46 protein-coding genes and 2 pseudogenes (1 of these 48 running past the window's edge) are annotated in these 57,671 nt (G+C 69.7%); 34 read left to right on the plus strand and 14 right to left on the minus strand.

The window, feature by feature from the left end:
* Positions 1–643: 643 nt before the first annotated feature.
* Positions 644–1,933, plus strand: a pseudogene (locus tag ACIA6A_RS21850) (M14 family metallopeptidase); the annotation flags it as partial.
* On the opposite strand, the gene ACIA6A_RS21855 reads toward ACIA6A_RS21850, so the two are convergent.
* Positions 1,927–2,688: a VOC family protein gene (locus tag ACIA6A_RS21855; protein ID WP_396099618.1), complete on the minus strand. Its 762-nt coding sequence runs from the start codon at positions 2,686–2,688 to the stop codon at positions 1,927–1,929. The pseudogene ACIA6A_RS21850 and the gene ACIA6A_RS21855 overlap by 7 nt on opposite strands.
* 118 nt (positions 2,689–2,806) lie before the next feature.
* On the opposite strand from ACIA6A_RS21855, the gene ACIA6A_RS21860 reads away from it, so the two are divergent.
* Positions 2,807–3,229, plus strand: coding sequence for a GNAT family N-acetyltransferase (locus ACIA6A_RS21860; protein ID WP_396099619.1), 423 nt, complete (start codon positions 2,807–2,809; stop codon positions 3,227–3,229).
* On the opposite strand, the gene ACIA6A_RS21865 is transcribed toward ACIA6A_RS21860, so the two are convergent.
* Positions 3,226–5,244, minus strand: a complete 2,019-nt coding sequence (locus ACIA6A_RS21865) for a HelD family protein (protein WP_396099620.1) — start codon at positions 5,242–5,244, stop codon at positions 3,226–3,228. The two genes, ACIA6A_RS21860 and ACIA6A_RS21865, sit on opposite strands and share 4 nt — an antisense overlap.
* Positions 5,245–5,448: 204 nt before the next feature.
* Between ACIA6A_RS21865 and ACIA6A_RS21870 the strand changes: the two genes are divergently transcribed.
* From ACIA6A_RS21870 to ACIA6A_RS21885, 4 genes are all read left to right on the plus strand, one after another.
* Entirely contained in the window at positions 5,449–6,021 is a 573-nt protein-coding gene (locus ACIA6A_RS21870; protein WP_396099621.1) for an ArsR/SmtB family transcription factor, read from the plus strand.
* 39 nt (positions 6,022–6,060) lie between these two features.
* On the plus strand, positions 6,061–7,314 hold the full coding sequence (locus ACIA6A_RS21875; RefSeq protein ID WP_396099622.1) for an MFS transporter: 1,254 nt from the start codon (positions 6,061–6,063) through the stop codon (positions 7,312–7,314).
* Entirely contained in the window at positions 7,311–8,165 is an 855-nt protein-coding gene (locus ACIA6A_RS21880; RefSeq protein ID WP_396099624.1) for a menaquinone biosynthetic enzyme MqnA/MqnD family protein, read from the plus strand. The genes ACIA6A_RS21875 and ACIA6A_RS21880 overlap by 4 nt, the downstream gene beginning before the upstream one ends.
* A 66-nt stretch (positions 8,166–8,231) precedes the next feature.
* Positions 8,232–9,848 (plus strand): hypothetical protein, encoded by a 1,617-nt coding sequence (locus ACIA6A_RS21885; RefSeq protein ID WP_396099625.1) that lies wholly within the window; start codon positions 8,232–8,234, stop codon positions 9,846–9,848.
* A gap of 120 nt (positions 9,849–9,968) precedes the next feature.
* Here the strand turns inward: ACIA6A_RS21885 and ACIA6A_RS21890 are convergent, their stop codons facing one another.
* From ACIA6A_RS21890 to ACIA6A_RS21910, 5 genes are all read right to left on the minus strand, one after another.
* Positions 9,969–10,748 carry an inositol monophosphatase family protein gene (locus tag ACIA6A_RS21890; protein WP_396099626.1) on the minus strand — a complete coding sequence of 260 codons (780 nt, stop codon included), beginning with the start codon at positions 10,746–10,748 and terminating at the stop codon, positions 9,969–9,971.
* Positions 10,741–11,697 (minus strand): aldo/keto reductase, encoded by a 957-nt coding sequence (locus ACIA6A_RS21895; RefSeq protein ID WP_396099627.1) that lies wholly within the window; start codon positions 11,695–11,697, stop codon positions 10,741–10,743. Before ACIA6A_RS21895 ends, ACIA6A_RS21890 begins: the two co-directional genes overlap by 8 nt.
* Positions 11,698–11,752: 55 nt before the next feature.
* Positions 11,753–13,354 (minus strand): beta-1,3-glucanase family protein, encoded by a 1,602-nt coding sequence (locus ACIA6A_RS21900; RefSeq protein ID WP_396099628.1) that lies wholly within the window; start codon positions 13,352–13,354, stop codon positions 11,753–11,755.
* Positions 13,355–13,568: 214 nt separating this feature from the next.
* Positions 13,569–14,402: an SWIM zinc finger family protein gene (locus tag ACIA6A_RS21905; protein ID WP_396099629.1), complete on the minus strand. Its 834-nt coding sequence runs from the start codon at positions 14,400–14,402 to the stop codon at positions 13,569–13,571.
* A gap of 1 nt (position 14,403) precedes the next feature.
* The gene (locus tag ACIA6A_RS21910; RefSeq protein ID WP_396099630.1) at positions 14,404–17,430 is read right to left on the minus strand and encodes a DEAD/DEAH box helicase; all 3,027 of its coding nucleotides are present in this window, start codon (positions 17,428–17,430) and stop codon (positions 14,404–14,406) included.
* A gap of 170 nt (positions 17,431–17,600) precedes the next feature.
* Here ACIA6A_RS21910 and mqnC point away from each other — a divergent pair, with 170 nt between their 5' ends.
* From mqnC to nuoN, 18 genes are all read left to right on the plus strand, one after another.
* Positions 17,601–18,836, plus strand: a complete 1,236-nt coding sequence (gene mqnC, locus ACIA6A_RS21915) for a cyclic dehypoxanthinyl futalosine synthase (RefSeq protein WP_396099631.1) — start codon at positions 17,601–17,603, stop codon at positions 18,834–18,836.
* A gap of 302 nt (positions 18,837–19,138) precedes the next feature.
* Positions 19,139–19,834 carry a demethylmenaquinone methyltransferase gene (locus ACIA6A_RS21920; protein ID WP_396099632.1) on the plus strand — a complete coding sequence of 232 codons (696 nt, stop codon included), beginning with the start codon at positions 19,139–19,141 and terminating at the stop codon, positions 19,832–19,834.
* A gap of 1,337 nt (positions 19,835–21,171) precedes the next feature.
* Entirely contained in the window at positions 21,172–21,414 is a 243-nt protein-coding gene (locus tag ACIA6A_RS21925; RefSeq protein ID WP_396099633.1) for a hypothetical protein, read from the plus strand.
* A gap of 168 nt (positions 21,415–21,582) precedes the next feature.
* Positions 21,583–22,863, plus strand: coding sequence for a geranylgeranyl reductase family protein (locus tag ACIA6A_RS21930; RefSeq protein ID WP_396099634.1), 1,281 nt, complete (start codon positions 21,583–21,585; stop codon positions 22,861–22,863).
* Between the two features lie 79 nt (positions 22,864–22,942).
* Positions 22,943–23,308 (plus strand): NADH-quinone oxidoreductase subunit A, encoded by a 366-nt coding sequence (locus ACIA6A_RS21935; RefSeq protein WP_396099635.1) that lies wholly within the window; start codon positions 22,943–22,945, stop codon positions 23,306–23,308.
* Positions 23,309–23,318: 10 nt separating this feature from the next.
* The gene (locus ACIA6A_RS21940; RefSeq protein ID WP_396099636.1) at positions 23,319–23,990 is read left to right on the plus strand and encodes a NuoB/complex I 20 kDa subunit family protein; all 672 of its coding nucleotides are present in this window, start codon (positions 23,319–23,321) and stop codon (positions 23,988–23,990) included.
* The gene (locus ACIA6A_RS21945) at positions 23,948–24,673 is read left to right on the plus strand and encodes an NADH-quinone oxidoreductase subunit C (RefSeq protein ID WP_396099961.1); all 726 of its coding nucleotides are present in this window, start codon (positions 23,948–23,950) and stop codon (positions 24,671–24,673) included. Before ACIA6A_RS21940 ends, ACIA6A_RS21945 begins: the two co-directional genes overlap by 43 nt.
* Positions 24,670–25,995: an NADH-quinone oxidoreductase subunit D gene (locus tag ACIA6A_RS21950; protein WP_396099637.1), complete on the plus strand. Its 1,326-nt coding sequence runs from the start codon at positions 24,670–24,672 to the stop codon at positions 25,993–25,995. The genes ACIA6A_RS21945 and ACIA6A_RS21950 overlap by 4 nt, the downstream gene beginning before the upstream one ends.
* On the plus strand, positions 25,996–27,111 hold the full coding sequence (gene nuoE, locus ACIA6A_RS21955; RefSeq protein ID WP_396099638.1) for an NADH-quinone oxidoreductase subunit NuoE: 1,116 nt from the start codon (positions 25,996–25,998) through the stop codon (positions 27,109–27,111).
* Positions 27,108–28,424, plus strand: coding sequence for an NADH-quinone oxidoreductase subunit NuoF (nuoF, locus tag ACIA6A_RS21960; RefSeq protein WP_396099639.1), 1,317 nt, complete (start codon positions 27,108–27,110; stop codon positions 28,422–28,424). The genes nuoE and nuoF overlap by 4 nt, the downstream gene beginning before the upstream one ends.
* Positions 28,424–30,895: an NADH-quinone oxidoreductase subunit G gene (locus ACIA6A_RS21965; protein WP_396099640.1), complete on the plus strand. Its 2,472-nt coding sequence runs from the start codon at positions 28,424–28,426 to the stop codon at positions 30,893–30,895. The genes nuoF and ACIA6A_RS21965 overlap by 1 nt, the downstream gene beginning before the upstream one ends.
* Positions 30,895–32,280, plus strand: a complete 1,386-nt coding sequence (nuoH, locus tag ACIA6A_RS21970; protein WP_396099641.1) for an NADH-quinone oxidoreductase subunit NuoH — start codon at positions 30,895–30,897, stop codon at positions 32,278–32,280. The genes ACIA6A_RS21965 and nuoH overlap by 1 nt, the downstream gene beginning before the upstream one ends.
* Position 32,281: 1 nt before the next feature.
* On the plus strand, positions 32,282–32,902 hold the full coding sequence (gene nuoI / locus ACIA6A_RS21975) for an NADH-quinone oxidoreductase subunit NuoI (protein WP_396099643.1): 621 nt from the start codon (positions 32,282–32,284) through the stop codon (positions 32,900–32,902).
* Entirely contained in the window at positions 32,899–33,669 is a 771-nt protein-coding gene (locus ACIA6A_RS21980) for an NADH-quinone oxidoreductase subunit J (protein ID WP_396099644.1), read from the plus strand. The genes nuoI and ACIA6A_RS21980 overlap by 4 nt, the downstream gene beginning before the upstream one ends.
* Positions 33,666–33,965 (plus strand): NADH-quinone oxidoreductase subunit NuoK, encoded by a 300-nt coding sequence (gene nuoK / locus ACIA6A_RS21985; RefSeq protein ID WP_015618499.1) that lies wholly within the window; start codon positions 33,666–33,668, stop codon positions 33,963–33,965. Before ACIA6A_RS21980 ends, nuoK begins: the two co-directional genes overlap by 4 nt.
* A gap of 12 nt (positions 33,966–33,977) precedes the next feature.
* Positions 33,978–35,906: an NADH-quinone oxidoreductase subunit L gene (nuoL, locus tag ACIA6A_RS21990; protein ID WP_396099645.1), complete on the plus strand. Its 1,929-nt coding sequence runs from the start codon at positions 33,978–33,980 to the stop codon at positions 35,904–35,906.
* Positions 35,906–37,444, plus strand: a complete 1,539-nt coding sequence (locus tag ACIA6A_RS21995) for an NADH-quinone oxidoreductase subunit M (RefSeq protein WP_396099646.1) — start codon at positions 35,906–35,908, stop codon at positions 37,442–37,444. Before nuoL ends, ACIA6A_RS21995 begins: the two co-directional genes overlap by 1 nt.
* Before the next feature lie 2 nt (positions 37,445–37,446).
* Positions 37,447–38,979, plus strand: a complete 1,533-nt coding sequence (gene nuoN, locus ACIA6A_RS22000) for an NADH-quinone oxidoreductase subunit NuoN (protein ID WP_396099647.1) — start codon at positions 37,447–37,449, stop codon at positions 38,977–38,979.
* 59 nt (positions 38,980–39,038) lie between these two features.
* On the opposite strand, the gene ACIA6A_RS22005 is transcribed toward nuoN, so the two are convergent.
* Positions 39,039–42,128: a tetratricopeptide repeat protein gene (locus ACIA6A_RS22005; protein ID WP_396099648.1), complete on the minus strand. Its 3,090-nt coding sequence runs from the start codon at positions 42,126–42,128 to the stop codon at positions 39,039–39,041.
* Here ACIA6A_RS22005 and ACIA6A_RS22010 point away from each other — a divergent pair.
* The gene (locus tag ACIA6A_RS22010) at positions 42,105–42,428 is read left to right on the plus strand and encodes a hypothetical protein (protein ID WP_396099649.1); all 324 of its coding nucleotides are present in this window, start codon (positions 42,105–42,107) and stop codon (positions 42,426–42,428) included. The two genes, ACIA6A_RS22005 and ACIA6A_RS22010, sit on opposite strands and share 24 nt — an antisense overlap.
* Before the next feature lie 194 nt (positions 42,429–42,622).
* Here ACIA6A_RS22010 and ACIA6A_RS22015 read toward each other — a convergent pair whose 3' ends face one another.
* The gene (locus tag ACIA6A_RS22015) at positions 42,623–43,048 is read right to left on the minus strand and encodes a hypothetical protein (RefSeq protein ID WP_396099650.1); all 426 of its coding nucleotides are present in this window, start codon (positions 43,046–43,048) and stop codon (positions 42,623–42,625) included.
* Positions 43,049–43,297: 249 nt separating this feature from the next.
* On the opposite strand from ACIA6A_RS22015, the gene ACIA6A_RS22020 reads away from it, so the two are divergent.
* Positions 43,298–44,290, plus strand: a complete 993-nt coding sequence (locus tag ACIA6A_RS22020; RefSeq protein ID WP_396099651.1) for a polyprenyl synthetase family protein — start codon at positions 43,298–43,300, stop codon at positions 44,288–44,290.
* Here the strand turns inward: ACIA6A_RS22020 and ACIA6A_RS22025 are convergent.
* Positions 44,287–45,477 (minus strand): MFS transporter, encoded by a 1,191-nt coding sequence (locus ACIA6A_RS22025; RefSeq protein ID WP_396099653.1) that lies wholly within the window; start codon positions 45,475–45,477, stop codon positions 44,287–44,289. The two genes, ACIA6A_RS22020 and ACIA6A_RS22025, sit on opposite strands and share 4 nt — an antisense overlap.
* Positions 45,478–45,632: 155 nt before the next feature.
* On the opposite strand from ACIA6A_RS22025, the gene ACIA6A_RS22030 reads away from it, so the two are divergent.
* The 3 genes from ACIA6A_RS22030 (at position 45,633) to ACIA6A_RS22040 (ending at position 47,708) form a co-directional block, all read left to right on the plus strand.
* Entirely contained in the window at positions 45,633–46,427 is a 795-nt protein-coding gene (locus tag ACIA6A_RS22030; RefSeq protein ID WP_396099654.1) for an IclR family transcriptional regulator, read from the plus strand.
* Positions 46,428–46,494: 67 nt separating this feature from the next.
* Positions 46,495–47,010 (plus strand): sigma-70 family RNA polymerase sigma factor, encoded by a 516-nt coding sequence (locus tag ACIA6A_RS22035; protein WP_396099655.1) that lies wholly within the window; start codon positions 46,495–46,497, stop codon positions 47,008–47,010.
* Entirely contained in the window at positions 47,007–47,708 is a 702-nt protein-coding gene (locus ACIA6A_RS22040) for an anti-sigma factor family protein (protein ID WP_396099657.1), read from the plus strand. The genes ACIA6A_RS22035 and ACIA6A_RS22040 overlap by 4 nt, the downstream gene beginning before the upstream one ends.
* Positions 47,709–47,724: 16 nt before the next feature.
* Here the strand turns inward: ACIA6A_RS22040 and rarD are convergent, their stop codons facing one another.
* The 3 genes from rarD to eccE all read right to left on the minus strand — a co-directional run bounded on the left by rarD (position 47,725) and on the right by eccE (position 51,129).
* Positions 47,725–48,684, minus strand: a complete 960-nt coding sequence (gene rarD, locus ACIA6A_RS22045; RefSeq protein ID WP_396099658.1) for an EamA family transporter RarD — start codon at positions 48,682–48,684, stop codon at positions 47,725–47,727.
* Positions 48,685–48,900: 216 nt separating this feature from the next.
* A complete protein-coding gene (locus ACIA6A_RS22050) occupies positions 48,901–49,284 on the minus strand; it encodes a phage holin family protein (RefSeq protein WP_396099659.1) in 384 nt (127 codons plus the stop codon).
* 108 nt (positions 49,285–49,392) lie between these two features.
* A complete protein-coding gene (gene eccE / locus ACIA6A_RS22055; protein WP_396099660.1) occupies positions 49,393–51,129 on the minus strand; it encodes a type VII secretion protein EccE in 1,737 nt (578 codons plus the stop codon).
* Between the two features lie 456 nt (positions 51,130–51,585).
* Between eccE and ACIA6A_RS22060 the strand changes: the two genes are divergently transcribed.
* The 5 genes and pseudogenes from ACIA6A_RS22060 to ACIA6A_RS22080 all read left to right on the plus strand — a co-directional run bounded on the left by ACIA6A_RS22060 (position 51,586) and on the right by ACIA6A_RS22080 (position 56,860).
* Positions 51,586–51,915 carry a WXG100 family type VII secretion target gene (locus ACIA6A_RS22060; protein ID WP_396099661.1) on the plus strand — a complete coding sequence of 110 codons (330 nt, stop codon included), beginning with the start codon at positions 51,586–51,588 and terminating at the stop codon, positions 51,913–51,915.
* 17 nt (positions 51,916–51,932) lie between these two features.
* Positions 51,933–52,226, plus strand: coding sequence for a WXG100 family type VII secretion target (locus ACIA6A_RS22065; RefSeq protein WP_396099662.1), 294 nt, complete (start codon positions 51,933–51,935; stop codon positions 52,224–52,226).
* A gap of 766 nt (positions 52,227–52,992) precedes the next feature.
* A pseudogene (locus ACIA6A_RS22070) lies at positions 52,993–53,382 on the plus strand (SseB family protein); the annotation flags it as partial.
* A 2,016-nt stretch (positions 53,383–55,398) separates the two neighbouring features.
* Positions 55,399–56,505, plus strand: a complete 1,107-nt coding sequence (locus tag ACIA6A_RS22075) for an SseB family protein (RefSeq protein ID WP_396099962.1) — start codon at positions 55,399–55,401, stop codon at positions 56,503–56,505.
* Complete coding sequence (locus ACIA6A_RS22080; RefSeq protein ID WP_396099663.1) at positions 56,498–56,860, plus strand: hypothetical protein; 363 nt, start codon at positions 56,498–56,500, stop codon at positions 56,858–56,860. The genes ACIA6A_RS22075 and ACIA6A_RS22080 overlap by 8 nt, the downstream gene beginning before the upstream one ends.
* Here the strand turns inward: ACIA6A_RS22080 and ACIA6A_RS22085 are convergent.
* Positions 56,857–57,671: the 3' portion of an alpha/beta fold hydrolase gene (locus ACIA6A_RS22085; protein WP_396099664.1), read on the minus strand. The gene runs 106 nt beyond the window's last position; 815 of the gene's 921 nt are visible here — the last part of the coding sequence; the start codon falls outside the window, past its right edge; it ends in the stop codon at positions 56,857–56,859. The two genes, ACIA6A_RS22080 and ACIA6A_RS22085, sit on opposite strands and share 4 nt — an antisense overlap.

A 57,671-nucleotide genomic window follows, 5' to 3' on the forward strand; every position in this document is an offset into this window, starting at 1 on the left:
CGACCCGGCCCCACGGCCGACCCGGCCCCACGGCCGACCCGGCCCCACGGCCGACCCGGCCCCACGGCCGACCCGGCCCCACGGCCGACCCGGCCCCACGGCCGACCCGGCCCCAGCGGCGGACGCCGGCATCCCGGCTCAGGCCGAGCTGGTTGCTCAGGCTCAGCCGCGCGCTCTGAGCGAGCCGCGCGCTCTGAGCGAGCCGCGCGCTCTGAGCGAGCCGCGCACTCAGGCTGGCCTGCTCGCTCGGGCTGGCCTGCTCGCTCGGGCTGGCCTGCTCGCTCGGGCTGGCCTGCTCGCTCGGGCTGGCCTGCTCGCTCGGGCTGGCCTGCTCGCTCAGGCTGGCCTGCTCGCTCAGGCTGAACTGGATCGCTCGGGCCGGCCGGGCACTCTGATGGGCCCGGCTGCTCAGGCGGAGCTGGGCGCCGGGGCCGAGTTCGGCGATTCGGGAGGCGGGTTGCTCGCGTGGTGCTGACCTGGGCCGCCCTGTCGGGTTGGCGCATCTGTGCTGACCTGGGCGTCAGTCATCCGGAAGGTGGCCATCATGTCGGGGTACGGGGGCAACTGGCATATAGCCAACCATCGATATAGATGGTGATGTCAAGGGGCCAGAACCCCCTCTGACACCCACCGGAGGTCGTTCATGAGACGACGCTTCATCGGCCTGGTCGCCGCTACCGCCGGCCTGGCTCTCGTTGCCGCTGCCGCGGTGCAGCCCGCTGACGTCCAGCCCGCCAATGCGCAAGCCGCCGGGCTTCGCGACGACAGTTCGGCCGCGTACGAGATCTATGATGTCCGGACCCTTGCCCAGCGTAACCTTATCGCCGGCACCGGAGCCTCGATCGACGCCGTGGAGCATGCGGTGGTGGAGGTTACCGCTACTGCTCGTGAGGTTCGTACGCTGGAAGCGCTCGGCTTCACCGTGCGGAAGGTCGACGATGCCTCCATTTTGGACTTCCCGACCCGGGACACGTTGTATCACAACTATGCGGAGATGACCGCCGAGGTCAACGCGGCTGTCGCGCAGTATCCGAGCATTGCCAGCAAGCGGGTGCTCGGCAAGACCTACGAGGGCCGGGACATCGTCGCGGTGAAGATCTCGGACAATGTCGGCACCGATGAGGCCGAACCCGAGGTGCTGTATGACGCCAACCATCATGCTCGGGAGCACCTGACCGTCGAGATGGCGTTGTACCTGCTCAAGCTGTACACCGGCAGTTACGCGAGCGACAGCCGGGTGAAGAGCGTCGTCGACAGCCGGGAGATCTGGATCATTCCGTCGGTCAACCCGGACGGGTCCGAGTACGACATCGCCACCGGAAGTTACCGGTCGTGGCGCAAGAACAGGCAGCCCAACAGCGGTTCTTCGTACGTCGGGACCGACCTGAACCGCAACTACGGTTACCGCTGGGGCTGCTGTGGCGGCTCGTCGACCAGCCCGTCCTCGGAAACGTATCGCGGGACGGCCGCGTTCTCGGCTCCGGAGACCAAGGTCGTGCGGGACTTCGTGCTGAGCCGGGTGGTCGGGGGTGTGCAGCAGATCAAGGCCGCCATGGACTTCCACACGTACTCGGAGCTGGTGCTGTGGCCGTTCGGGTACACGAACGCGGCGACCACGACCGGGATGACCGCGGACCAGAACAGCACGTTCGCGACGCTGGGCCGGCAGATGGCCGCGACCAACAATTACACGCCGGAGCAGTCGAGCGCGCTGTACATCACCGATGGTGACCTGCTCGACTATCTGTGGGGCACGCACAAGATCTTCGCGTACACGTTCGAGATGTACCCGACCAGCTCGTCCGGGGGCGGTTTCTACCCGCCGGGCAGTGTCATCGCCCGGGAGACCGCGCGGAACCGGGAGTCGGCTCTGCTGCTGGCCGAGGCGGCGGACTGCCCGTACAAGGTGATCGGTAAGGCCGGCACCTACTGCTGATCGTTCTGGAGGACCGCGAAGGCGCCGCCTTGGGGGTCCTCCAGCACGGCGTGCCGGCCGATGGCCAGGTCGGACGGGGACTGCAGGACCCGGCCGCCGAGGGACTGGGCGTAGCCCGCGGCGTCGTCGCAGTCGGCGACCGCGAACGAGATCATCCAGTGTGGTGGGAGGTCGTGCGGCCAGGTGGCGTCCATCTGCTGCATGCCGGCGATGGTCTCGCCCGCGTACTCCCAGATGATGTACGGCAGGTCGCCCATGGAGCTTTCCCGGGCGACCCAGCCGAACACGTCGCCGTAGAACGCGGCCGAGCCCTCGATGTCGCGGGTGACCAGTTCGTTCCAGGTCAGCGCGCCGGGTACGTCGAAGATGTCGGCGCCCTTCATCGTGCCGGCCTGCCAGACGCTGAACGGGGCGCCGGCCTGGTCGAGGAACGCCGCCATCCGGCCCTGGTACATCACGTCGAACGGTGGCACGAGAACCTTGCCGCCGGCGGCCGCGACCCGGGCGGTGACCGCGTCGGCGTCGTCGGTCGCGATGTACGTGCTCCAGGCCGTCGGCTGGCCCTCGCCGAACGTGGGACCGGCACCCGCGGTGGCCCGGCCGTCGATGCGGAACGTCGTGTAACCGCCGTACTCCGCACCGGAGATCTCTGCTTCCCAGCCGAACAACTGTGTGTAGAACCGGATCGCGTCCTGAAGGTCGGACGTGCCCAGATCCACCCAGTTCGGCACCCCGGGCATCGGATGGGTCATGGATAGATCGTTGCACCACGATGCCAGCGCGTGGGCCGCACAGTCGGAAGTTCAACTGAAACGCCGACCACAGGGAAAGCGATAGGACCATACGTACACCCCAATTTACGATCTTGGGGTGAAACAACCGGTACTACGGGTAGCCGAGGCTCGTGAGCTCGACGACGTACTCATGTTCTGGCAGCGGGCCGCCGAGAACGCCAACCGGCCCGCCGACAGCCGTGTCGCGCTGGCCGCCCTGTACATACGCGACCCGGACGCGCTGATCCTGGCTGTGGACGGTGCCACGATCGTCGGGACGATCATCGCGGGCTGGGACGGATGGCGCTGTCACCTGTACCGCCTGGCGGTGGACCCGTCGCGGCGTCGGAGCGGGATCGGTCGAGCGCTGATCGCCGCCGCTGAGCGCCGCTTCGAGGCGCTGGGCGGGACCCGGGCCGACGCCATGGTCCTCGCGGACAACGAGGCGGCCCACGCGGTCTGGGCCGCCGACGGGTACCACCCCCAGCCGGAATGGTCCCGCTGGGTCAAGCCGCTTTAGAGCGGCTCGGGCAGGGGCAACGCGTGGACGACCGAGAGCCGGGACACGGCTCGGGTCAGGACCACGTACAGCCGGTTGAGGCCCTTGGGTTCGGCCGCGACGATCTCGGCCGGCTCGACCACGACGACGTGGTCGTACTCGAGGCCCTTGACGATCGTGGCCGGGACCACCGTGACGCGCGCCTCGGTGTCGACGTCGTCGGGGGTCGCGGTCTCGATGCCCGCCGCCGCCAGCTGCTTGTGCAGCCGGCCGACCGCCGTGTCCGCGGCGATGACCGCGACCGATCCCTCGTGCTCCAGCGCCGCGGTGACCTCGACCAGGACGGCCGCGTCCAGCTCCGCCGGGTCCGGCACCGCGACCAGGGCGAGGTCACCGTCGCGACGCAGGGAAACAGCCTCGGGTACGTCGACCCCGAGCGCCGGCAGCAGGCGGTTCGCGAGCGCCACAACCGATGCGGGTACGCGGAAACCGACCGTCAGTGGCACCACCGCGGCCCCGGCCTTACCGAGGTGACCGAGCGTGTCCTGCCACCGGGACGCGGCCCACGGCGCGGTGCCCTGGGCCAGGTCGCCGAGCAGCGTGATCGACCCGTGCTCGCTGCGCCGGGCGATCGCCCGGGCCTGCATGGGGGAGAGGTCCTGGGCCTCGTCGACGACCACGTGCCCGTAACTCTGCTCCCGCTCCAGCAACCCGGAGGCCTCGTCGAGCAGCAGCAGGTCCGCGGCACTGAACTTCGCCGATTTAGGGGTCTTGGGCGCCTTGGCCCATAGCAGCGTGGCCTGCTCCTCGGCGCTCAGGATGCCCTCGGCCGCGGCGGCGAGCATCCTGGCGTCGGTGAGCAACGACACCACCAGCGCGTCCGGGGTCACCGCGGGCCAGGCGGCGTCCAGGAAATCCCGTACCTGAGCGATCTTGGACATCTTCTTCAGCCAGGTCTCGCTCGGCGAATTGCCGGTACGGTACTCCGACTGCCGCTGCAGCAACCCGACCACCCGGGCCCGGACCCGCTCCCGCCCGACCGCGTAGGGCAGATCCTCCCGCCGGGCCTCGTCGACGAGGCGGCGCAGCGGTTCGATGTCGATCCGCCACCGGTACGAGCCGTCGGACACCATCATCGGGTCGGTGGGTTTCGCCAGCCGCCCCCACAACGCCCGCCGCAACACCTCGGCCATCCGGGGATCGTGCTTCAGCAGGGCGGCGGCGTCACTGTCCGAACCCTTGACGGGTACGCGGGAGATCAGCCCCTCCACGGTGGACTGCTTGACCTGGACCTCGCCCAGGGCCGGGAGCACCGCCGAGATGTAACCGAGGAACGCGTTGTTCGGGCCGACGATGAGCACGCCCGAGCGGCGCAACCGTTCGCGGTGCGCGTACAGCAGGAACGCGGCCCGGTGCAGCCCCACCGCGGTCTTACCGGTGCCGGGCGCGCCCTGCACGCAGATGGACTCCTCGAGGTCGGCCCGGACCAGCACGTCCTGCTCGGGCTGGATCGTGGCGACGATGTCACGCATCGGCCCGACCCGCGGCCGCTCGATCTCGGCGGTCAGGATCCGGCTGCCGGTGCCGAGCTCCTCACCGCGGTCGAGGTGCTCGTCCTCGAAGCTGGTCAGCTCCCCCTTGACGAACCCGAACCGGCGGCGCGTGGAAACACCCCGCGGCTCCCGCACGCTGGCCTGGTAGAACGACTGCGACAGGGGCGCCCGCCAGTCGAGCACCATCGGCTCCCCGGCATCGTCGGTGACGTGCCGGCGCCCGATGTGGTACGCCTCCGCGGCGATGTCGAGCTTGCCGAAGAACAGCGGGGTGGTGGGATCGTCGGCCAGGTCGGCGACCCGTTTCATGAGTGCGCGCCCGAGCGTCTCGGCGGCGAACGGATCCCCGGCCACGTCGGACGAGGAGGAGAACAGGTTCTCGGCCCGGTCCCGCATGCGCCCGAGAGCGGCGCGGGATTCGAGCAGGTGCCGGCGTTCGGCGAGAAGATCGTCATCGAGGTCGGAGTGGGCAGGCAGCGTCATCCGAGGAACCTTCCGGCGTCGGTGATGGTGGTTCGGCTGACCTGGGCCGCCCGGCGCTCCGTACAGGAAATCCTGGGTGCGGTTTCCCTGGGTGCGGTGTCGGCAGTGCCCGGTTGAGAAGCGCGCGTTCCCCGCGGGCGAGCCCAACAGCCTACGCCCCAACCCACCCACGAGCGATCGAATTAAACGGGGGATCATTCTGGGATGGCTGAGGAGCGTACTGCCGCGCATGTGACCGAGCCGCGGGTCATGCGGGCGATGGCCCATCCCGCTCGGATCGCGATCATCGAGCATCTGGGCAGCACCGGGGACGTGGTGACCGCTACGCAGTGTGCGGAGCTGGTCGGGTTGTCGCCGAGTGCCACCAGCTATCACCTGCGGGAGCTGGCGAAGGTGGGGCTGGTCGAGCAGGCGCCGAGCCGGGGGGACGGGCGCGAGCGGCTGTGGCGCAGCACGTACACCGGGGTGAACGTCGATGGTGATGTCGGTGAGCCGGAGGCCCGCGCCGCCGAGCAGGCGTTGATCGACGTGTGGCTGGCCGTGGGCGACGCCCGGCGTCAGCAGTGGTTCGCGACGTCGCATGACGAGCCCGAGGTGTGGCAGGCGGCTGCCTCGCTGATGATGCCGATGCTGCTGGTCACCGCGGAGGAGCTGACCGAGCTCAACACCAAGGTCAAGGAGCTGGTCGATCGGTACCGGCGGCGGGACCGGATCGGGAACGCGCCCGCGGGTGCCCGGCCGGTCGCGTTGCAGTACTCGGTGGTGCCCATCGATTGAGGGTTGCCAGGAGCAGATGTGAAGGATTATTTTCGAAGTATGTCCTTCACATCTGACGGTTCGTGCTGGCGTGACGTCCGTATCGCCGCCGCCGCGCGGGGAATCTCGGTCTGCGGCGACCTGCTCGCCGCCACCGCGCTCGCCCTCGCCCTGCAGCAGGCCGGCGCCGGAGGGCTCGTCGTCTCGGCGCTGATGCTGGCCGCGGTCGCCCCGATCGCGCTGCTCGCGCCGGTCGCCGGGCGGATCGCGGACCGGGCGGACAGCCGTACGGTGCTGGTCCTCGCGGGGGTGGCCCAGGCGGCGATCTGCGCCGTGCTCGCGTTCGTGAGCTCGCCCGCGCTGATCATCGCGTTGGTCGCCGTGCTGGCCTGCGGGCTGGCGATCACCCAGCCGACGCTCGCGGCGCTGCTGCCCTCGATGGTCCGGCGGGAGGACATGGCCCGGGCCGGCGGCATCACCCAGACCGCGACGAACATCGGGGCGCTGATCGCCCCGGCGCTGGCCGGCGTGCTGGTCGGGCAGCTGGGACCCCGGGTGCCCCTGCTCATCGACGCGCTCAGCTATCTGTCGCTGGTGGCGGCCGGGCTGCTGCTGCGTACCCGCCGGAGGTCCGTCGCCCCCGCCACCGTGCTCGTACGCTGGCGCCTGCGTGACGACAAGCTGGTCACGGCGATGGTCGTCGCGGTGGCCGGGACCGTCGCCGGGGTTGGCGCGATCAACGTGATCGAGGTTTTCTTCGTGCGGGAGACGCTGCACTCCTCGACCACGATGTTCGGCCTGATCAGCGCGACCTGGGTGGCCGGGGCGCTGGCCGGCGCGCAGCTGTTCGGGCGGCTCGGGCGGCGGTGGACCGACCCGGCCCGGCTGGTCCGGATCATCCTGCTGCTCGCCGCCGGCTGCTGCGTCGCCGTGCTGGCCGCCTCCGGGGTGCCGAACGCGCTGGTGATGGTGCCGCTGTGGTTCGCGGGCGGCGTGTGCAACGGCGGTCTCAACGTGTTCAGCGGGGTGGTGGTCGCCGAACGGGTGCCGGTGGCGGCCCGGGGGCGCGCGTTCGCCGCCATGGGCTCGATCGTCCAGGTCGGCGGGATGGCCGGCTTCCTGGCCGGCGGGCCGTTGCTCGAGCTTTTCGCCCCGCGACCCCTGGTAGCCGCCGCCGGGATCGCCGGTCTGATCGCGGTCGCCGCCTCCATTACCCCTGTCTTCAGGGCCGATAGCTCGCAACGTGAGAAAGGTCCCTCACAGGCGGCCGAGCCAGGGGTGTCGCAACCCCTCGGGGATAGCGTCGGGGCATGAGTGACGATGCAGTGCGGCGCCCCCGGGTCGGGCACATCCAGTTCCTCAACTGCCTCCCGATCTACTGGGGTCTGATGCGCTCCGGCGCACTGCTCGACGTCGATCTGTACAAGGACACCCCGGACCGCCTGAACGCCGCGCTGGTCGCCGGTGACCTGGACATCGGCCCGATCTCGCTGGTCGAATACCTCCGCAACGCCGACGACCTGCTGCTCCTGCCGAACCTCGCGGTCGGTGCCGCCGACCGGGTGCTGTCGGTCAACATCGTCTCCACCCGGCCGCTCGGCGAGCTCGACGGCCGCCCGGTCGCGCTGGGCTCGACCTCGCGCACCGGTGTGCTGCTCGGCCAGATGGTGCTCAGCGACCGCTACCACGTCGAGCCGGAATACTTCCGCTGCCCGCCCGACCTGAGCCAGATGCTGCTGGAGGCCGACGCCGGCGTGCTGATCGGCGACCCGGCGCTGCGCGCGCTCTACGAGGCGCCGGCGCTCGGCCTCGAGGTCGTGGACCTGGCCGAGGCCTGGCGCGAGTGGACCGGGCTGCCGATGGTCTTCGCGGTGTGGGCGGTGCGCAAGGACTTCGCCGCCGCGAACCCGGGCGTGGTCAAGGACGTGCACGAGGCGTTCCAGCGCTCCCGCGACCTCTGCCTGGCCGAGCTGGACACCGTCGCCGAGTCGGCCGCGCGCTGGGAGCCGTTCAGCGCCGAGACACTGGCCACCTACTTCCGGGCGCTCGACTTCTCGCTCGGCGAGGAACAGATCGCCGGGCTGCGCGAATTCGCCCGACGTGCCGCTGAGCGGGGCGAAGCGCCCGCGCTGCCGGTCGACGGCCCGTTGTTCGCCCAGGTGTAGGGGTAGCGACGGAACGGTTCCGTCCCCTACTCTCTGCGGACCTCTCACCTGATCGAAACGGTGATCATGCGTCTGCACACCCTGGGCCGCCTCGCGCTGCCTGTCCTCGCCACCGCACTGGCCACCGCCGGTGCGACCCTGCCCGCGCATGCCGAACCGTCAACGCCGGCGCCGTCCCTGTCGACCTCGCCGTCGCTGTCGGCATCGCCGTCAGCGTCACCCTCGGCATCGGCGTCACCCTCGGCGTCGGCGTCGGTCGAGCCGACGGACCCCTGGGACGACCAGGATGACGAGCAGTCGTTCGTCTCGGTCATCGTCCCGGAGCGGATCGTCGCCGTCGACGGCACGTCCAAGAGCGTCACGTTCCAGGTGGTCAACATCGGTGACCAGCCCGCGACGAACGTGCGCGTCACGTTCGGCACCGCGGCCGCGCCGATCCCGGCCACCGTCGGGTTCACCGCCCCGAAGGGCAGCGACCAGACCGGCTGCACCGTCGGTGACCTGGGGCGCGGCGTCACGAAGTCGTACACGTTCACCGTCCGGCCCACCGCCGACCTGCCGTACCTGGGGGCGACGTTCGAGGTCGGCGTCCAGGCCGACACCGGCGCCTGGACGGACGCGACGCCGATCACGGTGCTCTCCACCACGTCCGGGATCGACCTCGAGGTCGCCCCGATCAGTGACATGACGGTGGCCGCGGGCAAGTCCGCCACGGTCCCGGTGCTGGTCCGCAACGCCGGCAACAAGACCGCGAACGGCGTGGCCGTGGTGCTGGTCGGCCAGCCCTACCTCGAGTTCCCGGCCAGGTACCCGAACTGCGAAGAGGTCAAGGAGATCTTCGCCGTCGTCTGCGTCTTCGACCAGAAGGTGGAGGGCGGCGACCTGTTCACCCTCGGCGGCAGCTCGCCGCTCAAGGTCAAGGTCGCCGCGGACGCACCCGGCCCGGGCTCCTACTTCCTCGGCGTGGTCGCGCTGGCCCTGGACGACATCGACGAACTGGGCCTGCCCGGCCTCGAGCTGCCGGATGGTGACGACCCGTCCGCGCTGCGCCTGGAACCGGCCGCGAGCAGCCTCGCCGTCGACGACCGCGACATCGACGAGAACGAGCTCAACGAGTTCGACAACGTCGCGTCGTTCTTCATCAAGGTGCCCACCAACCCCGCGGACAGCGCCGCGGTCGGTGGCACGTTCGCCGGGGAGGTCGGCGACACCCGTACGGTCAAGGTCGGCGTGCGCAACAACGGCCCGGCGGCGACCCTCGGCATCCTGCAGGGCTGGCTCGACCTGATCGAGATCCGGCTGCCCACCGGCATCGAGGTGACGAAGCCCGACGCCGCCTGCGAGCGCATCGACACCGGCAGCTACCTCTGCTTCACGGTGGGCAACCTGAAGAAGGGCGAAGAAGCCTTGTTCAGCTTCACCGGCACCATCACCGACAACGCGGACGCATCGGTTGCCGGTCAGATCACGATCGACGGTGGCGAGCAGGACCCGAAGGCGTCGAACAACACCGCCCCGATCACGGTCGAGCTGTCCACCGGGGGCGAGGGCGCCGGCGCCGGCCTCCCGGTGACCGGCGCGCCCACCGGCTTCGTCCTGGTCGGCGGAGCGTTGCTGCTGCTGATGGGCTCGATCGCATTCTTCGCGGCCCGCCGCCGGCGCATCGTGACGATCGCTGACTGAGGACCGATGTCGTATCTCGGTGGGTGGTGCTGACCGTCACTCCCGTCGAGGCCGGGGCCGGGGATCCACGGAGCTGTCGCTCCGGAACGGATCCCCGGCCCCTTCATTCTGCGGAAATGGTCACCCAACAATCCCGAGCAGAACCTCATGCGTGGCCCGATCGGCGGCTACCACCAGCCCGCCGGATCCGGTGTGCATCGGCTGGCCTTGCAGGTCGGTGACCACGCATCCGGCGGCCTGGCAGAGGGCAATCCCGGCGGCGAAGTGCACGCTTTCCTCGAGCCGGCCGTCGGTGACATAGGCCGCCCGCCGGCCGGCCGCCACCCAGGCCACCGCCAGGGTGGTGGAGATGACGCGGGGCCGGAACTGCGCGCCGAAACGGGGGTCGGCGAGCAGTTCCGCGGCCCGGAACGACGGGGCGTTGGGGAACGGCGGATCGAGATTGACGTCCACCAGCCGCGATTCCGGTGACGGGGTGAGCTTTTCGTCGCGGCCGTCACGGCGTACCCAGGCTCCGGTGTCATCGCTCCAGAAGAGCTCCCCGGAGAACGGGTCGGCAACGGCCGCGACCACCGTTTCCCGGCCCGACCGCAGCGCCACATTGACCGCGACCGCCATGCCCCCGGTCGCGTAATTCAGCGTTCCGCAGAGCGGATCGACCAGCCAGCGCCGCCCCTGACGGCCGTCCCCGGTCAGGCCGCTCTCCTCGCCGACCACGTCGTCGTCCGGCCGTTCGGTGCGCAGCAGGCCGAGGATCGCCTGCTCAGCGGCGATGTCCGCGGCGGTGGCGAAGTCGCCGGCGCCCTTGTCGACCCGGTCCAGACGGTCGCCGAAAGCGCCGAGCACCACCGCCGCGCCCGCCTCGGCCGCGGCGATGGCCAGATCCGTGTCGTTACGCATTCAGGAGGCTTTCGAGGGTCGCGACGTCCTCGACCGTCAGCTCCCAGGCGCCGGCCGCCGCGTTGGCCTTGACCTGGTCGGGAGTGGTCGCGCCGGCGATGACGCTGGACACCGCCGGGCGCGCGGCGAGGCCCGCGATCGCCACGTCGAGCAGGGAGTGGCCGCGCTGCTCGCCGAACGCGGTCAGCGCCTCGATCGTGTCCCAGTCGGCGTCCTCGAGCCAGCGCTGATAGCGCTCGCCGGCCAGCCGGGTCCCCTCGGGCGCCTGCTGGTCGCGGGTGTACTTGCCGCTGAGCAGGCCGCTGTCGAGCGGGAAGAACGGCAGCAGGCCCAGCCCGAACCGTTCGCACGCGGGCACGATCTCGGTCTCCACCTCGCGGTGCAGGAGGCTGTACTGGTTCTGCGCACTGATGAACGGGGTCAGCCCGGCACCGCGCGCGGTCCAGTCGGCGTCCGCGATCTGCCACCCGGCGAAGTTGGAGTTGCCCAGGTAGCGGACCTTGCCGGCGCGTACCAGATCGTCGAGGGCGGCGAGGGTCTCCTCGATCGGGGTGGCCTCGTCGGGCTGGTGGATCTGGTAGAGGTCGAGGTAATCGGTGCCGAGCCGGCGCAGTGACGCCTCCACGGCCCGGACGATGTAGCCGCGGGCCCCACGCGCCCCGCGGTCGGCGCCGTTCAGGCCCTCCATGTCCATGCCGAACTTGGTCGCCAGCACGATCTCGTCGCGGCGGCCCTTCAATGTCTGTCCGAGCAACTCCTCCGACGCCCCGTGCGGGGTGCCGTAGATGTCGGCGGTGTCGAACAGGGTGATGCCCGCGTCGAATGCGGCGTCGACCACGGCCCGGGTCCCGTCCAGGTCCAGCTTGCGGCCGAAGTTGTTGCAGCCGATCCCGACGACGCTGACGACCAGGCCGGAATCGCCGAGGCGGCGGTAGCTCATCTCACTCATGATCCGACCCTATGCCGGTGCCGGCGCGAACGCTCCGGCACCGGCGGCACCGGGATCAGCCCTTGTGCCACTTCTGGTTCGTCGTACCGGCGCAGTCCCACAACTGCAGCCGGGCACCGTCGGTGTTGTTCCAGTCGGCGATGTCCACGCACTTGTTGGCCGAGACGTTGACCAGGTCACCGGCGCCCGACAGGGTGAACCGCTGCACCGGGTTGCCGTTGCAGGTCACGAGCTGGACCGGGGTGCCGTTGGTGAGCGCGCCGCCCGCCGGGTCCATGCACATGCCCACTCCGCGTACGGTGCCGTCGCTCTGGAATGTCCATTTCTGGGCGGCACTGCTGTTGCAGCCCCACATCTGCAGCCGGGCGCCGTCGACCGCGGTGCCGTTGGGGATGTCGATGCACCGGCCGTTCCAGTCGCTGACCAGGGCCGAACCCGAGGCGGGCGGCGGGGTCGTGCCACCCGAGCCGAACGGGGTCAGGATCAGCCCGGCGGCCCGGGGGTCGCCGTCGTGCACCAGCGACTCGAAGTTGGCCACGTCGTCGAACGCGAACGCGTACGCCTTACCGTCCGCCATGTTCTGGTGGATGATCTTCGCGTACTGATTGGTCGGGTTGTTCTGGTAGAACTGGGCCGCGTTGGACGACGGCTGCGTGTCGATGGTGCCGAGCGTGCCCCGGTTGAGCGCGGCACAGAGCGTCCGCGAGATCGGCCCGACGACCTGGTCGTTCGGCGCCGGAAGATCCCCGTCACAGCCCCACACCGACGCGGACGACGGCTTGTTGAACGACGCCACCTGCTGCCCGGCCGAGTTAGTGAAACGCATGACATTGCCCGACGTACGACCGAAGTACTTGGTGTTGGGCTGGTCCCCGAACGGCACCACGGTCAGCACCTTGCTGGTGTACGCGTTCCACGCCGACGTGATGTACGAGTCGAGGTAGGTGGAACTGAGCAGCCCGGCCCCGGCGGCCTTGCCCGGGGCGAGCACGCGCAGCACCGTACCGTCGGACCGGGTGTAGACCGTGTTCGCCCAGCCGGACTGGGCCTTGACCGCGTTGATGACATTGTTGCGCCCGTTGCTGACCGGGTCCCCGGTCCGGGTGGTGACGCCGCTCGCCCCGGTCACGGTGACCGCGTGCGGCACGGCGAACATGTCCACCTGGGAGCTGTTCAGCCACAGGCCCGCGTCGTTGTAGGTGAACTCGCTCCAGTCGAACAGGATGTTGTAGTTGGCGTCGCCGCTCGCCCACGGGGCCGGCTGGACCAGGCCGTCCGGGGTCAGGAAGAACTTGAGCTTCTCCCCGAGCGAGAAATAGACCCGTCCGGAGAAGCCCTTCGGGAACTGGACCGTGGTCGACCCGCCGTTCCCCGGGCCGCCGATCGCCACGTCGGGGGCGGGTGAGGGCGGATTGGCCCCGGCCGGCCACGGCGTGAACGTGCCGCCCTGGTTGACGTAACCGAGCCGGCCGGTGTTCAGGTTGATGCCGATGACGTACACGAAGACGGCCTCGCCACGGCCGGTGTTGTTGGTGACCGTGACCGGCAGCAGGGCCGGGCCGGCCGCTTCAGCCGGTGCGACGAGCGCGGTCACCGCGACGGGGACGGACATGGCCAGGGCGGCGAGGGCGTGCAGGAGTCTTCTTGGAGCGCGCACTGGAACTCCTCGGGGGACGAAGGGGCGACGGGCGGCGCACAGCGCTTCGCGACGGCCCGGCTCGACCGCGGCGAGGGCTTGGGGATGGTGCGTCGGTGCGTTCACCGGGGCTGGTGAGCTAGCCGGAGAGCGCTCTCACAGCATCAAATGATGAACTCGCCATGTCAATAGATAACAACCTATATAAATGACGCCGGCCGGAGCGCGCGGTGGGTCAGGGGGTGGGGTCGTTCTCGACCAGGTCGCGGTAGGCCGGGCGGAGGAGGTCCACCAGGGGGATGTGCCGGACCCGGACCGGGGGAGGGTCGAGGGCTCGCAGCAGGAGCTCCGGCGGCGTGGTCGTACGGGCCGGGCGTTCGCGGAGGCGGCTGAGCGAGATCGATGGGGTGTAGAAGTCGGAGAGGCGGGCGTCGAGGGGTTCGTCGTCAACCGCCAGCGGGTCCGGCACCTCGGTGGGCTCGGGGAGGCCGCGCAGGGCGGACAGGATGTCGTCACGGACGCGGCCCCGCCAGGCCAGCACCAGGAACGGGTCGTCGTCGAACGCCTCGGCCAGGACATAGAGCACCGCCGACGCGTGTTTGCACGGTACGCCCCAGTCCGGGCAGGTGCAGCGCATGTCCATGGTGGACGGGAACAGCGGCAGGCCGAGCTCGTCGAAGACGTCGATGATCTCGTGGGGCATCTCGCCGGCCAGGAGTGCCGCCCGGTACAGGGCCCGTGAGCTCAGCGCGGCCAGGACACGCGTCCACTGTGCTTCGTCGTACGCCGGGATGGTCAGGGTGACCACGTACGGATCCGGGCGGGAACCCTGGACGCGGCCGGTCACCAGGCCCGGGACCATCTCGAAGTCGAGCACCTGACCCTTGCGGGCGTACGCGCGGCCGCGGCCCAGGCGGCCCGGCTGGCAGATCTGTTCGAGGAGGTCGACGAAGCGCCGGGACCACCACTGGGAACCGATCTTGCCGCGCTGGGAGCGGACCGCGATGCCACCGTCGACGCGGATCGGGCCGGTGCTGTCGAACCAGCGTCCGTCGGGGTCGACCGGCATGTCAGCGCACCGCCGCCGGGTCGAGCGCGAACAGGTCGCGCAGCTGGGCGGTGTCGAGGCCGGTCACCCAGTCCTCGCCGGTGCCGACCACGGACGACGCCAGCGCCTTCTTCCGCTCGATCATGGCGTCGATCTTCTCCTCGAGGGTGCCCGTGCAGATGAACTTGCGGACCTGCACGTTGCGGGACTGGCCGATGCGGAACGCGCGGTCGGTGGCCTGGTCCTCGACCGCGGGGTTCCACCAGCGGTCGACGTGGATGACGTGGTTGGCGGCGGTGAGGTTGAGGCCGGTGCCGGCGGCCTTCAGCGAGAGCAGGAACAGCATGGGCTCGGTGTCGTTCTGGAAGCGGTCGACCAGCTCGTCCCGCTTCGCCTTGGTGAGCCCACCGTGCAGCCAGAGCACCGGCCGGTCGAGGTGGGCGGCCAGATAGGGCTGCAGCATCGTGCCGAACTCGGAGTACTGCGTGAAGATCAGCGCCTTGTCGCCGTCCGCGACGATCTCCTCGGTCAGCTCCTCGAGCCGGGCCAGCTTGCCCGAGCGGGCCGGCAGCCGGGAGCCGTCCTTGAGCAGGTGGGCCGGGTGGTTGCAGACCTGCTTGAGCTTGGTCATCGCCGCGATCACGTTGCCCCGGCGCTGGATGCCCTCGGTGCTCTCGATCGTGGCCATCATGTCCTCGACCACGGCCTGGTACAACGTCGCCTGCTCCGCGGTCAGCGAGCACCACACCTTCATCTCGTTCTTCTCCGGGAGGTCGGAGATGATCGACTTGTCGGTTTTGAGGCGGCGCAGGACGAACGGGCCGGTGGCCCGTTTGAGGGCCGCGGTCGCGTCGGCGTCACCGCGCACCTCGATCGGCTCCTGGAATCTCTTGCGGAACCGTTTCGCGGGCCCGAGCAGCCCGGGATTCGCGAACTCCATGATGGACCAGAGCTCGGCGAGGTGGTTCTCGACGGGCGTACCCGTCAGTGCCAGCCGGGTCCGTGCGGGGATGGACCGGACCGCCTGGGCCTGGCGGGTGCCGCTGTTCTTGATCGCCTGGGCCTCGTCGCAGACGACGCGCCCCCAGGCGACCTCGCGCAGGGCGATCAGGTCGCGCAGCGCGGTGCCGTATGTCGTGATGACCACATCGGACTCCGCGACGGTCTCCCGGAACTCCTCGGCCCGCTTGCGGGTGCCGCCGTGATGCACGGTGACGCGCAGCGACGGCGCGAACCGGGCCGCCTCCTTCTGCCAGTTGCTGACCAGCGACATCGGGCAGATGAGCAGCGTCGGAGCCGGCTGCCGGCCGTCGTCGCGCTCGGTCAGCAGCAGCGACAACGTCTGCGCGGTCTTCCCCAGACCCATGTCGTCGGCCAGCACCCCGCCCAGGCCGAGCTGCGCCAGGAAGTGCAGCCAGGACAAACCCCTCTGCTGGTACGGCCGGAGCACGCCCCGGAACCCGGCCGGCGTGGCCAGGGGCTCGAGTCGCTGGTCCGCGTCCCCGGACAGCAGATCGCCGAGCCGGCCGTCCGCGTCGACCTCGACCAGCGGCAGATCCTCCTCGCCACCGTCGGCGACCTGCTGCAGCACCTCGCCGACGGTCAGTTCACCCTCGCGGCGGCGCCCGACCGCCCGCAGCGCGGCCTGCAGCTGCCGGTCGTCGAGCTCGACCCACTGACCACGGACCCGGACCAGCGGCACCTTGAGCCGGGCCAGCTCGGCCAGCTCCTCGGCGCTGACCGTGGCATCGCCGATGACCAGGTCGAGCCGGAACGCGACGAGCTCCTCCAGCCCGAACCCGGAATCGGCGGCGGCCTTGCCCGACGGCGTACTGCTCTTGGTGCGGGTGGTCAGCTTGAGCCCGACCGCCTTGCGCCCGGCCCATGTCGGCAGTTGCACCCCGAACCCCGCGGCCTGCAACAACGGTGCCGTCTGCTGCAGGAAACCGTGCGCCTCGGCCGTGCTCAGCTCCATGCCCGCGGGCTCGGCCTCCAGCAGGGCCGAGTGCAGACCGGGGAAGAGCCGGAACGCCCGGCCGAGCCCGGCGAGCAGCGTCTCGTCGGACCGGGCGGCGAGGCCGGGCAGCTGAGCACCGGTCCACAGATCCTCGGCGCGCAGATAGAGGCTGGGATCATCGGCCGACTGCAGGGCGAACCCCAGCCCCCAGCTGTCCTCCTCCGGCTCGGGCTCCACCAGCCGGAAACTGAGCCGGACCGGCCCGTTCGCGTCGTGCGCCGCCCGCAACCACGCGTCGAGCGACCCGCTCAGCTCCGCGACCTCGGCCGGCTTCGCCCCGGGCAGGGCCGGATCGTCGGCGGTCAGCGCGGACACCCACCGATCGGCGAGCTCGCCCCGAGTGCCCGGCCGGGCCCCCTTCAGCAGCCGCTCCGGCAGCACCGCCCGGGCCGCCGAGTCGACCAGGGCGTCGAGCGCGTCCCGCAGCGTGGTGCCGCGGTCGCTGTCCGGCTCGAAAGCCCGGCAGACCGGCGGCAGGGCGGTGGCGAACTCCCGGAACATCCCGGCGTCGGCACCGGTCAGCACCGGCCGCCAGCGCCCGGTCGGCACGCCCGCCTCGGTGACCAGCTGCGGCAACATGCGACCCCGTCCGGCCAGGTCGAACGCCCAGCCGGCGAGCAGCGAGAGGTAGCGCAGGGAAGCGGCCGGCACCCAGGCCGCGTCGGCGTCCGCGTCCGGATCGGCGAGGGTGGCCAGCGCCGTGAGGGCCTGGTCACCGGGCAGCAGCAGGACGGGGGTGTCCCAGGCGATGAGCTTCAGCCCGCGGGCCGGCGCCTCACCACCGGCTTCGGGGGACGGCACCGGGCCCTTGGTGGTGCCGGGCAGCCGCAGGGAGAGAACGGACTCCACGGCTCCGGCTCCGGCGGAGTTGCCCAGGGCGAGGGCCAGGGTGGGGGCGGTGGTGGCGAAGGGGTGCGGGCGGCGCTGGGCGCGGGAGGTCGTGGTGCGGGGCAGGTCAGGATCCTCCGCCCAGAGGACCAGCCGTCCCGGTGCGGATCTCCCCGCGCTCCACCCGCCCTGTACGACCAGCACCCGCGACCCCGTTCCCGCTCGATCCGTCGAGGTTAACGACTTCGTGGGCGGCCGGCCCGTACGCCCCGCTGCCGGGTGACCCCTCTTGCGTATCTTTGCGGGCCGGGCGAGCGCAGGGCAGTGACCCGCGCCGCTGACCGTTGGCGGGGATGAGACGTAGGCTTCCGGGTGTGACGGTGAACGCGGAGATCGACAGCATTCTGCAGCGTGCGGCCGACGGCGGGCGGATCACGCCCGAGGAGGCGCTGCTGCTCTACACCGACGCGCCCTTCCACGGGCTGGGTGAGGCCGCTGACGCCGTACGGCGACGGCGTTATCCGGACGGCATCGTCACCTATCTGATCGATCGCAACATCAACTACACGAACGTGTGTGTCACGGCGTGCAAGTTCTGTGCGTTCTACCGCGCCCCGAAGCACAAAGAGGGCTGGTCGCACCCCATGGAGGAGATCCTCCAGCGGTGCGGCGAGGCCCTCGACCTCGGCGCCACCCAGGTCATGCTGCAGGGCGGGCACCACCCCGATTACGGCGTGGAGTACTACGAGACCCTGTTCTCGTCGGTCAAAGAGGCGTTCCCGCAGCTCGTGATCCACTCGATCGGGCCCAGCGAGATCCTGCACATGGCCAAGGTCTCCGGCGTCTCCATCGAGGAGGCGATCGTGCGGATCAAGGCGGCCGGGCTGGACTCGATCGCGGGAGCCGGCGCGGAGATGCTCCCCGAGCGCCCGCGTCAGGCGATCGCCCCGCTCAAGGAATCCGGCGCGCGCTGGCTCGAGGTCATGGCCGTGGCCCACCGCAACGGCCTGAGCAGCACCGCCACCATGATGATGGGCACCGGCGAGACCAACGCCGAGCGGATCGAGCACATCCGGATGATCCGCGACGTGCAGGACCTCGCGGTGGCGAACGGCTACGTCGACTCGCCGGTCGAGGCGGACACCGGCAAGGGCGGGTTCCGGTCCTTCATCCCGTGGACCTACCAGCCGGAGAACAACCACCTCAAGGGCCGGACCCAGGCGACGCGGATCGAATACCTGCGGTTCGTCTCGGTGTCCCGGCTGTTCTTCGACAACGTCGCGCACCTGCAGTCCTCGTGGCTGACCACGGGCAAGGACGTCGGCCAGTTGTCGCTGCACATGGGCGTGGACGATCTCGGCTCGATCATGCTCGAGGAGAACGTGATCTCCTCCGCCGGCGCCCGGCACAAGTCGAACCTCGTCGAGCTGATCTCGATGATCCGCACCGCCGACCGCATCCCGGCCCAGCGCGACACGCTCTACCGCCACCTGGCCGTGCACCGCACCGCGGCGGACGACCCCACCGACGAGCGGGTCATGTCGCACTACTCGTCGATCGCGATGCCGAACGGCGGACGCAAGAACCTTCCCCTGGTCGACGCTTCGTAGGGGCCCCGCTGGTCCGTACGACCGTACCGGCTGGCCGATCGGCCAGGTGGTGGTCGTCGGTCCGGGGAGGGGCTGGTTGCTCCTGGGTAACGACGTGTGCGTGTCCCTGGTACAGGGCGTTCACGCTGGTTACGTTGCCCTGGTAACAAGCAGCACTTGAAGCGTCGCCGAGGCATAGTGACCGCCGGCGGGGCGGGTTCGGACCCGACCGATGGCGGTCGTATATATAACGCAGCAAGGAACGGGCGGGATGGGTCACCATCCCGCCCGTTCTGTATGTGCCGGGTGGCACTATTCATGGCGTGACGCGCGCAGACCTGGACAAGCAACCGCACGAGGTCGCCGAGATGTTCGACGGCGTGGCCCAGCGGTATGACCTGACGAACACCGTCATCTCCCTCGGCCAGGACCGCGGCTGGCGGCGATCGACCCGGGCGGCACTGGGCCTGCGACCGGGCGAGCGGGTGCTGGACGTCGGGGCCGGCACCGGGGTGTCAACCGAGGAACTCGGCCGCTCGGGCGCCTACGCGGTCGGCGCCGACATCTCCACCGGCATGCTGCGGGCCGGCCGGGGCGACGGGCGAACCGTACCGCTGGTGGCTGGGGACGCGCTCAAGCTCCCGTTCGCCGACGAGGCTTTCGACGCGGTGACGATCTCCTTCGCCCTGCGCAACGTCGTCGACACCGAGGCCGCGCTGCGCGAGCTGGCCCGGGTGGTCCGGCCGGGCGGGCGCTTGGTGGTGTGCGAGTTCAGCAGCCCGACAAACTTCGCATTCCGTACGGTCTACCTCTCCTACCTCATGCGCAGCCTCCCGGCGGTGGCCCGCACCGTCTCAAGCAACCCCGACGCATACGTCTACCTGGCCGAGTCGATCCGCGCCTGGCCGAATCAGGAGGCGCTGGCCGCCCGCATCACCGCCGCCGGCCCATGGAGCCGGGTCGGCTGGCGCAATCTGACCGGCGGAGTCGTCGCCCTGCACCGAGCAACCAAGAACTGAGCGCGGCCGAGATCTGAGCGCGGCCGAGATCTGAGCGCGGCCGAGATCTGAGCGCGGCCGAGATCTGAGCGCGGCCGAGATCTGAGCGCGGCCGAGAACTGAGCGCGGCCGAGAACTGAGCGCGGCCGAGAACTGAGCGCGGCCGAGAACTGAGCGCGGCCGAGGGCTGTGCGTGGTCGAGGGTTGGGCGTGACCAAGCGCTGGGCGCGAACAGCTGCTGGGCGCGGCGGATGCTGGTCGCGACCAAGAGCTGGGCGTGACCGTCGGGCTTGGCGTGACCGAGGGGCTTGAGGGCAGCCGCAGGGCTGAGCATCGGCCACCCCGGCTCGGCGGCGGCTGAAGGCTGATCGGCGCCGGTGGGCGATCAGACTTCAGCCGGCGATCAGCCTCTGGTTGCGCCCAGTTCCCGGCCGCACCCAACCCAGCCCCGCCCGGCTTCCTCGCCGCGCGCGGCCTGAAGCAGCGCAGCCTGAAGTCGCGCTTGCCCTGTGGTCGCGCTTGCCCTGTGGTCGCGCTTGCCCTGTGGTCGCGCTTGCCCTGTGGCCGCGCTTGCCCTGTGGCCGCGCTTGCCCTGTGGCCGCGCTCGCCCTGAAGCCGGGTTCGATCCCCGGCCGGACGCTCCGCGATTAGCCCGCCGCTCAGCCCTGGTCGCGTACAGCCCTTGTCGGGCGCTCCGCCGTCAGCCGTCGCTCAGATCTCGGCTGTCGCTCGCCCCCGAGCGCGCTCTGGTCGCGCTCAGCGTCTTGGTCGAGTTCGCTTTCAGCCGCGATCAACCCTCGGCCGGGCGTTCAGCCTTCCGCGCTCGACATCCCGGTCGCACACAGCCCCCTGCGGGCGCTCAACCTTCAGCCGACGATCAGCACTCGACCGCGGCCCAGCTCCCGGCTGCATCCATCCAGCCGCCCGGAAGGGAGCGGCGCGGCTGCCAAAGGGCTGAGTGTGGTCCGGAGGCTGCATGCGGCCGGGAGCTGGCGGCGGCCGAAGGGCGGAGCGTGGCCAAGAGGCCGGTCAGCGACCAGGAGGCTGGGCGGCGGCCAAATGGCTATGCGGCGGCTAAAGGGCTGTGCGGCGGCCGAATGGCTGGGCGCGCTAGGGGATTGGGCGTAGTCACGAGGTTGGGCGGGGCCATGGGGTTAAGCGCGGCCATGGGTTTGGGAGCGGCCGGGGGCTGGGTGGCGGCCGGAGAGTTTTTGGTGGCTGGGTGCCGCGTTGGGGTTGCTCGACGTGGTTGAGGGGCTGCTGTGCCCGTTCAGGGGTGCAAGGTCCGTGTCACGCCACTAAGGGATTAAAACGAGGTTTCGCCCGTTTAGTGGTTGATTCGGGTGTTAGATCGATGCATGACGACAACCGACCTGCTTGTCGACGACGCCGACATCGATGTTCCGATCGACGACCGTGATGAGGGGGAGCGGCGGGCTCTGAAGCTTGCTGATCTTCTACGCAGAGTCGCGGTTGACAACCCTGCGTATGCGCAGCTGTTGTTGGATGAGTTGATCGAGTCGCTGGACAAGGCGACTGAGGGCAAGTTCCGCGATTACGTACGGGCAGTCAGCAGAACGCTCGCCACGCACGGAGAGTGATCCTCGCATTGCGGGCATTTCATCAGCGCGAAACAGTTAGGTCGCCCTAACCCTGATCCGCCTCGATGTCGGTTCTAGACTCCGAACTGGGCTAGCTTGTGAACTGTTTCACTAGCGACTGTTCCATCAGCGACTGCTTCGCTAGCCCACGCGATACGGAGGTGGACCGTGAACGAGATCGTCGCCGACGAGGCGGACGTCATCGTGGTCGGTGCCGGGCCGGGTGGATCCGCTGCGGCCTACCACATGGCCAGGCACGGGTTGAGAGTACTTCTCCTTGAAAAAACAGAATTTCCCAGGGAGAAGGTATGTGGCGACGGCCTCACTCCGAGGGCCGTCCGTCAGTTGGTCCGGATGGGCGTCGACACGTCTGAGAAGGCCGGCTGGCTGCACAACCGCGGTCTGCGGGTGATCGGTGGCGGGGTCCGGCTCGAGCTGGACTGGCCCGATCTCGCGACCTTCCCGAACTACGGCCTGGTGCGCACCCGGCTTGATTTCGACGACATGCTGGCCAGGCGCGCGGTCGAGGCCGGTGCGCTGCTGAAGACCGGCGTGAACGTCACCGGCCCGGTGCTGGACGCCGACGGGCGGGCCATCGGGGTCGAGGCCAGGGTCGGACCGGACAAGGAACCCGTTCAGTATCGGGCGCTCCTGGTGGTCGCGGCGGACGGCGTGTCCGGCAAGCTTCCGCTCGCGATGGGTCTCGCCAAGCGCGACGATCGTCCGCTGGGTGTGGCGGTCCGGCGTTACTACCACTCGCCCGGCTGGGACGGCGACAACTACCTCGAGTCGTGGCTGGAGCTGCGCAGCGCGTCGGATCCCGAGCGGCTGCTGCCCGGATACGGCTGGATCTTCGGTCTCGGTGACGGCCGGGTCAACGTCGGGCTCGGCATCCTCAATTCGTCGAGCGCGTTCGGCAAGACGAACTACCGGGCGCTGCTCACCGACTGGCTCGCGACCACCCCCGAGGACTGGGGGATGCGGGACGAGACGAACGCCGAGGGGCCGATCCTGGGTGCCGCCCTGCCGATGGGCTTCAACCGGGTTCCGCACTACACCCGCGGGATGCTGCTGGTCGGCGACTCGGGCGGCATGGTCAACCCGATGAACGGCGAGGGCATCGCGTACGCCATGGAGTCCGGCGAGCTGGCCGCGGAGGTCGCCGTGCAGGCGCTCGCCCGGGCCGCGGGTCCCGACCGTGAGCGCGCTCTGCACGCCTATCCGGCCGAGCTGAAGGCGCGCTTCGGCGGCTATTACCGGGTCGGCGGGATCTTCGTGAAGCTGATCGGGAACCCGCAGATCATGCGGCTGGCCACGAAGCACGGCATGCCGCACCCGACGCTGATGCGCTTCGTGCTGAAGCTGCTCGCGAACCTCACGGACCCCCGGGAAGGCGACGCCATGGACCGGGTCATCAATGCGCTCACCAAAGCGGCGCCGGCGGTGTAAGCAATTCGGGCACCCCGGTCGACAACGGGCAAAAGCGCACAAATAGTGTGAAGCGGCTAACAGTCGAGCAGGAGACGGCATGACGCTCAATCCCTACGTACCGATCGTCGGGCTGCTTGTGCTCGGCGCTCTCTTCGCACTCTTCTCGGTGTCGATCGCCCCGATCGTCGGCCCGAAGCGTTACAACCGGGCCAAGCTCGAGGCGTACGAATGCGGCATCGAGCCGGCCCCGCAACCGATCGGCGGCGGGCGTTTTCCGGTCAAGTTCTATCTGACCGCGATGCTCTTCATCATCTTCGACATCGAGACGATCTTCCTTTACCCGTGGGCCGTGAGCTTCGAGGCGCTCGGTCTGTTCGGGTTCGTCGAGATGGTCCTCTTCATCGTCACCGTGTTCATCGCCTACACGTATGTGTGGCGGCGCGGTGGACTCAACTGGGACTGAGGCCTGACCCATGGGAATCGAAGAGAAGCTCCCCAGCGGCATCCTGCTGACCTCTGTGGAGAAACTGTCGAACTGGGCCCGTAAATCGTCGTTCTGGGGAGCGACGTTCGGCCTGGCCTGCTGCGCCATCGAGATGATGGCCGCCGGCGGCCCGCACTACGACCTCGGGCGCTGGGGCATGGAGGTGTTCCGCGCCTCGCCCCGCCAGGCCGACCTGATGATCGTCGCCGGGCGGGTCAGCCAGAAGATGGCCCCGGTCGTGCGCCAGATCTACGACCAGATGCCGGAGCCGCGCTCGGTCATCTCGATGGGCGTCTGCGCCTCGTCGGGCGGCATGTTCAACAACTACGCGATCGTGCAGGGCGTCGACCACATCGTCCCGGTCGACATCTACCTGCCCGGCTGCCCGCCGCGGCCCGAGATGCTGATCGACGCGATCCTCAAGATGCGCGAGAAGGTCATGGCCACGCCGCTCGGCCCGAACGGCCGCAAGATGCTGGCGGCCCGCGTCGAGCGTGGTGACGTGCCGATCGTGGCCCCGGGGGCGATGCCCTCGTCGTACCGCGAGGACAAGGTCCGCCGGCTCGAGTGGACGCAGGCGGTCAAGGAAGGCCGCGAGGAGCAGCTGCGCATCGAGAACTGGATGAAGCTGCAGCCGCATCTGCGGGAGGGTGGCAAGTGAGCATCGAACCGGAGGGCGCCGAGATCGGCGCCCCGGCACAGACCCCGGCCAGCCCCGACAAGGGCATGTTCGGCATCCACGGCACCGGTGACGTCTCCGGCTTCGGCGGCCTGGTCCGCCGGCGGCCGGCCGTCGCCGACAGCCCGCGGCCGTTCGGCGGCTACTTCGACGAGGTGTACGACGCGCTGGAGGAGGCCTACCCCGCCTTCGCCGACGCGGTCGAGCGGGTCGTCGTGGACCGCGGCGAGCTGACCCTGCACATCGCGCCGGAGAAGATCGCCGAGGTCGCCCGGATCATGCGCGACGACGAGTCGCTGCGCTTCGAGCTGTGCTCGTCGGTCTCGGGTGCGGATTACCTCAACTCCGACTCCCGCCGGCTGCACGTCGTCTACCACCTGATGTCGATGACCTACCGCCGCCGGGTCCGCCTCGAGGTGGCGGTGGCGCTCGGCACCGAGGTCCCGAGCGTGACCCAGGTCTACCCGACCGCCGACTGGCAGGAACGGGAGGCGTACGACATGTTCGGGATCGTCTTCACCGGCCACCCCAACCTCACCCGGATCCTCATGCCGGACGACTGGGACGGCCACCCGCAGCGCAAGGACTACCCGCTCGGCGGCGTGCCCGTCGAGTACAAGGGTGCCGTGATTCCGCCTCCCGACCAGCGGAGGGTCTACCAGTGACATCTTCCGGATACGCAACCGAACGCGAGACCACCGAGGGCCGGGTCTTCACCGTCACCGGCGGTGACTGGGACACGGTCACCGGCAGCATCGATCCGCTCAGCAACGAGAAGATCGTCGTCAACATGGGCCCGCAGCACCCGTCGACGCACGGCGTGCTGCGGCTCGTGCTGGAACTCGAGGGCGAGACGGTCACCGAGGCCCGTCCGGTCGTCGGCTACCTGCACACCGGTATCGAGAAGAACCTCGAATACCGCAACTGGACCCAGGGCACGACGTTCGTGACCCGCGCCGACTACCTCGCGCCGATCTTCAACGAGGCGGCCTACTGCTTCGCGGTCGAGAAGCTGCTCGGCGTCGAGGAGCAGATCACCGAGCGGGCCAAGACGATCCGGCTGCTCTTCATGGAGCTCAACCGGATCTCGTCGCACCTGGTCTGGATCGCCACCACGGGCATGGAGCTCGGCGCGATCTCGATGATGCTGTACGGCTTCCGCGAGCGTGAGTACATCCTCGACATCTTCGAGGACACCACCGGCCTGCGGATGAACCACGCGTACATCCGTCCCGGCGGGGTCGCGCAGGACGTGCCGCAGTCGGCGATCAACAAGATCCGCGACTTCCTCGTCTACATGCCGAAGAAGCTCAAGGAGTACGAGGCGATGCTCTCCGGCCAGATCATCTGGCAGGAGCGGACCCAGGGCGTCGGCGTGCTCGACGTGACCGGCTGCCTCTCGCTGGGCGTGACCGGACCGGTGCTGCGCGCCTCCGGCCTGGCCTGGGACCTGCGCAAGACGATGCCCTACAGCGGGTACGAGAACTACGAGTTCGACGTGCCGACCGCGCAGACCGCCGACGTCTGGGGCCGTTACCTGGTCCGGATGGCGGAGATCCGGGAGTCGCTGAAGCTCGTCGAGCAGGCGCTGGACAAGCTCAAGCCGGGCCCGATCATGATCGCCGACAAGAAGATCGCGTGGCCGGCCCAGCTGGCCATCGGGGTCGACGGCATGGGCAACTCGCTCGAGCACGTCGCCAAGATCATGGGTCAGTCGATGGAGTCGCTGATCCACCACTTCAAGCTCGTGACCGAGGGTTTCCGGGTCCCCGCGGGCCAGGTTTACGTCGGCATCGAGCACCCGCGCGGCGAGCTCGGCGTGCACGCGGTCTCCGACGGTGGCACGCATCCCTACCGCGTGCACCTGCGTGATCCGAGCTTCGTGAACCTCCAGGCCATCCCCGCGATGGCCGAAGGCGCGCTGCTGGCCGACGTCATCGCCGGCGGCGCTTCCCTGGACCCCGTGATGGGTGGGTGTGACCGTTAGATGTCCGGAACCACAGTGGAATTCTCCCCGGCTGCCGCGCCGCTCGCGGGCAAACTGCTGACACAGGCGCTCGAGATCCTGGACCGCTACCCCGCGGGCCGCGAGCGTTCCGCGCTGCTCCCGCTGCTGCACCTCGTCCAGACCGAGGAGGGCTTCGTCAGCCCTTCCGGTGTCGCGTTCTGCGCCGAGATCCTGGGCATCAACAAGGCCCAGGTCGGCGCGGTGGCGACGTTCTACACCATGTACAAACGACGGCCGACCGGTGACTACCTGATCAGCGTCTGCACCAACACGCTGTGCAACGTGCTGGGTGGCCAGGACGTCTACGACGGCCTCGTCGAGCACCTCGGCGTCGGCCACGACGAGACCACGGCGGACGGCAGCATCACGCTGGAGCACGCCGAGTGCCTCGCGGCCTGTGACTACGCGCCGGTCGTGACGGTCAACTACGACTACGCGATCGACCAGGCCACCCCGGACGCCGCGGTCGCCCTGGCCGAGAGCCTGCGCAAGGGCGAACGTCCGGTGTCCGCCCGCGGCGCGCGGATCTGCACGCTCAAGGAGATGCAGGTCCAGCTCGCCGGGTTCGCCGATCCCCGCGCGGGTGCGGTCGCCGACGGTGCGGCCGGTGCCCCGTCGCTGCGCGGCGTGAGCCTCGCGCAGGAACACGGGGTCGCGGTGGCCGACTTCAACCTCGACACCCCGATCCCGACCACGAAGCCGGCCCGCGACGAGTCGGCCAAGGCCATCAAGGACCCGGCCCGCCCCGGCGCGCGGGGTGGGGCGAAGCCCGCCGAGAAGGTGGGCATCGTCCACAAGGCCGCGGACGCGGTCAAAGCAGCTGCCTCCACCGTGGCGGGCAAGGCCGAGCAGGTCGTCGGCCGCGCCGAGCAGGTTGTCGGGCAGCGCCGGGCCGGTGAGACCGTCAAGGCCGGCGACGACAAGGACCCGCAGGTCCGTACGGCCGAGGCGCGCAACCCGAACGCGGACACGCCCGCCAAGGGTGCGGCCGGCACCGGGCTCCCGGAGAGCGGTGCGGCTCCCGAGAACCCGGCCGAGGCGGCGGGGGTCAAGCAGGAAAACCCCGGCCACAGTGGCAACGAGGAGACGAAATGACTCAGCCCCGGCATGAGGTTCTCCAGAAACTGACCCCGGTCCTCACCAAGCGCTGGCTCTCGCCGGACGCCTGGAAGATCGACACGTACGAGCGGCTGGACGGCTATCTGGCCGCGAAGAAGGCGCTCCAGGTTCACCCGGACGATCTGATCCAGCTCCTGAAGGACTCCGGCCTGCGCGGCCGGGGCGGGGCCGGGTTCCCCACCGGCCTCAAGTGGGGCTTCATCCCGCAGGGTGACGGCAAGCCGCACTACCTCGTCATCAACGCCGACGAGGGCGAGCCCGGCACCTGCAAGGACGTCCCGCTGATGACGTACGACCCGCACTCGCTGGTCGAGGGCGCGATCATCGCCGCGTACGCGATCCGGGCCAGCCGGGCGTTCATCTACATCCGTGGCGAGGCGGTGCACGCGGCCCGCCGGCTACGCAACGCGGTCGACGAGGCGTACGCCAAGGGTTATCTCGGCGAGAACATCCTCGGCTCCGGGTTCGACCTGGACCTGGTCGTGCACAGCGGTGCCGGCGCGTACATCTGCGGCGAGGAGACGGCGCTGCTCGACTCGCTGGAAGGCTTCCGCGGCCAGCCCCGGCTGCGGCCGCCGTTCCCGGCGATCGCCGGCCTGTACGCGGGCCCGACGGTGGTCAACAACGTCGGCACCATCGCGTCCGTGCCGTACATCGTGCTGGGCGGCGCGGCCTGGTGGAAGAGCATGGGCACCGAGAAGTCGGCCGGCCCGATGATCTACTCGCTCTCCGGCCGGGTCAAGAACCCCGGACAGTACGAGTGCGGCCTCGGCATCACGCTGCGGGAGCTGATCGAGCTCGCGGGCGGTATGCAGGACGGTCACAACCTCAAGTTCTGGACGCCGGGTGGCTCGTCCACCCCGCTGCTGACGGCTGAGCACATCGACACCGCGATGGACTTCGAGGGGGTGGCCGCGGCCGGCTCGATCCTCGGCACCACCGCGATGCAGATCTTCTCCGACCAGGACTGCCCGGTGTACGCGACCTGGCGCTGGCTGGAGTTCTACCACCACGAGTCCTGCGGCAAGTGCACCCCGTGCCGTGAGGGCAACTACTGGATGGTGCGGACCTACCGGCGGATCCTCTCCGGCGAGGGCACGCTCCAGGACCTGGACACCCTGCAGGACACCGCGGACAACGTCTTCGGGCGTTCGTTCTGCGGCCTGGGCGACGGTGCCGCCACCCCGGTCATGTCCACGCTGAAGTTCTTCCGGGACGACTACCTCGGCTACATCGAGGGCCGGACAGCCCCGCGGCTGTCGGCGAAGACCTTGGTAGGAGCGCACTGATGACCGACGTCGCCAAGAAGACCGACACCGTCACCCTGACCATCGACGGCGTGGAGGTGACCGCCGCCAAGGGCGAGCTGGTCATCCGGGTCGCCGAGCGGATGGGCACCGCGATCCCGCGGTTCTGCGACCACCCGCTGCTGGCCCCGGCCGGCGCGTGCCGCCAGTGCCTCGTCGAGGTCGAGGGCCAGCGCAAGCCGGTCGCCTCCTGCACCCAGACGGTCGCCGAGGGCATGGTGGTCAAGACGCAGCTCAGCTCGCCGGTGGCCGCCAAGGCCCAGGGCGGCGTCATGGAGTTGCTGCTGGCCAACCACCCGCTCGACTGCCCGACCTGTGACAAGGGCGGCGAGTGCCCGCTGCAGAACCAGGCGATGAGCAGCGGCCGGCCGGAGTCGCGGTTCCACGAGAAGAAGCGCGAGTACGAGAAGCCGATCCACATCTCCAGCCAGGTGCTGCTCGACCGGGAACGCTGCATCCTCTGCCAGCGCTGCACCCGGTTCTCCGAGGAGATCGCCGGGGACAAGTTCATCGACCTGATGGACCGCTCCTCGGGCGAGCAGATCAACGTCTACCGCGACGACTTCTTCGGCGGTGACGGCACCGGCGACGGCCAGGTCGGGGAGGGCGAGGGGGACGTCCCGTTCGACTCGTACTTCTCCGGCAACACGATCCAGATCTGTCCGGTGGGCGCGCTCACCGGCGAGCAGTACCGGTTCCGGGCCCGCCCGTTCGACCTGGTCTCCAGCCCGACGGCGTGTGAGCACTGCTCGGCCGGCTGCTCGATGCGCGCCGACCACCGCCGCGGCAAGGTGCTGCGCCGGCTGGCCGGTGACGACGCGGCGGTCAACGAGGAGTGGAACTGCGACAAGGGCCGGTGGGGTTTCCGGTACGCCACCGCCTACGACCGCATCACCACCCCGCTCGTGCGCGACGCGGACACCGGTCAGCTGCGGGAGGCCTCCTGGTCCGAGGCGCTGCTCGCCGCGGCCGAGGGGCTGGCGGCGGCCAAGGGCAAGGGTGTCGGCGTGCTCACCGGCGGCCGGCTGACGGTCGAGGACGCCTACGCGTACGCGAAGTTCGCCCGGGTCGCCCTCGGCACGAACGACATCGACTTCCGGGCCCGGCCGCTGTCGGCGGAGGAGACCGACTTCCTGGCCGCCTCGGTCGCCGGGGTCACCGACGTCACGTACGACGATGTCGAGAACGCTCCGGCGGCGGTCATCGTCGGGCTCGAGCCCGAGGAGGAGTGCCCGATCCTCTTCCTGCGCCTGCGCAAGGCCCACGGGAAGAAGAAGCTCAAGGTCACGGCCGTCGCGCCGTTCCTGAGCCGGGGCTTCGAGAAGCTCGGCGCGACGCTGGTCACCGCGGTGCCCGGCGCCGAGGCCGGGCTGCTGACCAGCGACGGTACGGTCGCCGCGGCCCTCGCCGAGCCCGGCGCGCTGCTGATCGTCGGCGAGCGGCTGGCGAGCGTACCCGGTGGGCTCTCCGCCGCGGCGGCGCTGGCGGCGACGACCGGCGCCCGGCTCGCCTGGGTGCCGCGTCGTGCGGGGGACCGTGGTGCTGTCGACGCGGGCTGCCTGCCCAACCTGCTGCCCGGCGGCCGCCTCGTCACCGACGAGAGCGCCCGCGCGGAGCTCACGAACGCGTGGGATCTCGCACCCGGCGCGCTGCCCGCCACGGTGGGCCGCGACACCGACGCGATCGTCGCGTCGGCGGCGGACGGTTCGCTCGGTGGCCTGCTGGTCGCCGGCGTCGACCCGGCCGATCTCGCCGACCCGCGCCTCGCCGAGCAGGCCCTGGACGCGGTGCCGTTCCTGGTCAGCGTCGAGCTGCGGCAGAGCGCCGTGACCCGGCGCGCCGACGTGGTGCTGCCGATCGCACCGGCCGCCGAGAAGCCCGGCACGTTCATGGACTGGGAGGGGCGCCTGCGCACCTTCGAGACCGTCCTGGCGACCGGCGCGATGACCGACGGCCGGGTGCTCGAGGCCATCGCCGCGCTGCTGGACGTGTCCATCGGCACCGGTGACGTCGGCACGATCCGCCGCGAGCTGGGTGCGATGCCGGCCAGCCGGTCGGCGCGTCCGGCGCTGCCCACGGTGCCGGCGGGCAGCCCGCTGAAGCCGGGCCGCGACGAGGCGGTGCTCGCCTCGTGGCACCACCTGATCGACCTCGGTTCGCTGCTCGACGGCGACGAGGTGCTGGCTGGCACCGCCCGGCCGGTGGTGGTGCGGATCGGCAAGGCGCTCGCCGAGTCGCTCGGGGTGGCCGACGGCGACGCCGTCACGGCCGGCACCGAGCGTGGCGCGATCACCCTGCCGGTCGAGATCACGGAGCTGCCCCCGGGTGTGGTGTGGCTGCCGACGAACTCGCCGGGCTCGACGCTGCGGCGCAGTCTCGGGGTCACGTCGGGGGCCGTCGTCCGGCTGACCGCCGTGCAGCCGGGGCCGATCCTCGCTCAAGGGGCTAACTGATGAGAATTCTCGCGGCCGCGCAGGACCCGTCGCTGCAGACGTTCGAGGACGACATCTGGTGGATCACGCTGATCAAGCTGGTCGCCGTCTTCGTCATCCTGCTGCTGCTGACCCTGTTCACGATCGTCTACGAACGCAAGGTCGTGGCCCGGATGGCGGTCCGGCCGGGCCCCAACCAGGTCGGTCCGAAGGGCTGGTTGCAGAGCCTCACCGACGGCGTCAAGCTGCCGTTCAAAGAGGAGATCATCCCCAAGACCGCTGACAAGGTCGTCTACTTCATCGCCCCGGTGATCTCGGCGACCTGCGCGTTCACCGCGTTCGCGGTCATCCCGTTCGGGCCGGTGGTGTCGATCTTCGGCCATCACACGGCGCTGCAGCTCACCGACGTGCCGGTCTCGGTGCTGGTGCTGCTCGCCTGCTCCTCGATGAGCGTGTACGGCATCGTGCTCGCCGGCTGGGCCTCCGGCTCGACGTACCCGCTGCTCGGTGGTCTGCGATCAAGTGCGCAGATGATCTCGTACGAGGTCGCGATGGGTCTTTCGATCGTGGCGGTGTTCATGACCGCCGGGACGATGTCGACCTCGCAGATCGTCAAGGCGCAGGCCGGCAACGGCGAGTCGAGCTTCGACATCCTGGGCTGGAACCCGACGGCGCCCAGCTGGTACGCGGTCCTGCTGCTCCCGAGCTTCATCATCTACTGCATCGCGGCGGTCGGTGAGACCAACCGGGCCCCGTTCGACCTGCCCGAGGCGGAGTCGGAGCTGGTCGGCGGTTTCCACACCGAGTACTCCTCGTTCAAGTTCGCGCTGTTCTTCCTGGCCGAGTACATCAACATGATCACCGTCTCGGCGTTCGCGACCACGCTGTTCCTCGGCGGCTGGCGGGCCCCGGCGCCGATCACCACGTTCTGGGAGGGCGCCAACTCCGGCTGGTTCCCGCTGATCTGGTGGTTCGGCAAGATCCTGATCCTGCTGTTCGGCTTCATCTGGCTGCGCGCCACGCTGCCCCGGATGCGTTACGACCAGTTCATGCGGTTCGGCTGGAAGATCCTGATCCCGATCAACCTGGTCTGGATCCTGTTCCTGGCCGGGGTCCGGGTCACCAACACCCGGATCGACGGCGGCCAGCGCTACCTGGTCTACATCGCCGCCGCGGTGGTCGTGCTCGCGATCGCGCTGCTGTGGCCGGCCAGCAAGAAGGAACGCGAGTTCTCCATCGAGGAACAGCTCGCCGCACGGCCACCGGGCAGTTTCCCGGTGCCCCCGATGGACCTGCAGGTCCCGCCCAGCCCACGCGCCCGCCGGGCGGTCGCCGAACGTCAGCCCGCCACGGTCGGCGGCACCGCGGACTCCCCGCCCGACGCGTTGTCAGACAAGGAGGTGTGACATGGGTACATTCACCGGCTCGTTCAAGGGCTTCGGGGTGACCTTCGCGCACATGTTCCGCAAGGTCATCACCACCGACTACCCGTTCTCACCGCCGAAGCCGGCGCCGCGCTACCACGGGCGGCACATCCTCAACCGGCACCCGGACGGGCTGGAGAAGTGCATCGGCTGCGAGCTGTGCGCCTGGGCCTGCCCGGCCGACGCGATCTACGTCGAGGGCGGCACCAACACCGACGAGCAGCGGTTCTCGCCGGGCGAGCGGTACGCCAGCATCTACCAGATCAACTACGCCCGCTGCATCTTCTGCGGGCTGTGCATCGAGGCCTGCCCGACCCGTTCGCTGACCATGAGCAACGAGTACGAGCTGGCCCGGGACAACCGCCAGGATCTGATCTTCACCAAGGAACAGCTCCTGGCGCCGCTGCTGGAAGGCATGGAGCAGCCGCCGCACCCGATGCGTCTCGGTGACACCGACAAGGACTACTACCTCGGTGCGCTGACCAACCCGGGCACTTCCGCCGGCGCCGAGCGCGCTCCCTGGTCGGAGACGGATACCACTCCGCCGACTGATAGTCCAGGCTTGGGTAGGGACAGAGATGCTGCCGGGGAGGTCGCTCGATGATCTCGACGTTCGCCGCCGAGGCCGCCGGTCAGGTCTCCACCGGTGAGGCCTGGGCGTTCTGGATCCTCGCGCCGCTGGCGGTCATCGGCGGGCTGGGCATGGTGCTCTCGCGCAACGCGGTGCACTCGGCCCTGTGGCTCGTCACGACGATGCTCAGCCTCGGCTTCATCTACGTGGTCAACTCGGCGCCGTTCCTGGGCGCGGTGCAGATCATCGTGTACACCGGCGCGATCATGATGCTGTTCCTGTTCGTGCTGATGCTGGTCGGCCGGGACGCCTCCGATTCGCTGATCGAGACGCTGCGCGGCCAGCGGGTCGCGGCGCTGCTGCTCGGCGCCGGGTTCGGTGTCCTGGTCGCCACCGGGCTCGCCCGGTCGCTGGGGGACACGGCCGTGGTCGGGCTCACCGAGGCCAACGCCGCCGGGAACGTGCAGGGCATCGCCCGGTTGCTGTTCACCAAGTACGTGTTCGCCTTCGAGGTCACGTCCGCGCTGCTCATCACCGCGGCGGTCGGCGCGATGGTGCTCGCTCACGTCGAGCGGGTCAAGGCGGACGTCGCGGACCAGGTCACGCGCATGAAGCAGCGTTTCCGGCCCGGCAACTACCCCGGTCCCAAGGCGGGTCCGGGCGTGTACGCCAACACCATGTCGGTGGCCGTACCCGGCCGCCTGCCGGACGGCAACGGCTCCGAACGGACGCTGTCGCCGATCCTGCCGGTCCGCGAGCTGACGCCCGATGAGGCCGCACCGAAGAGGACAGAGAAGTGACACCTGACTACTACCTGGTCCTCGCGGCCATCCTGTTCACGATCGGCGCCGCCGGGGTGCTGGTCCGCCGCAACGCCATCGTGCTGTTCATGTGCATCGAGCTGATGCTGAACGCGGCGAACCTGGCGCTGGTGACCTTCAGCCGGATCAACGGCAGCCTCGACGGCCAGATCATCTCGTTCTTCGTGATGGTCGTCGCTGCCGCGGAGGTCGTGGTCGGACTCGCCATCATCATGTCGATCTTCCGTACCCGGCGCTCCGCGAGTGTCGACGACGCCAACCTCCTCAAGTACTAAAGGGGCCTTCACGTGGAACAGACAGTGGAGTACGCCCACGCCACGGGAATTCTGGGCGGTATCTGGCTGCTTGTCGCGATTCCGCTGGCCAGCGCGGCAGTTCTGCTGCTGCTCGGCAAGAGGGCCGACAAGTGGGGGCACTGGCTCGGCGTTCTCGCGGTCGCGGCGACCTTCGTCCTCGGCCTGACCATGTTCCTCAGCCTGCGCGGCCTCGACGCGGAAGCCCGGTCGGCCGAGCTCAGCCTGTGGGACTTCATCGCGGTCGGGAACCTGCACGTCGACTTCGGGCTGCTCTTCGACCCGCTGTCCGGCGTCTTCGTCCTGCTGATCACCGGGGTGGGCTCGCTCATCCACCTGTACGCCGTGGGTTACATGGAGCACGACCCGGGCCGGCGCAGGTTCTTCGCCTACTTCAACCTCTTCGTCGCGGCGATGCTGTTGCTGGTCCTCGGCAACAACTACGTGATGCTCTATTTCGGCTGGGAAGGCGTCGGTGTCGCGTCGTACCTGCTGATCTCGTTCTGGTACACCCGGCCGTCGGCGGCCACCGCCGGCAAGAAGGCGTTCCTGATGAACCGGGTCGGCGACGCCGGCCTGGCCATCGGCATCTTCCTGATGTTCGCCCAGCTCGGGTCCACCCAGTACGACGAGGTCTTCAACGGGGTCGCCGCACTCTCCGGCGGGACCGTGCTGGTGCTGGGCATCCTGCTGCTGCTCGGAGCCGCCGGTAAGTCCGGCCAGTTCCCGCTGCAGGCCTGGCTCCCGGACGCCATGGAGGGCCCGACCCCGGTCTCGGCCCTGATCCACGCGGCGACGATGGTCACCGCGGGCGTCTACCTGATCGCCCGCTCCAACCCGATCTTCTCGGCGAACCACACGCTGCAGACGATCGTGGTCAGCGTCGGTGCGCTCACCCTGCTGATCGGCTGCATCATCGGCGCGGCCAAGGACGACATCAAGCGGGTGCTGGCCTGGTCGACGGTCAGCCAGATCGGCTACATGTTCGTCGGTGTCGGGCTGGGCGGCGGCGCTTACGCGCTGGCGATCATCCACCTGCTGGCGCACGGCTTCTTCAAGGCCAACATGTTCCTCGGCGCCGGTTCGGTCATGCACGGCATGCACGACCAGGTGGACATCCGGCGGTTCGGCGGGCTGCGCAAGTACATGCCGTACACCTGGATCACGTTCATGATGGGCTGGCTCGCCATCATCGGCATCCCGCCGCTGTCCGGTTACTTCTCGAAGGAGCCGATCATCGCGGCCGCCTTCGAGCGCGGCGACTGGACGTCCTGGCTGTTCGGCATGGCGGCGCTGCTGGGCGCGGGCCTCACGGCCTTCTACATGACCCGGTTGTACGTCCTCACGTTCCACGGTCCGGAGCGCTACACCGAGGACAACAAGCACCCGCACGAGTCGCCGTTCATCATGACGGTGCCGCTGATGCTGCTCGCCCTCGGCTCGGTCCTCGCCGGTGGCCTGCTCGTCTGGGGCGACCTGGCGAGCTGGCTGGAGCCGGTGCTGGGCCCCGAGGGCACCGAGCACGAGCCGGTGCTGTCGCACACCCTGATCACGATCCTGTCGCTGGTCGTCACGATCGCCGGTGCGGGCCTGGCCTGGGCGATGTTCAAGGGCGGCACGGCCCGCGAGCCGGAACCCGCCGGGGTGCTGGTCACCGCGGCCCGGCGCAACCTCTACACCGACGCGTTCAACGAGGCCGTGTTCGAGCGGCCCGGGATCTACCTGACCCGCGCCCTCGTGTTCCTCGACAACAAGGGCATCGACGGCGTGGTCAACGGTCTGGCGGCCGCGGTCGGCGGCGGCTCCGGCCGGCTCCGGCGGCTGCAGACCGGCTTCGTCCGCTCGTACGCGTTGTCCATGCTCACCGGCGCCGTGCTGGTCGTCGGCGCGTTCCTCGCGATCCAGCTGGGGTGGTTGGCGTAATGAAGGACTTCCCGTTCCTGTCCATCCTGACGCTCCTGCCGCTGGTCGGCGCGGCGGTGGTGGCCTTCATCCCCAAGACCCGGGGCCAGCTCGCGAAGACGATCGCGCTGGGTTGGTCGGTGGTGGTGCTCGCACTGAGCGTCGTCATGTGGATCGCGTTCCAGGCCGGCGGCGACCGGTTCCAGTTCCGGGAGTCCTACCAGTGGATCCCCACCTGGGACGCCCGGTTCACGTTCGCCACCGACGGCATCGCCCTGGTGATGCTGCTGCTGATCGCGCTGCTCGTGCCGCTGGTGATCCTCGCCTCGTGGAACGACATCGACGAGAGCAAGCGCTCGGTCCCGGCGTACTTCGCGCTGCTGCTGACCCTGGAATGCACGATGATCGGCGTCTTCGCGGCCGCCGACGTGTTCCTGTTCTACGTGTTCTTCGAGGTCATGCTCGTGCCGATGTACTTCATCATCGGCTCGTACGGCGGCCAGCGCCGCCAGTACGCCGCGGTGAAGTTCTTCCTGTACTCCCTGGTCGGCGGCCTGTTCATGCTGGCCGCGGTGATCGGCCTGTGGGTGGTCGGCGGGCACACGTTCGACTGGAACAACCTCAAGGACGTGTCCGGCGCGTTCGAGACCGACACCGCCCGCTGGCTGTTCCTCGGCTTCTTCATCGCGTTCGCGGTCAAGGCGCCGTTCTTCCCGTTCCACACCTGGCTGCCGGACGCCGGTGTCGCGGCGCCGGCCCCGGCAGCTGCGCTGCTCGTCGGCGTGCTCGACAAGGTGGGCACGTTCGGCATCCTGCGCTACTGCCTCCCGCTGTTCCCGGAGGCGTCGCGCTGGTTCGCCCCGGCGGCCCTGATCCTCGGCGTCATCGGGATCATCTACGCGGCCCTGCTGGCGGTCGGTCAGAACGACCTCAAGCGCCTGGTGTCGTACACCTCGATCGCGCACTTCGGTTTCATCGGCATCGGCATCTTCGCCTTCACCACCCAGGCCGGCACCGGATCGGTGCTGTACATGGTCAACCACGGCCTCGCCACCGGCCTGCTGTTCCTGGTGGTGGGCATGTTCGTCGCCCGTCGCGGTTCGTCGCTGGTCAGCGACTTCGGCGGCGCCGGCAAGCTGGTCCCGGTGCTCGCCGGGGTGCTCTTCTTCGCCGGTCTCGCCTCCCTGGCGCTGCCCGGCACCGCGCCGTTCATCAGCGAGTTCCTGGTGCTGATCGGCACGTTCACCACGCACAAGGTCTACGCGGTCATCGCCACGCTCGGCATCATCCTCGCCGCGGCGTACGTGCTCTGGATGGTGCAGCGCACCACGCAGGGCACGCTGAACCCCACGCTGACCGAGGTGCCGGCCATGCGTAAGGACATCACCCTGCGCGAGAAGGTCGTCGTCGCGCCGCTGGTGCTGCTCCTGCTGCTGCTCGGCTTCTACCCGAAGCCGGTCACCGATGTGATCAACCCGGCGGTCGAACAGACCATGCAGGACGTCGGGACGACCGATCCGGCGCCTTCGGCGGTCGCTAACGGAAGGGTGGCCCGGTAGCCATGGGAGACCTGTCTCTGCCCGCAATCAACTATGCGGCCCTGGCGCCGATGCTGATTCTCTTCGGGGCCGCCTGTCTGGGCATCCTGTTCGAGGCGCTGCTGCCCAAGGAGCGACGGCACGGGATCCAGCTCGGCCTGGCGCTGCTCGCGCTGGTCGCCGCGCTGGTCACGGTCATCGTGAACCGCAACACCCGGATCGTCACCATCGGCGGCGCGGTCGCCGTGGACGGCCCGACGGTCTTCCTCTGGGGCTCGATCCTGCTGCTCGGCGTCGTGTCGATGCTGCTGATCGGCGAGCGCTCGCTCGAACCCGGCGGTGCGTTCGTCTCCCAGGCCGCGGTGACCGTCGGCTCGCAGAAGGACCTCAAGCAGGCCGGCGGCCAGCCGGGCGCCACCGAGGTCTACCCGCTGACGATCTTCGCGCTGGGCGGCATGCTGCTGTTCGTGGCCGCGAACGACCTGCTGACGATGTTCGTCGCGCTCGAGGTCTTCTCGCTGCCGCTGTACCTGCTCTGCGCGCTGGCCCGCCGGCGGCGCCTGCTGAGCCAGGAAGCGGCCCTCAAGTACTTCCTGCTGGGCTCGTACGCGTCGGCCTTCTTCCTGTTCGGGGTGGCTCTGCTGTACGGCTACAGCGGTGGTGTGGACCTCGCGTCCATCCACGCCGCGGTGGCCGACCCGGCCCGCAGTGAGGTGCTGCTCTTCGCCGGCCTCGCCCTCGTGTCGATCGGCCTGCTGTTCAAGAGCGCGGCGGTCCCGTTCCACGTCTGGACGCCGGACGTGTACCAGGGTGCGCCGACCCCGATCACCGCCCTCATGGCGGCCTGCACCAAGGTGGCGGCGTTCGGTGCCCTGCTGCGGGTGCTGTACGTGGCGTTCGACGGGGTGCGCTGGGATTTCCAGCCGGTCCTGGGCGTCATCGCGGTCCTCACCATGCTGACCGGCGCGGTCCTGGCGGTCACCCAGACCGACATGAAGCGGCTGCTGGCCTACTCGTCGATCGCCAACGCGGGCTACCTCCTGGTGGGCGTCCTGGCGCTCAACAAGGAGGGCCTGGCGAGCACGATGTTCTACCTTGTCGCGTACGGCTTCTCGGTGCTGGCCGCGTTCGGCATCGTCTCGCTGGTCCGCGACGCCGACGGCGAGGCCACCCACCTGTCCCGGTGGGCCGGCCTGGGCCGCAAGAGCCCGCTGTTCGCCGGCATCTTCTCGTTCATCCTGCTGGCATTCGCGGGCATCCCGCTGACCAGCGGTTTCACGGCGAAGTTCGCGGTCTTCGGTGCGGCGGTCGACGGCGGGCAGACCTGGCTGGTCATCGTCGGCGTGATCACCAGCATGCTGCTGGCGTTCCCGTACCTGCGGATCATCGTGCTGATGTGGCTGTCCGAACCGGGCGAAACCACCCCGGCGGTGTCGATCCCGGGCTTCCTGACCGCGGCGGCGCTGGCCATCGGCGTGATCGCCACGTTCGCCCTCGGCGTGGTCCCGGCCCCGCTGCTGGATCTGACCACGGACGCGGCCCAGTTCGTGCGTTAGCGACTCGGCCCGACGAAGTGCTCACGAAGCCCCGGCGACACCGCCGGGGCTTCGTCGTGTCAGCCGAGCTGCCGGCGAATGTCCTTGGCGGCTTTCTTGTCGCCCATCCGCTCGAGCACCTCGGCCTGATCGAGGAGCGCTCGCTGCAGATCCGGCGCGAAGACGGCCGGATCGTCGTGGTACAGGTCCGCCAGGAGTCCGATCGCCTCGTCGCAGGCGGCCAGTGCCTCCGGTAGCTCCTGGCGGGTCCGTACACAGAGATCCACGTAGCAGGAGATGGTGTCGAAGATGAGAACGCCACTCTGCAACTGATGCTCGAACGTGGCCAGGCGGGTGGTAGCGAGGCATTCGCGGGCCGCGACCAACGCCTCCGAACGCCGGTTCAGAGCCTTCAGCATCGTGCTGAGGTTGAGCAACGATGTCGTCAGGACGGGCAGGTAGCTTGCCGGTGACTCCGCGGCCAGCAGTCGTTTGATCTCTATCGCCTCTCTGGTCGGACCCAGCGCGGCGGAATGCCGGCCGACCTGGGCGAGGCTCGCGCCCAGGTTGGTCAACGACGTCGCCAGCGCCGGCCGGATCCCGGCGGGGTTCTCGGTAGCCAGTTCCCGGAGGATGTCCACAGCCGCCTGGGCCGGCTCTATCGACTTCTTCACCTTGCCCAGCTCGGTCAGGCGACTACTCAGATTGCTGAGCGACTTGGCAAGGCCGGCACGGTGCGCCGCAGGGTTCCCGGCCGCGAGTCCGGTCCGGATGCGGACGGACTCCTCGGCGGCGGCGAGGGCTTCGGCACGACGTCCGGTCCTGGCCAGGCACTCGGTGGCCGTGTTCAGGGCCACTCCCAGACCGGGTAGGTGAACGGCCGGGATCAGCTCGACCAGGCGGCGGTACGTCGCGACAGCTTCCTGGGCGATGTCGGCCGCCGGGGCCGTACGGCCGTTCTGGACCAGCAGCGAAGCAAGGTTCTGCAGCGCCCGAGCCAGGTCACCGCCGAACGCCAGGAAGTCCTCCCCGGCCATCTCCCGCCCGATCCTGACCGCGGCCTCGGCCGGTTCGACACCCTCCCGCGCCAACCCGGCTTCGATGCGGATGGCACCCAGGTTGGTCAGCGCCTTGGCGAGGTCCCTGCGGTGCACCGCGGGCCGGTAACCGGCCAGGCGTGAGTACACCGCGACCGCTTCCTCGGCGGCTTCCAGAGCCGGTTGCATCCGGCCGACGTCCTGCAGCTTGTTCGCCAGGTTCATCCGTGCCCTGGCGAGGCCGGGCAGGTAGGCGACGGGGTTCTGGTCCACGAGGTCGAGGTAGATGTCCACGGCTTCGTCGGCCGCCTGCAACGCGTCGACCGGCCGGCCCAGCGCGCCGAGGAAGCTGCCCGTGTTGGTGAGCGCGTCGGCCAGGTCGGCGAGGTACCTCGCCGGATTTGCCTTCCACAGCCGACGGTAGGCGGTGACCGCTGCCTCGGCGGACGCGAGTGCTTCGCGGGTCCGTCCCACCTCGGAGTAGAACGCCCCGAGGTTGAGCTGGGACCTGGCGAGATCCGCCGAGTAGATCCCGGGCCGGTCGTCGGCGAGCCGGCGATAGATCCCGACCGCCCGCTCGGTGGGCTCGACGGCATCTTCCTTGCGCCCCAGGTGGTTGAGGTCGTGACCGAGCCGGCACAGTGCCGCAGCGAGCGGATCGTCGATGGAGGTCGCGCCGGCCCCGGCCGATCGCTCAAGTTCGGCGATGGACTGTCGTGATCTCTCGACTGCCTCGGCATACCGCCCGACGTCGCTCAGGGCAGCACTGAGCCTGGCCTGATCGCTCGCCGACTGAACCGCAACCGGGTATGGCGCCGTGGCGCGGCGGCGTACCGCATCCTGTGCGTACCGCAGCGCGTCGTCGTGACGACCGAGGGAGGCGCACACCGTGCTCATCACCCGGGTCAGGCTCGCCTGGTCGGCGACCCATCTCGAGGTGGTCAGCTCCAACTCGGCGTAGATCGTGGCGGCCTGCAGGTAAGCGGTCAGCGCCTCCGCATACCGACCCGCTTCGTGGAGGCGGGAACCGTGCTCGGCGTGCGCCTCCGCCCGATGGGCCGGCTCCCATGTCGTCGCCAGTCGCATCTCGGTGAGCCGGTCGCTGACACTCGCGGCGGCGACGTCGAAGTCGACGTGCCCCTGCCTCGGTAGCGCTCCACCGATCAGCTCGAGGGTCGGCCGGTCCAGCGAGTCGATCTCGACCAGCCGGCTCAACGTGGCCCCGCCGGCCTGTAGCACCAGGTTCGGCCGTTCCCGGAGCAGCGGGAACAGCACCAGCTCGGCGACGTGGTGCCAGCGGCGGGCGGTCTCGACCAGCACGGTCAGTGCGGACCCGGACCATTCCTGCGGCTCCTGGGTGAGCAGCCGATCGGCGGCGGTGGCGGCCCACGTGTCATCGGGGAACTCGGCGTTGCGGGCGTGGTCCGTGGAGGCCGGGGTCAGGAGCCCGATCAGGTCCTCGCCCAGTCGATCCGGATGGAGAGCCTCGAGGAACGTGTCCTCCTTCTCCGCGGGGTAGCACTTCCAGTGGTCCTGCAGCGCGCTGTCGGGAAAGCGGGCGGCGTCCGCCGTGGTCAGTGCCGTCCGGGCTACCGCCTTCCCGCGTGCGCCGGTGAGCGTGGCGACATAGACGGTGCGACGCATGGACTCCAGCGTCGTCGCGTTGCCCCCGGAGTGATGCAACAGATACCAGTAGGCGGCCTCCCGACGGAGCAGCCGCGCGGACAAACGGTGCACCTCGACGTGGGAGCCGGATCTCGGTTCCTGGTGAATGAGGTCGTCGACGGCTACGAGGGCGGCCATGTGCACGCCGAGGACCTGGGCGAATTCGGGATCACCGAGATTCGACGGCGACGGGAGCTGATCGGCGCCGTCGACCCGCAGGGCCTCGCTGAAGGTGGACAGGGCGTCACGGAACAAGGATTCGCGTACGGCCGCCTCTTCGCCGAGCGACGTGAGCACCTGATCGGTGATCGCGTCCTCGGGGAGTTCCAGTTGGGGCTCGAGCCGGGACGACACCGCCGACAGCCAACCCCCGGTGGAACGGGAGATCAGCAGGACCCGGATCACGAGTCCGGGATCGTCCACCGCGTTGCGCAGCCGGGTGCTGTGGAGGTCTTTCAGGAGCACCATCAGATCGTTTACCGGCCACCGCTCGGCGTAATCGACGATGACGAGCACGGAACCGGAACCAGGGAGCTCGACGGCGTCCAACGGGGTGGCACGATCGTGATGGAAGGCCTGTTTCACCGCAAAGCCCGCGTTTCCCGCCTGAATCGCGAATTCCCTGGCGAGACGGGTTTTACCCTGACCCCCTGGCGCGGCGAGGAACCGTACCGCCGTGGCGTGGGTCCCCCCGAGCCATGCGTGCAGCTCAGCCAATTCTCGTTCGCGGCCGGTGAAGGGGACGACCGCGTGCTCGGGGAGCAGTAACCGGGACGGCCGGAGCCGCGCTTCATCGGGCGTCAGGTCACGCCTCGAACCATCGAGGGACATGAGCTCGTACGGCCGCCCGTTCGCGACCGTGATCTGAACACTCCCGTTTCCGGCGAACTGATTGGCGTCACCGAGGATCGTGCTGTTGCTGATCGACTGGCTCTTGTCCCGGCGACGGCCCGACCACCAGCTCATCGCTCGATCTCCACGTCGCCGCCGATGTCGTCGATCTGGTGCACCGGCCCGCCCGTCGTGCTGTCGGCGACGCGCTGACCCGCGGGAGGCGCGTCCGGAACACCTTGCTCCCGTGGCCGGCGAGCCGGGCGCGGTGCGGTGGGGCCGCCGGTTGTCCGGATGTCTCCCCGGACCCTGCTCACCTGCCGGATGTCACCGCCGATCCAGGAACTCTGCACGACCTGGCCGGGAGGAACCGGGGCCGGGCGGTCGGCCCGGGCGGCGACGACCGCGGCCCCGCCGCCCAGGACGGCGATCACCGCGCTGACGGTGCTGGCGATCTTGTCCGCGCGGTCGAGGCCGATCAGTACGAAGAACGTGATCAGCGCGGCTCCGGCTGTCCCCGCCATGGCCCATGTGATGATCCGGTTTCGCCCCGTCATCGGGGCATCCTCCGCGCCACACGCCGGGCCCGTCGAGTACGCGCCTGCGTGCTTGTCCGGCGCGGCGGCCGAACCGGCAGCTGAGCCCGGCGGCGGCGGCACGGGCGTGAGTAGGCAGGTGGTCGCTGACTGTCACGTTACTTCTGCCAGGTCGTACCCGCGGTCTGTGCTGATCTTGAAGACCCTGACCCGGTTGTGGTCGGACCGGTATGGCATCGTGAAACTGTGGTGAGCACCGGAGACACAGCGTTGGCGTCACTCGGAGTCGATATCGACCCTCAGGTCGATGCGTCGGTCTCCGCGACGCTGGCCGTGGTGGAGGAAGCGCTGCGCAACCACGTGGCCAGCGCCGACCCGTTGGTCGCCGAGGCCGCGCGGCACCTGATGGATGCCGGCGGCAAGCGGTTCCGGCCGCTCATCGTGGCGCTCTCCGCGCAGTTCGGTGACATCTCGCGGGCCGAGATCGTGCCCGCCGCGCTCGTTGTCGAGCTCACCCACCTCGCCACGCTCTATCACGACGACGTCATGGACGAGGCCGCCGTGCGGCGCGGGGCGCCGAGTGCCAACGCGCGCTGGGGCAACTCCGTGGCGATCCTGGTCGGTGACTTCCTGTTCGCCCGGGCCGCCGATCTGGCCGCCACGCTGGGACTCGAGGCCGTCCAGCTGCAGGCGCAGACGTTCTCCCGGCTGGTGCACGGGCAGATCGCCGAAACGGTCGGTGCGCGCGATTCCGATCCGATCGAGCATTACCTGCACGTGATCGCCGAGAAGACCGCTTCGCTGATCGCGACGTCGGCCCGCTACGGCGGCATGTTCTCCGGGGCCACGCCGGAGTACGTCGAGGCGCTCGCGGGTTTCGGCGAGACGATCGGCATCGCGTTCCAGCTCTCCGACGACCTGCTCGACATCGCGTCGGAGTCGGTGCAGTCGGGCAAGACCCCCGGCACCGACCTGCGGGAGGGCGTGGCGACGCTGCCGGTGCTGTACGCATTGGCCGGCGACGACACGGACGCCTCCGCTGTGCGGCTGCGCGAGTTGCTCGGGTCCGGCCCGCTGGTCGACGACGCGCTGCACGCCGAGGCGCTCGGGTTGCTGCGCGAGTCGGCGGCGATGAAGCGGGCGCGGGAAACGGTGCGCAGCTACGCCGAGGACGCCCGGGCCTGCCTCGCGCCGCTGCCGGACGGTTCGCCGCGGCAGGCGATGGAAGCGCTCTGCGACTTCATCGCCGACCGCACCAGCTAGACCTTCCGCAACATCCGGCTGCCGACGACCATCAGGGCCGCCGCGCAGAGCATCGCCGAGGCCGCGACCGTCCACATAGCTCCGTATCCGGCGGCCGAGGCGACCGCGCCGAGGCCCAGCGGGCCCAGGCATCCGCCGGCGTACACGCCGGTCTGGGTGATGGACGTGGCCGCGGCGGGGGACCGCGGGTGCAGCCGGACCACCGCGAAGTTCATGAGTCCCGGCCAGGACCAGCCGAGTCCGAATCCGAGCACGACGCCGGCCACCAGCGGTACGATGCCGTCCACCGCGAGCAGGGCCAGTCCGGCCGCGCCGACCGCGAGCAGGCCGGCGATGACCGCGACCTGCCGGGCCGGGAAGATGTCCGCCTGCCAGCCTCCGCCGATGCGGGCCGCCACGCAGATCGCGCTGCCGAGGGTGAGCGCCAGGCCGGCCGCGGAGGGAGCGATGCCGCGCGCCACCGCGGAGTCCACAAGGAACGTTCCGAGCGCGTTGGCCGAGGCGGCCGCGAGGGTCGCGGCCAGACCGATCACGATCAGCGCCGCGGTGGCTCGTTCCCCGCGTCCGGCTTGCGGCCGCCGGGACACCTTCCGATCCGCGGGTACGAGCGCCAGGGCCCCCGCCGCGGCCACAGCGGCCGCCACGAACGCCCATCGCCACCCGACGGTCAGCGCGACGACCGGCACCGCCGCGCCCGCCAGGAGCGTGCTGACCGGGATGGCGGCCTGCTTCACGCCGAACGAGAGGCCCTGCCGGCGCACCGGGACGTGCCGCGCGAGGCTCGTGTTGCTCGCCAGCTGTCCCATGGCGTTCGCGGCGGCACCCAGCACGAGGATCGCGATGAGTGTCCACAGTGATCTGGCGGCGACCGCGACGGCCGCGAGGGACACCGAGGCGAGCACGATCGCGGCCCGGGCGACGACGGTGGAGCCGTAACGCTCGACGAGCACCCCGGCCGGCACCGAGGCGAGCGCGCTCGCCCCGAAGTAGGCCGAGACGGCCAGACCGAGGCCGGCGGGCGAGAAATTCAGCTCGTCGCCGATCTGGACCGCGAGGCCCCCGACGAGAAACACCGGGACCGAACACGCGATGGTCGTGGTAAGGGCGCCGGTGACAACGCGACCTGGCCGGATCGCATCATTGCTGGTGACAGCGTTGCCGGCGGCGAAAAGGGGCGAGTCGTTCATCACCGGCGAGACTATGCCCGCGACCGTGACTCCTGGACGGTGAGTGTCAATAACCACACGTGCCGTAGAGATTGGTCATGGTCGACATGCTCTAGGCATTCCGTCCGGGGAAGATTATTCATATGGTGTAAGTCCCCGGACGCTCGGAGGTAGCTGTGCGCGACCCCCTGGCGGAGCCGTCAGATCTCATCCGGAGCGTGTCACGCGCTTTGCGTGTGCTCGAATCGGTGGGGCGGGCTCCGCGCGGACTCACCGTGAAACAGATCGCGCGACGATGCGAATTGACCGTCGCGACGACCTATCACCTTGTCCGCACCTTGGCGTACGAGGGCTACGTGATCCGTCGCGAGGACGGCACCTACATCGTCGGCCTCGAGATCGCCGACCGTTACCGGGAGCTGGTCTCGGCCTTCCGCGGGCCACCGACGGTCGGTGAGGCGCTGCGCCGGGCCGCGGTCGACACCGGATACAGCCACTTCCTCGGCCGGTTCGTCGGCGGCCGGATCGCGGTCACCGCCTCGGCCGAGGGCACCCGCTCGCCGTTCATGGACGACATGGTCCCCGGCTTCGACGAAGGTGGCCACGCGACCGCTCTCGGCAAGGCCCTGCTCGCCACGCTCACCCCCGACCAGCGGGCCCGCTACCTGCGCGACTGGGGCATGCGCGCGTTCACCCCGGCCACGCTGATCACGCCCGAGGCGCTGGAGGCCGACCTGGCCGCCGGTGAACGCCGGGGCATGCAGCTGGAGATGGGCCAGTGGCGGCAGGGGCTGGCCGGCGCGGCCGTGAACGTGATCTCCGACCGGGACATGGAACGCCGGCTCGTGCTCTCCTGCTCGCTGCCGGCCGCCGAAATGCTGACCTCCGCCCGGGTGGTACGTGCCAAGTTGACGGCAGCTGCCCGGAATGTCGCCGAAGCGCTATCGGCTGGTGACGCAGCGACAGCCTGACCGTTGAACCACTCGCGTCCCCCACCCGTAAGACAGGGTGGAACACGCGCGAGGGAGGTCGGCAGGCTTGGAAGATCAGGACGCCGAGCTGTTGCGCGCGTTGCAGGACGAACACGGCGAAGCCCTCTACGCGCATGCCGTCCGCCTCTCCGGCGGAGACCGGCAGCGCGCCGAGGACCTCGTGCAGGAAACCCTGCTGCGGGCCTGGCGCTATCCGGAAGCGCTGGACCTCGAGCGGGGCACGGTGCGGTCCTGGCTGTTCACCACCGCCCGCAATCTGGCGATCGACGCATGGCGGCGCCGATCGGTACGGGTCGGCGAGGTGGTCACGGACATGATTCCCGAACCTCCGCCCAGCGCGGACGAAGCGGACCGGGCCGTCGAGGCCTGGACCGTCGCCGAAGCGCTGGGACGGATCTCCGAGACCCACCGCGAAGTCCTGATCGAGTGCTTCTACCAGGGACGCTCGGTCGCCGAGACAGCTGCCCGGCTGGGGGTCCCGCCCGGCACGGTCAAATCACGTACGCACTACGCCCTGCGCTCCCTGCGCATGGTCCTGGACGAGATGGGGGTGACGGGATGAGGTGCGACCACGAACACGACGACGGCGCGTACGTCCTCGGCGCTCTCTCCCCGGCCGAACGCACCGCCTACGAACGGCATCTCGCGACGTGCTCCTTCTGCCGCGAGGCGGTCGCCGAGATCGCGGTCCTGCCCGGGCTGCTCGGCCGGCTCGACCCGGCCGACTTCGACCGCATCGTCGGACCGCCGCCGGCCCCGCACCGCCGCACGAGCACCCCGGACCTCGTCTCCGCCGTACAGACCACCCGGCGCCAGGAACGCAAACGGATCCGCTGGCGGGTCATGGGCACCGCGCTCGCCGCCGCGTGCCTCGCGCTGGTCGTCGGCATCGGCGCGGTGTTCTGGATGGGCCGCGGAACCCCGGTCGACGGCACCTCGGCCGGCCCGACGGTCGCGATGACCCCGGCCAACGAGCGGGTCCAGGTCTCCGCCCAGCTCAACATCGCCGGGCTGCAGGGCGGCACGAAAGTCAATCTCATCTGCGCGTACAACCGCGGTGACATCGACTCCGAGCCGTACACGATCCGCCTGATGGCATACGGCCCGGACGAGGAGAGCGAACAGCTCGGCTCCTGGACCGCATCGCCCGGCAAGGAAGTCAGCATGTCCGGCTTCACGCACTTCACCGACGGGATGCTGTCCCGCCTGGCCCTGGTGCGCAACGACGGACGGACCCTGCTGGCGTACGACGTCCCCTGAAAGGCCCCCGGGCTTTTCAGCGTGGCGGAAGGGTGGTGGCCGGCTCCGCGGTGGCGGCCGCGGGGTCGGCCGCTGTCCCTCTGGTCCGCGCCCCGGTCCTTCTGGTTCGCGCTCCGGTCAGGGCATCCACCGTGAAGATCACCAGGGCGATCCAGACCAGGCCGAACCCCGCGAGCCGGGCGGGCGGTAACGGCTCGTGGAAAATGAGCACGCCGCAGGCCAGCTGAAGAATCGGCGCGACATACTGCAAAATGCCGATCCCGACCATCGGTACGCGGTTGGCGGCGGCGGCGAACATCAGCAGCGGGACCGCGGTGGCGACCCCGGAAACCACCATCAGCGCGATATGCCCCGCGCCGTTGTGCCCGAATTCGGCTTTGTCGTTGAGATTCAGCCAGCCCAGATAGACCAGGGCGGGCACGGCAAGAACCGCGGACTCCACGAACAGGCCTTCCGCGGGAGGCAGTGCCAGCCGTTTCTTCACCAGACTGTACGAACCGAAGCTCGCGGCCAGAATGAGCGCGATGTACGGCAGGTGCCCGTAATCCACGGTGAGCACGCCGACCGCCAGCGCCCCGATCCCGACGGCGATCCACTGCCACACCCGCAGGCGCTCCCGCTGCACCGTGACACCGAGCAGAACCACGACCAGCGGGGTGATGAAATAGCCCAGGGCGGTCTCGACGACCCGGTCGGAATTGACGCCGTAGATGTAGGTCGCCCAGTTCACGCCGATCAGCACGGCGGCCAGTGACACCCCGCCGAGCAGCCGGGCATCGCGCAGCAGCCGCCCGAGGAACCGCCAGTTCCGCATGGCGGTGAGGATCAGGCTGATGAACAGCACCGACCAGACGACCCGGTGGGACAGGATCTCCAACGGGGGCGAGGGCTGCAGCATCTTGAAGTAGATGGGGAAGAAGCCCCACATCACGTACGCAGCGAGTCCGTACAGATATCCACGCCGCTCTTCGCCCATGGCATCACCGTAAGGTCCGGGCCGGGGACCGGTCCTTGCATATGTCGAACCTCACGACGCTTTCAGGTCGCAGACCATCCAGCGGGCGGCGTCCGCCGCACCATCGAGAGCCTGCTCCATGGTGGCGCGGCCCCGCCGGCCCTTCGACGGCTTGGCGCCCGGCCGGGTTGCCCGGCCAGGCTCCACGGGGGCCCGATGGGTCGTCGCTCCGGTGGGTCAGTCGTCGCTGCCGTCGGGGACCAGCATGTTGAGCACCCAGCTGACGACGCCGACGATGAGAGCGCCCAGGACCGCGCTCGGCCAGAAGTCGTCCACGTGGAACGGCAGGTCGGCCTGGCCGGCGATCCAGCTCGTGAGCATGAACAGCAGACCGTTGACGACGAGCGAGATCAGGCCCAGGGTCAGGACGTAGAGCCCGCACCCCACGGTCTTGATGATCGGCCGGAGCACCGCGTTGATGATGCCGAAGATGATGGCGACGGCCAACAGGGTCCCGGCCTTACCGGGGAGCGAGTCGGTGTCGAGACTGATGCCGCTGATGACCAGAGTGGCTATCCACAGCGAGACCGCGGTGATAACCAGTCGGATGATGATGCCCATGTCACGCGATGGTGCCACGCCCCGGCCACCGAGCACGGCGACACTCCACGATCATGATCAGGGGAATCGACGAACTCCCACCCGTCGGACTTTGTTCCCCGGCCCGGATCAGCCCCGAACCGGGGGACCGATCAGCTGGGACTCGATCGGGGTGGGGGAGAGGACGGCCCAGCGGACCGCCCGGCGGTTGATGACGCCGAGCATGTCCTGGCGGATCCGGGTCAGCCATTCCGCGGTCTCGCCCAGGCCGAGCGCGGCGCCGACGAGCGCGGCCTCCTCCGGGCGCAGCGGCTGGACCAGGAGCAGGTCGGCCCGGGACGCGACGTCGGCGTCGGCGGGGCTGAAGTCGTCGCGCACGACCATGGTGGCCTGCCAGCCCGCACCGGGGCGGTTGTCCGCGCCGACCGGGCCGATGTCGACCAGGACGAGCAACGGGTGCAGCGCGGAGCCCGGGGGGATCTCGACAGCCCGGCCCGGTGGGATGACGGCGATCGCCTCGCCGGGAACAGCGGCGCCCCGGATGAACGGCTCCCACGCCTGTGGGCGAGCGGTCTGGACCACGACGCGGGCGCCGAGAGCCATGGCGCGCAGTGCCATGAGCTGGGCGCAGCGGACGCCACCGACCAGGAGGGCGCGGGTCTGCTCGGGGCGGAACAGCCGGGCGATGACCGGATCCCGGTGCCTGTTCTGGCCGACCATCAGGCCGGCGTTGCTCACCGGCAGGTCCAGGCCGTCGAGGAGGTCCTCCCGCACGGACACGTCGTCGGCGTGACCGGGCACGGCGGTGGCCGTGGGGATGGCCAGCGGAAGCGTGGCGGTCAGGCCGTCGAGGTGCTCACCGTCGAGGCGCCGGGCGGCGGCCCGCTCGTTGGCGAGCAGCTTGCGCAGGGCCTGGGTCGCGACCGAGAGGCTGGCGGCGTCGGGCGCGGCGAGCCGGATCGTGAGGTCGATCGCGGTGGACTTACCGACGACAGCCCGCGGACCCGCACCCAGCGCGACCGTCGTAGCGGCGGCGGGCAGGCTCAGCATGCGTGCCACGAGCCGCTGAGATGTCTCGATGCGCAGGTCGGGCCAGCGGGACAACCGGAACGTGGCCTGACTCATCCCGCCGACCTGAAGACCCGGCCAGCTCTCCTGGGCGGTGCCGACGCCGTCGTCGTGGGCGAGCTCCGCGATGACCCGCAACGCGGCCGTCTCGCCGAGCGGACGGGCCGGGGTCGGCGCGAGGCGGCGCAGCAACTTGCGCACGAGACCGGACAGCGCGCGGTGCAGATCCTCGTCGGACCAGCCCTCGGCCCGCAGGACCCGGACCGCGAGGAGCGCCCTGCTGTAGCCGAGCAACCGGCCCTCGGTGAGCTGCCGGTAGGAGTTCGCCGGGGTGCCACCGCCGGCCCGCAACGACGGCGCGGGCGCGCCGGTCAACAGGACCTGGATCCGGCACGGGGGATGATCGGTGCCGGCCGGGGGCAGGAGCCCGGCCGGGGAGGGCACGGCGCTGACGTCCTCGGCGAGCATGCCGGTCGGATCGCCCAGCTCGAGGATGGCGGTGAGGCCGTGGCTGTCGACGATGATCGCGGCGGGGTCACCGGCCAGCTCGGTCTGCTCGATGTGCGACCCGGGGGCGACGAATTCCAGCAGCGCGGTCGAGGTGGTGTCGACGGAGACGACGTGGCGACGACCCGAATAGCGAGTGGCGGTGCCGATCCATTCGAAGGCCCATCGGCCACGCAGGCGAATCCAGGTGAGAGAAAGCGTGACAATCGCCACGAAAACCCCAGCGGCGAGGGCGATCGGGCCGTTGACCGCTCCGATCAGCACAGCCGCGGCGGCCACCTGGGTGTTCACCCATTGACTGGTGCGAATGCCAAAAATTCGCCCACGGCGCACACGCTGCGCACGCACCTTGGGCAGCTGCTGGCCGGCGCCACTGAGCTCCGGGAAGGTGCGATCGCTTGCCACCTGAGCCGTCACCCGGCGCCGCCCCTCGGTCGATGATTTCTTGCCTGCGAGGCTCATCGTAGGAGGTGGCGGGCGTTTTCGGGGGGCGGGCCTGTGGATAACCGGACGCAGCGGACAGGGTTATCCACAGGCTGACCGACGGAGTTACCGCGAACGTCCCCGAGCCGCTACTTTGGGCTACAGAAGCCGACAATCAGCAGGTCAGGGGCGCCCCCCATGTGGTCGAAGTAGGGGTTAACCTGATTGCTACGTCAATGCGCCAGAGGCCGGCAGGCATAGTACGGCCCGTCCATTCAGGACTCGGCGCGGGATAGACGACAGAGGAAGCGAGGTGACGTCCGGGTGTCCGGAACACAGGCAGAATCAGCGGTAATGGCGCAGACCGCCGCGAAGTTCGACCAGACCAACCAGGACTTGACGAGCATGCTCAACCGGCTTATGTCGGAGCTCTCAGTGCTCCAGTCGGCGTGGGCCGGTCGGGGCGCCAAGGCGTTCGAAACGGTCCGCGCTCAGTACCAGCAGGACCTTTCCCAGATCAACAAGGCGCTCGCCGACACGGCGGAAGCGATCAAGACGTCGGGTGTCAGCTACGACACCACCGACGAGTCGGCCGCTCAGTCGATGACCGGCGCCGGTGGCGGTGGCGGCGGCTACCTGCCGCTCGAGAACTGAAGGCGGGGGATCACGCGATGACCGATGGTCTGCTCAAGGTCAATTTCGGTGTGCTGGCTCAGGCCGGCGCCGACATCCAGAAGGCCGTCAACGAGATGGAGCAGAAGCTCAGCGATCTCGATGCCGCGGCACGCCCCCTGGTGGCAACGTGGGACGGTGAGGCGCAGCAGGCTTACGCCGAGCGCCAGCAGAAGTGGACGCAGGCGTCCACCGACCTGAAGAACATCCTGCACAGCGTCAAGATCGCCGTCGATCAGGCCGCGCAGGACTACGCGACCACCGAGAGCACGGCGGCAAAGCGCTTCTCCTGATCCAGGACAGGCACGCGTACGGCCCGGCCGGGTCACCAGCTCATGGTGGCCCGGCCGAGTTCGTTCCCAGCTCGGGTTGGTTTCCCAGCCCGAGTTCGTTTCTGAGCTGAGTTCGTTCTCGGCGCGGCGCGGCGCGGCTCCTTCCAGGCCCGCTTCGTCTTCCATCTGGATCTGGTCGCGGCCCGGCTTCGCTTCCGTCTGGTTCGTTGCAGGCCCGGTTCTGCTCCTATCTGGTTCGTTCCCGACCTGGTTTGCCCCCGCGCCGGGTCGCTCCGGTCCGGTTTGTTCCGGGCCTCGTTTACTCCCGGCCTGGTTCGCTCCTGGCCTGGTCACATTCGACCCGGTTTGTTCTCCGCCTGGTTCACGCTCAGCTCGGTTTGTGGCCGGGCTGAGGTTGTTCTTGGGTTGGGTGCGTTGCTGGGCCGGTGTCGCGTCCGATTTGGCGGGTGGTGCCTCGCCGAACTTGATCAACTACTCGGATTGGTTGGTATGCGTCTTTTGTGCAGACCTTGGCCCGGGGCGACTGGCGAGATGATCACCGCATGAGTGCGGGCCTGTCTGGGTGCTGCGATGATCAAGAGGTGATTTCGGGGCTGCGGTCCGGAATGTGGCTACCCAAAGTCACGGCGTGGTTCCTGAGCGCGACTATTGGAGTCGTTAGGGGATCGGTTTGGTGTAGGCGAGCGGCCGCCCATTGTGATCGTGGCCTGACCTTGTAGGTTGTACGCGTTGAGGTGGCCCGTTCGCCGCGAAGGGAGAGGTGGACGTGACCGAGTGGGAACCGGCTACGGACGCCGAGGGAGCCATGCGCAATGCGTTGCGCACGGATGACCAGGAGTCCTACTTCCGCATTCTCGCCGGCGTCGACCTGCTGCTACCTGTTTCCGCAGATGCCCTGGCCGGCCTTGAGCCGCTGGGCTGGGGAACATGGAGCACCGGCGGGCGTACGCACGTGCTTGCATTTACTTCACCGGCGGCCCTGCAGTCCTGTCTTGCGGACTACACAGGGTCCGCGCGGCGTGTCGCCTACCAGGAGCTGGCCGAGACCTGGCCGCACATCGAATGGTGGCTGGCGGTAAACCCCGGCCTGCCGATCGAAGGATACCTGCCGGCCTGGTTCGTGGCTCAGCTCAGTCGCGGTGACCTGCGCCTGCCGACCCGCGGCCCAGGCCGTGACGGCAGTAACGCGCCCAGCCGTATCCCGGACCTCCAGGCCGCGGCCATGGCGGCGAGCGTCGCAGCCTCCCAGGATTATGCGAACCCGGCATCCGGTGGCCCGGTCTCCGGAGAACCGTACGGAGCATCGGCCCCCGGCGCACTCGCGGCGGCGGGAGCGTCCAACGGTGCAGGTCAGGACATGAACGCGGCCGGCTATGGCGGCGCGGCGAACTACGGCGCAGCGGATGGCTACGCACCTGCGGACGGCTACGGCGCTGCCGCTGGCTATGGTGCTGCGGCTGGCTCTGGTGCCGCAGCTGGCTATGGTGCTGCGGCTGGCTCTGGTGCCGCAGCTGGTTACGGTGCTGCGGCCGGGTCTGGTGCAGCGGATGGTTACGGCTCTGGTGCCGCGGACGGTTACGGCGCCGCGGCCGGGTCTGGTGGCGCAGCTGGTTATGGCGCTGCGGCTGGATCTGGTGCCGCAAGTGGCTATGGTGCCGCGGCAGGGTTTGGTGCCGCAGCTGGTTACGGTGCTGCGCCCGGTTCTGGGGCCGCGCCTGGTTCTGGGGCCGCGCCCGGTTACGGTGCCGCCGCTGGTTATGGCGCTGCGGCCGGGTCCGGGACTGCGCCTGGGTCCGGGACTGCGCCTGGGTCCGGGACTGCGCCTGGGTCCGGGACTGCGCCTGGGGCGGGGGCTGTGGCCTCGGGCTATGACGCTCCGTCTGGGTATGACGCCGGCCGCCCGAACGATTTCGGTCAGGGCGGGGTTCCGGGTAGCGGCGCGCAAGGTGGCGTTCAGGCCGGGATCCCGCAGGTCGGTGGCGCGCAGGACCACTTCGGCGGTGCCCAGGGTGGTGGCGCGCTGGGTGGTGGCGCGCAGGGTGACTTCGGCGGCCAGGGTGTTTCTGGTGCTGATCAAGGTGTCTTCGGTGGGGCGCCGGCTGGCTTCGGTCCCGGCGTGGGTGGCGGTTCGTGGGACGGTGCCGGTCAGGGTGGGGCTCTGCCCACCAGGACCGCCGCTCAAGGTGGCGCACTGCCGAGCCGGGCCGGTCAGGGTGATGGGCTGCCGGACCGGGCTGGACAAGGTGGTGGGCTGCCCAGCCGGGCTGGTCAGGGTGGGGCGTTGCCGAGCCGAAGTGCTGGTCAGGGCGGTGCTCTGCCGAATCGGGCCGGGCAAGCTGGGCCGGGCGGCGTCGGCGGTTCCGGACTGGGTGGTCAGAGCCAGGGCGGCGCGGCTGGGTATGGTGGCGTTGGTCAAGGCGGGTTCGGTGGTTCGGGGCAGGAGTCCGGAGCTGGTGCCGGGCAGTCGGTTGGGCCCGGTGGGCTTCCGCTGCGTACGCCCGGTGGGGTTCTTCCCAGCGGTCTGCCGTCTCGGGTTCCGGCTACCCCGCCGGGGCTCGGTGGCAGCAGCACGACCTCGTTCAGTGGCTTCACGCCGGCTGGTTCCGGACAGCCGGTGAGTCAGGCTGCTCCGAGCGCCCCGGCCGCCAGTCCTCCGCAGGTCAGCAGCCCAGCCCAGGTCGGTCCGGCCCAGGTCGGTCCGGCCCAGGTCAGCCCGGCGCCGGTTGCTCAGGTCAGTCCTGGCGGGTTCGCTAGTTCCAGTCTGCCCACCGGCAGTGCGCTCGACGCTCTGGCCAGCCGGTCGGGGACCACGGCTCCGGCCAGTGGGCCCAGTGCGCTGGATGCCCTGGGCAGCCGGGGTGGGCCGGCGACTCTGCCGCCGTTGCAGGCGATGGACGCGCCGCTGCCCACGCGGACCCCGATGGCTCAGACGCCTCCGGTGCCCAGTCATATTCCTGCTCCGCTGCCGGGTGAGGAAGAGAGCGGCGGGCTTCCTCGTCGCCAGGTCACGCCGGCGGCCGAACAGCCCTCGAGCATGGCCGCGGCCGCTCAGGCGCTGGCCGCGAAGGGGGAGGCCGGTGCTTCGCCGGAGGTTCCTCCGACGTCGGCTGATCCCGCGGTCACTTCTCGCCTTACGTTGCCGGGGCCGACCACGCAGACCTCCACTCCTCGGATGGCACCTCCGGTCATTCCCGGCACCGCCGGCATGAACCGGTCGAGTGCCCCGGTGGTGCAGCCCACCGCTGTCCTGCCGACCATCGGCGCGCCTACTGCGGCCGGTCCCACCATCGGGATGGTTCCGGGGCATCCGTACGGCGGGCAGGAAGACGAGTTCGTGCCGGCCAACGAGGTCGAACGTGATCTCTACCTTGCCTCGCTCGAGCACAGCACCGACGCCTTCCTGTCGACGCTTCTGCTGGCCGGGGTCCTGGTGCCGGTCGCTGACGGGTCGTCGCCCGGCGCTGGTCCGGGGGATCCCGGGTTCGAGTTCCGGACCGAGGACCTCGACGGCGAGCGCTTCCTTGTCGTGTTCACCAGCGAGGAACGGCTGGCCGACCACTTCCTCGAGCCGGTTCGGACCGCTTCGGTACGGTTCGTGGACCTGATCGGGAACTGGCCGGATTCCGGGTGGTCGTTCTCGGTCAACCCGGGGACCGTGGTCGGGGCGAAGTATCCCGGGCAGCAGGTCATCGCGCTGGCGAGCTGGGCGGCCGAGGCCGGTCTCGGCGGCGATCCCGTGGAGGCCGGTGCGGTCGAGGCCGAGCCGGTGGCCGCGGTGGAGACCGACGCGCTGCCGACGATGATGCAGAAGGCCGTTCCGCAGGATCAGGTCGACTACTACCTGGACCGGGGTTACGACCGGATCGCCGGGTTCGTGCACCGGACCGCCGAGGTCGAGCACCTGCGCACCCCGGCCGAGTTGTTCGCCGCGCTCGGCCTGGCCTACGACGGGTCGCCGTATCACGCGGACGACAAGGAGGCCTTCCTGCTCCGGTGGGCGGCCTTCCGGCCCAGCCTGTACCGCATCCCGTACGGCGGGCAGAACGAGCAGGCGTTGCGTGCGATGGACGGCTGGGTGATCGAGCGTCCGCCGTTCCGCGGCAACGGGTTCGCGCCCGGTGAGGGCAGCGACGTGATCGCCGAGTTCAAGGTGGACAGTGTGCGGCTGCCGCACGGCGCGCAGCTGTGGCGGATCGATGCCGACGGTGACGAACGGATGCTCGCTGTTTTCGACAGCGACGCCCCGGCCTGGCGCAAGGTGGGTGAGCAGGATGCGTGACGGGTACGTGGTGACGTGGCGCGGCCGTGAGTACGACGCCTCGCCCGACGGGGAGAGCGTGCGTATCTACGCCCCCGAGGCCGGCGACGGTTTCGAGGAGGCCCGCCCGGGTCGTTTCGTGCGGGTGCTGAAGGCCGGGGAGTTCACCGACCTCACGTACGTGCGGACGACCTGCTCGTGGCGCGGGCAGCCGTTCATCGTGCTGGCCGAGGCCGACACGTGGCTGCGGGTGGAATACACCGGGGGGCGTGCGCCGGTGGCCGAGGCTCTGGGGCTCGAGGAGTTCGACTTCGGGGTGTATCAGGGCTGGGCGCCGGCCGGTGAGGTCACCGAGCTGTACGAGCACCGCGTCTAGCTCTTGAGCCAGCGCAGGATCTCGCCGGTCACCAGGTCGGGGGCTTCCTGGTGCAGGAAGTGGCCCGCGTTCTCGATGAGGCGCCACTCGTAGGGTGCGATCACGTATCGCCCTGATCCCTGCGCGGTGCGGGGCAGGACCGCGGTGTCGAGGGCGCCGTGCATCTGCAGGGTCGGGGTGATGAGCGGGCGCTGCATGAGCTTGACGAAGCGGTAACCCTGCAGGCGCAGCGCCGAGCGGAAGACCCACCGGTAGGCCTCGAGCGCGCAGAACGCCGCCTGCGGGATCTGTATCGCCTCCCGGCACCGGGCCGCGTACTCCTCGTAGTCGGCGGTCTCTGTCCATGCTGGACCGCTCCAGCGCTGGATGAGCTCGCCGACCAGCGCCGCGTCGTCGCGGGTGAGGACGTGTTCGTAGCGGGGGACCTGGAACTTGAGGATCGAGGCGGTGGCGGAGAGCTGGCCGCGGGGGTCGGCGAACAGGGCCGCTCGCAGGCGCAGCGGGTGGGCCGCACCGAGGACGACGAGCCGGCTCACCATCTTGGGGTGGAACGCGGCGGCGGCCCAGCCGACCATACCGCCCGCCCCGGCGCCGACGATCATCGCGGAACGCTCGCCGAGCGCCCGGATCAGGCCGGTGACGTCGGCGGCCATGGTGTAGCCGTCGTAGCCGCGGGGTGGTTTGTCGCTGGCGCCGTAGCCGCGCAGGTCGATCGCGACGGCCCGGAAACCGGCGTCGGCGATCCGGGGCAGGATGTCGTGCCAGGCCCACCAGAACTCGGGGAAACCGTGCAGCAGGAGCACCAGCGGAC

It is taken from the genome of Actinoplanes sp. NPDC051494 (assembly GCF_044454705.1).
Lineage (GTDB): Bacteria > Actinomycetota > Actinomycetes > Mycobacteriales > Micromonosporaceae > Actinoplanes.

Coding starts and splice junctions, on each gene's coding strand:
- ACIA6A_RS21855 (WP_396099618.1), bottom strand. CDS start 2,688: ATGACCCATCCGATGCCCGGGGTGCCGAACTGGGTGGATCTGGGCACG.
- ACIA6A_RS21865 (WP_396099620.1), bottom strand. CDS start 5,244: ATGACGCTGCCTGCCCACTCCGACCTCGATGACGATCTTCTCGCCGAA.
- ACIA6A_RS21870 (WP_396099621.1), top strand. CDS start 5,449: ATGGCTGAGGAGCGTACTGCCGCGCATGTGACCGAGCCGCGGGTCATG.
- ACIA6A_RS21875 (WP_396099622.1), top strand. CDS start 6,061: ATGTCCTTCACATCTGACGGTTCGTGCTGGCGTGACGTCCGTATCGCC.
- ACIA6A_RS21880 (WP_396099624.1), top strand. CDS start 7,311: ATGAGTGACGATGCAGTGCGGCGCCCCCGGGTCGGGCACATCCAGTTC.
- ACIA6A_RS21885 (WP_396099625.1), top strand. CDS start 8,232: ATGCGTCTGCACACCCTGGGCCGCCTCGCGCTGCCTGTCCTCGCCACC.
- ACIA6A_RS21890 (WP_396099626.1), bottom strand. CDS start 10,748: ATGCGTAACGACACGGATCTGGCCATCGCCGCGGCCGAGGCGGGCGCG.
- ACIA6A_RS21895 (WP_396099627.1), bottom strand. CDS start 11,697: ATGAGTGAGATGAGCTACCGCCGCCTCGGCGATTCCGGCCTGGTCGTC.
- ACIA6A_RS21905 (WP_396099629.1), bottom strand. CDS start 14,402: ATGCCGGTCGACCCCGACGGACGCTGGTTCGACAGCACCGGCCCGATC.
- ACIA6A_RS21925 (WP_396099633.1), top strand. CDS start 21,172: ATGACGACAACCGACCTGCTTGTCGACGACGCCGACATCGATGTTCCG.
- ACIA6A_RS21935 (WP_396099635.1), top strand. CDS start 22,943: ATGACGCTCAATCCCTACGTACCGATCGTCGGGCTGCTTGTGCTCGGC.
- ACIA6A_RS21940 (WP_396099636.1), top strand. CDS start 23,319: ATGGGAATCGAAGAGAAGCTCCCCAGCGGCATCCTGCTGACCTCTGTG.
- nuoE (WP_396099638.1), top strand. CDS start 25,996: ATGTCCGGAACCACAGTGGAATTCTCCCCGGCTGCCGCGCCGCTCGCG.
- nuoF (WP_396099639.1), top strand. CDS start 27,108: ATGACTCAGCCCCGGCATGAGGTTCTCCAGAAACTGACCCCGGTCCTC.
- ACIA6A_RS21965 (WP_396099640.1), top strand. CDS start 28,424: ATGACCGACGTCGCCAAGAAGACCGACACCGTCACCCTGACCATCGAC.
- nuoH (WP_396099641.1), top strand. CDS start 30,895: ATGAGAATTCTCGCGGCCGCGCAGGACCCGTCGCTGCAGACGTTCGAG.
- nuoI (WP_396099643.1), top strand. CDS start 32,282: ATGGGTACATTCACCGGCTCGTTCAAGGGCTTCGGGGTGACCTTCGCG.
- ACIA6A_RS21980 (WP_396099644.1), top strand. CDS start 32,899: ATGATCTCGACGTTCGCCGCCGAGGCCGCCGGTCAGGTCTCCACCGGT.
- ACIA6A_RS21995 (WP_396099646.1), top strand. CDS start 35,906: ATGAAGGACTTCCCGTTCCTGTCCATCCTGACGCTCCTGCCGCTGGTC.
- nuoN (WP_396099647.1), top strand. CDS start 37,447: ATGGGAGACCTGTCTCTGCCCGCAATCAACTATGCGGCCCTGGCGCCG.
- ACIA6A_RS22005 (WP_396099648.1), bottom strand. CDS start 42,128: ATGGTGCTCCTGAAAGACCTCCACAGCACCCGGCTGCGCAACGCGGTG.
- ACIA6A_RS22015 (WP_396099650.1), bottom strand. CDS start 43,048: ATGACGGGGCGAAACCGGATCATCACATGGGCCATGGCGGGGACAGCC.
- ACIA6A_RS22025 (WP_396099653.1), bottom strand. CDS start 45,477: ATGAACGACTCGCCCCTTTTCGCCGCCGGCAACGCTGTCACCAGCAAT.
- ACIA6A_RS22040 (WP_396099657.1), top strand. CDS start 47,007: ATGAGGTGCGACCACGAACACGACGACGGCGCGTACGTCCTCGGCGCT.
- rarD (WP_396099658.1), bottom strand. CDS start 48,684: ATGGGCGAAGAGCGGCGTGGATATCTGTACGGACTCGCTGCGTACGTG.
- ACIA6A_RS22050 (WP_396099659.1), bottom strand. CDS start 49,284: ATGGGCATCATCATCCGACTGGTTATCACCGCGGTCTCGCTGTGGATA.
- ACIA6A_RS22065 (WP_396099662.1), top strand. CDS start 51,933: ATGACCGATGGTCTGCTCAAGGTCAATTTCGGTGTGCTGGCTCAGGCC.
- ACIA6A_RS22075 (WP_396099962.1), top strand. CDS start 55,399: ATGGCACCTCCGGTCATTCCCGGCACCGCCGGCATGAACCGGTCGAGT.
- ACIA6A_RS22080 (WP_396099663.1), top strand. CDS start 56,498: ATGCGTGACGGGTACGTGGTGACGTGGCGCGGCCGTGAGTACGACGCC.